The following is a 57671-nucleotide window of genomic DNA, read 5'->3' as shown; positions in this document are numbered from 1 at the left end:
TCGGCACCCTCGCTGACGCCCGCGAAAACGGCTTCGTCGGAGAACCCGTGCAGCTCAACGACTCCTCGTGGGGTTCGGGCAAGGACTGGCGGGTGTGGGCGGGCGACCAGGTCGCCGACCTCGTCGAGCTCAACGCCGACATCGTTCGCCTGGCGCTGGACACCCTCGACAAGGTGCGCCGCGACGGATCCCTGCGCGATCCGGTCGCCGATCAGTTGCTGCGTGAGGCGATTCTCACGGTGTCCAGCGACTGGGCGTTCATGGTCAGCAAGGACTCCGCCGCCGGGTACGCCCGCGACCGGGCCCACGAACACGCGCACGCCGTCCGCGAGCTCGCCGAGGCGATCGGCGCCGGACAGTTCGCCAAAGCGACCCGTCTCGCGGCAGGATGGGCGATGGCCGACGGATTCTTCCCTGGTCTGGACGCGCGGCGGTTGCCGACCGCTGTCCCGTCGGCCGCCGCTGAAGGATCCGCATGAAGATTTTGATGGTGTCGTGGGAGTACCCGCCGGTCGTGGTCGGTGGGCTCGGTCGGCATGTGCATCACCTGGCCGTCGAGCTGGCCGCGGCCGGTCACGAGGTCGTCGTCCTGGCACGCCGGCCCACGGGCACCGATTCGGTCACCCATCCCACGCACTCCTACATCGCCGACGGCGTGCTCGTCGTCGCGGTGGCCGAGGACCCGCCGTGCTTCGACTTCGGCGAGGACATGCTCGCCTGGACCCTTGCCATGGGGCACGCGATGGTCCGTGCCGGGGTGGCACTGGGCAAGCCTGGCGTCGGAGAGGGCTGGACGCCCGATGTGGTGCACGCGCACGACTGGCTCGTCGCGCACCCGTCGATCGCGCTCGCGGAATATTACGACGTGCCGCTGGTCTCGACGATCCACGCCACCGAGGCCGGGCGGCACAGTGGCTGGGTGTCGGGCCGGGTCAACAAGCAGGTCCACTCGGTCGAGTGGTGGCTGACCAACGAATCCGATCAGCTCATCACCTGCTCGACGTCCATGCAGGACGAAGTCGAACGACTCTACGGTCCGGAGCTGGCCCCGATCACGGTGATCCGCAACGGTATCGACGTCGGCTCGTGGACCTTCCGTCCGCGCGCACCTCGCTCGGGCCCGCCTCGACTGCTCTATGTCGGCCGACTCGAGTACGAGAAGGGCGTGCAGGACGCGATCGCCGCGCTGCCCCGCATCCGCCGCGCCCACCCCGGCACCACCCTCACCGTCGCCGGCGTGGGCACCCAGTTCGAGTGGCTGCGTGAGCGCGCCCGCGTGCACCGCGTCGCCCGCGCCGTCCACTTCGTCGGCAGCCTCGGCCACGAGGAACTCCTCGGCTGGCTGCACGGCGCCGACGCCATCGTCCTGCCCAGCCGCTACGAACCCTTCGGCATCGTCGCCCTAGAGGCCGCCGCCGCGGGCGTCCCCCTGATCGCCTCCACCGCGGGCGGCCTCGGCGAAGCCGTCATCGACGGCGTCACCGGCGCCTCCTTCGCCCCCGCCGACATCGACGGCCTGGTAGACGCCACCCGAGCCGTCCTCGACGACCCGTCCACCGCCCAGGCCCGCGCCCGCACAGCCCGGGAACGCCTCACCGCCGACTTCGCCTGGGACGTGGTAGCCGCCGAAACCGCCCAGGTCTACACCGCCGCCAAACGCCGGGTCCGCACCTCCCTCGGCCGCCCCGACATCGTGGAAAGACCACTGCCGGAACGGGATCCGAAGTAGAGCCGATCCCGATGAACGCCCGGTGGACTGTCGAACCCGCCGAACCGCACACGCCGGAGGCCGCCGCACTCCTCCGGCTCTATTTGGCCGAAATGATCAGTCGCTACTACGGGCGTCCAACCGATGAAGCCGAGATCGACCGGCACCTTGCCGACGGCCACGACAGCGATGATCTGGCCCCGCCCACCGGGCTGCTACTGATCGCCCGCCGACACGGCAAGGCCGTCGGCTGTATCGGTGTGCGCCGCCTCGACGCGGAAACGGTCGAACTGACTCGTATGTTCGTCCGCTCCGATACGCGCGGCGCGGGCGGAGCTGCCGCATTGCTTCGCTCGGCCGAAGCCGCCGCCCGCGAGACCCACGCCCGCGGGATCCGGCTCACTACGCGCAAGGATCTCGTGGAGGCACGGACCCTCTACGCGAAACACGGCTACACCGCGATCCCGCCGTATGGCGACGACCCGCTGGCCGACCACTGGTTCGAGAAGAGGCTGGACGACCGTGGAAAGACAACTGCCGGAACGGGATCCGAAGTAGATCTCTTTACCATTCGGCGGACCACTCAAACGTGATCCGTGTAACAGAGTAGTTCCCACCGCCGACACCCCTCGGCACCGTCACGCAATCGCGGTGTGCGGCAAGGGGGTCAGCGAGCGGGTCGGCTGCATCAGCCTTGCGACTGAATGCCGACTTCGAAGGGTGAACCGCCACTGTGTCGTCTCCGCTGCTGTCCAAGGGCCAGAACATTCCGCTTCCCGAGGATGTCGACCGTGTCGACATCGTGATCGGCTGGCCGGAACCCGACATCGAGGTCGACGCTTCCGCGCTACTACTCGGCGCGGACCGGCGCGTCGGATCCGATGCCGATTTCGTCTTCTACAACCAGACCGAATCGCCCGATGGCTCAGTGTGTTTCCTTGGAACGAGCGCCACCGAGGAAGGTAAGCAGGCCAGGATCTCGATCGATCTGTCGGCGGTTCCCGCGCAAGTGCACACCATCGCGCTGGCGGGCAGCGTGAGCCAGGGCACTTTCGGGGCGCTGGGCAAACTCGCGTTCCACGTCATCGATCCCGCCGGGCACTCACTGGCCGAGTATCTCACCGCCGACGCGGACACGGAGTCGGCGTTCGTCTTCGGCGAGGTATATCGACGCGACGGCAACTGGAAGGTGCGAGCTGTCGGACAGGGCTGGGAGTCCGGATTGTCCGGGCTGGCAACCGATTTCGGAGTCACTGTCGAGGACGCCGAACCGGCGACCGTAGAGCCGGAAGTCGTTGCACCCGAGGCGCCGACGGTACCGGCGCCGTCGCGCGGAGTAGCGACCACCAGGCGCGCAGTGCGTAAAACCAAGCCGATCGAATTCAGACAGGCCGAATCGGATACCTGGCAACCCGCTCGCTTGTTCTCGGTCATCGGGGTGGGTGCGGGCGAGGAACAGGAACGGCGCACCACCTCAGCGCTCATCGCTACCATGCAGGCCGTCCGTCCTTTTGCCCGCGCCATCTGCGCCCGGATGGGCGCGCCCGCAGGGGCTTTCGAGGGCTACCTCGAGGTGCAGTACGAATCGGGCGATACCAAAGTCATCCCGGATGCGGTGTTGAAGGTGAGTCGCGGCGCCAAGCAGTGGACCGGTCTGCTGGAGGTGAAAACGGGCAACGGCAAGCTCCGGCGGGACCAGTTGGAGAGCTACCTCGACGTCGCGCGGCGAAAGAAGTACGACGCCGTCGTCAGCCTGTCCAACGACATACCCGCCGGGCCGGGCGAGCTGCCCGTCCAAGTGGACCGTCGCAAGCTGACGAAGGTCGCCCTGCGCCATCTGTCGTGGGCCGAAGTGGCCCACGAGGCGCGCATGCTCACCACGCACGGCGGTATCGATGACGCACTGCAAGCGTGGATTCTCGCCGAGTTCCTGCGCTTTCTCGACCATCCCCGTTCGGGCGCAGCCGAGTTCGTCGACATGGGCAGGCACTGGGTCACCGTCCGTGACGCCGTCACCCAGGGAACACTGCGGGCCGGCGATGCGAAGGCGCTGACGGTCGCCGACACGTGGGTGTCGCTGTGCAGGCATCTCGCGCTACGGCTCACCGCCGAACTCGGTGTCGAGGTCAAGCATGTCCTCGCCCGCAAGTTCCAGTCGGATCCGGCTGTCCGCGCCGCCTCCGTCGCCGAACGGCTGGCAACGGACGGTCTGTTCGAGGCCGTCCTGCGCATCCCCGAAACCGCGGGCGATCTCACCGTCATCGCTGATGTGCGGACGAACAAGGTCCGTTGCCGCACCACCATCGCCGCACCTGACGAGGGCACCCAGGCCCGCCGCGTGTCCTGGCTGACCAAACAGCTCACCGAGGCGCCCGGCCGCGTCCAGGTCGAAGCCGTCTTCGCCGAACGCGGCAACGAAACGTGCGAATTCCTCGACACCGTCCGCACCACACCCAAGTCGCTCATCGACGGCCGCACCAGCCCGATCGTCTCGTTCACCCTCGAACAGACCTTCCCCATGGCCAGCAAACGGTCCGGCACCGCAGCCGGCTTCATCGCCGGCGTCACCACGGCCACCGACGCCTTCTATGGCGCGGTGATGCAGCCTCTGCGTGAGTGGGTACCCGCGGCCCCGAAGCAGGCAGATGTCGCTCCGGAGCCGGTCGAGTAGTCCGATGACCGCTCAGCGGATTGCAGGATTCCGGGCAGTTCACCCGTGATGGGCGAGGTGGGAGCGACGGTTCGGATCTAGGGTCGCGGGGTCTGGACAATTGCCTTCGATTCGAGGAGAGCCGATGCCTCTGCAGCCGATATCCGATCTGCCCGCCGCGACCATCGGGTTCCGGGCCAGTGGGACGGTGACCGCCGACGACTACGCGAATGTGCTCGATCCGGCGATCAGGAAGGCCGTCGAGCACGAGGAACCGATCAATATGGTCTATGTGCTCGGCGAGGAATTCGACGGGTATTCGTTGGGTGCGATGGCGAAGGATCTGGAGTTGGTGAAGGTGCCGCGGGACATGTGGGGGCGGATCGCGTTGGTCACCGATCACCGGGTGTTGGGCGAGGCTGTGCATCTGCTGGGGTTTCTGATTCCGGCGCAGGTGCGGGTGTTTCCGGTGGACGACGAGGGTGATGCCCTCGCCTGGGTTCGGTGAATCGAACAGCGGTCAGGCTGACCGAGCCTTGCCGACGATCGATTCGGCTACTTCGCCTCCGAAGCCGGTGAGATGCCGCCGCCGTGGTAGCGGGTGGCGGCGTTCCAGAGGAAGAAGCTGTCTATGCCCGCGTCTCGGGTGGCGTCGATCTGGGCCTGGAGTTCGGCGTCGCCGTAGGTTATGCCGAGGCTGAAGTCCTGGAGCCACGGGACCACTTTCGCGCCGGTGCCCGCCGTGGCCGTTTGGAAGTCTCGTAGTGAGCGGAAGACGATGTCGTAGGGCTGGGCGTTGGGGTGTGCGACGCCGTACTCGCCGGGGCCCCAATGCGACGGGTAGATCATGGGCGCGACGAAGTCGACGCTGCGTGACATCAGCGGGATGTCCTGGGCGATCTCGTCGGGGCGGGTGGACGCGATTCCGTAGACCGCGGCGCTCAGGTGTGCGCCTGCGAGGTGCACCGGGTAGCGGCTCTGGGCGAGGAAGTCCGCGACCGCGGTGGCGGGGGTGCCGGTGAGTCCGGCGAAATTCATGCTGGTCAGGCTGCCGTCCGGGCGGCGGACGTAGTCGTACATGATGCCGTCGAAACCGAGCTGCGCGGCTTCCACCGCGAGGTCGATGTTGTAGCGGCGAACATCGGGGTGCGCGACATTGGTGAACGCGATCGGCCCGTAGTGGCTGGAATAGGGCTGGCCGGACGGGTTCTGGACGACCCAGTCGGGCCTGCCGTTGTGCCAGGCCCACGCGGCCACGGTCGGATCACGGAACGCGACGATGCGGCCGACCACCTGCAAGCCCATGTCGTGCAGTTGCCGCAGGGCCGCCGGTGCGTCGTAAATCGAAGCGACGGCACCGGATTCACGGGCGAGAGACACCTGGGAGTCGTAGCCGACGACGCCGTCCTCGTCCTTGATATCGAGCTGCACGGTGTCGATGCGACCTTCGCGAGCGAGGTCGAGAACGGCTTCGCGCAAGCCATCGTGCGACCATGCGTGCGCGGTGACGTGCACGGCCCGCATCCTCGGCAGCGCGAGCGTCGTGACGGCGACGCTGCTGCTCTGATTGCCCGCGGCGTCCACCGCGACGACCTCGACAGCGGGCGCCCACGGCACCGAGATCTCGAAGGCACCGTCCGGGGTCGGGGTCACCGCCTCCTCGCCGATGGACACCCGGACCGCGTCGACAGCGTTACCGCGCACCACCACCGGCTCGCGATACGAACGGGTGGGGTCGGCCGGTGTCAGCTGAAGGGTCGGCGGCACGGTGTCCGCCGAGGGCAGCTCGCCGGATCTACTCAGCGCGAATCCGGCCACCAGCGAGACGACCAGCGCCGCGAGGGCGACACCGATAAGGGGGGTCGTCCATCGCCGTCGATCGGCCGATCGGAGTTGCAATCCCAACGTCAACACCGCCTTCCAAAACCATTGACACGCCAACTATTTCGTAGTCCCGACACGGCGTACTCGGTATCGATAGATCGACTGTAATCCGTCGCCGCGGCGTAATATCGCATTGATGATGGGCGGTTCGAACACAATGTTCCGGCTCGCGTCAGCGACAGCACTGGCGGCCGCACTCACGGCCTGTGCTGCCGTGGACAAAGAAGCGGCTTCGGCGCACACGGCAGCGCCGGTGACAACAGCGAAACCGGCACCACCGAATCCGGCCGAGATCGCCGCCAACGAACTGGGATTGGTCCCGGTCCTGATGTATCACCAGGTCGCACCGAACCCGGCGGGCGAATACGACCAGACCCCGGCGGAGTTCCGGGACGAACTGGAACGGCTCTACCGCGAGGGCTACCGCCCGGTGACCGCCGCGCAATACATCTCCGGCGACCTCGACCTGCCTGCCGGTACCCACCCGGTGGTGCTCACCTTCGACGATTCCACCGGCAGCCAACTCAGCTTCACCGACTCCGGCGCGGTGGCCCCCGACAGCGCCGCGGGCATCCTCGCCGAGTTCGGCGCGCGCTACCCGGATTTCCGGCCGGTGGCCACCTTCTACGTGAACAACGAGCCCTTCGGCGGCGACCCGCGCGCGCTCCCATGGCTGGTCTCCCAGGGCCACGAAATAGGAGCGCACACGGCCGATCACGCGAACCTCGCGAGCCTGGACGCCGACAACGTGCAACGCGAACTGGTGCAGAACGTGCGCGCGGTGACCACGGCGGCGCCCGGAGTCACCGTGCGCACCATGGCGCTACCGCTCGGCATCTTTCCCCGCGACCACGCGCTGGCCACGGCGGGCAGCTGGGACGGCACCCCCTACCGCTTCGACGCCGTGATGCTGGTGGGCTCCAACCCCGCCCCCGCCCCCTACGGCGCGGTCGACCCGGGCGGGGTGCCGCGCATCCGATCGGGCCGGGGTGCGGTCCCGTTCGATTCGGCCTATTGGCTCGACTGGCTCGCCGCGAACCCGGACCAGCGCTACACCGCCGACGGCGACCCGGCGCGCATCTCCTTCACCCAGCAGCGCGCGACGGAACTCGACGTGCGCTGGCAGGACCGAGCCAACCCGTACTGACCTACGCCGCGGCGAACCCGATCAGGCGTCCGGCGTGAAGGCGAAGATCTCGCCGAGGCGGGTGGCCACGACGACTTCACCTTCCGGACCGATGGAGGTGCCCGTGGTGGTGCCGGTAGCGGCCGGAAGTGGGTCGGAATCGATGGTGTTGCCGGTGGTGGTGTCGAAGGTGATGAGGTTCAGACCCGCGCCGATGGCGGCGACGGTGTAGCCGATGTCGCCCGCGGTTTGGGCGGGGGTGCCACGGAGGGTGAGGTCCTTGCGCTCCCAGACGATTTCGGCTTTGTCATCGCTGTCGTGCAGTGCTGTCAGGTAGCCGTCGTCGCCCGCCGGGATGATCAGATCGCCCGCCACGGAGATGCCGCCGCGGGGCGCCCACGCCAGGGGCTGGGTCCAGCGGGTGGCGCCGTCGGCGGTGTTCAGGGCGATCAGGCGATTGCTGTTGTCGCCGACGTAGACGGTGGCGCCGTCGGCGGAGAGGGCGGGGCTGGTCGCGCTGCCGCCGGTGAGGACCTCGGCGCTCCACTCCTGGGTCACGGCGCCGTCGGCGTAGCGCATCGCGCGCAGCGCGGCAGCCTGCTTGCCCGGCTCCCAGACGGTGACGAAGAAGCGGCCGGTCGACGGGTCGACGGCGGTCGTGTTGGCGACGGCGCAGCGTGGGCCGCCGCTCTGGCAGTCGTCGAGGCCGTCGCCGGAGGCGGGCCGGGTGAGACCGGGGTACTTCAGGAAGTCGGGTTCGCCGAGCAACTGCACCGTCGGCACCTCACGACCGCCGGTCTGACGGCTGAGCACGTCGACCTGGCCGGACTGGGTCACCGTGAGCACATTGCCGTCACCGGTGAACTGGATCGCCACCGGCACGCCCGCCACGGGGGTGCGCCACCGCGGCTGACCGAGGTAGTTGAACGAATTCACCGCACCGTCGTCACCGACGTAGACATTGCTGACCCCATCGAGCACGGTCGGCGCCGCGATCGTCGACGGTCCCAGCGGGTTGCAGAAGCGTTTGCGGCCGGTGAGCATCTGGAAGGAGAAGATCGCGCAGTTGCCGGTGTTCGTGGTGACGAACATCTGACCTTCGGCGCCGATCGTCAACGGCTGGGCGATCGGGCCACCCACCGGACGTGACCAGCTCAGCGATACCGAGTCCGCACCCGACACCGGGCTGCTGCTCGCATTGCTGCCGTCGTGATGCGTTGCGGGCCAACCTTTTCCGGCACCGACCTTGATGTCGTCCACATCCGTGCCGCACCCGGCCAGCGCCACCACACCGGCGGCAGCGAGCGAGGCGACGACGCGAGTCCGAGTTCGCACCTGCAGATCTCCCTGTGTTATCGGGGTATGGCACGGTAAGTGTGCCCTGCGAAAGTACTCTGTGTAGCCGACGACCGAATCCCCGGGGCAGGCCCGGCGGATCATTGTCCTCGGTCAATGAGGGAGAGTAGTTCGTGACGAGCATGTGGGGCGCGCCACTGAGCGCGCGCTGGCGTGGATCACGCCGCCGCGATCCGCAGCAGGCCCGATTTCTGACCAGGGATTCGCTGCGCTGGGTGCTCGCCAACCGGGCCTACACCCCCTGGTACCTGGTGCGTTACTACCGCCTGGCCAAGTTCCGCCTGGCCAACCCGCATATCGTGCTGCGCGGAATGGTCTTCCTCGGCCGCAATGTGGAGATCCACGCGACCCCGGAACTCGCGCGCATGGAGATCGGCCGCTGGGTGCACATCGGCGACGGCAACGCCCTGCGTTGCCACGAGGGCTCGCTGCGCATCGGCGACAAGGTGGTGTTCGGCAAGGACAACGTCGTCAACACCTACCTCGACATCGAGATCGGTGAGTCGACCCTGGTCGCCGACTGGTGCTACATCTGCGACTTCGACCATCGCATGGACGACATCAACATGCCCATCAAGGATCAGGGCATCGTGAAGAGCCCCGTGCGCATCGGCCCCGACACCTGGATCGCGGCCAAGGTGACCGTCCTGCGCGATACCAGGGTGGGGCGCGGGTGTGTGCTCGGCGCGCACGCGGTGGTGCGTGGGGATGTCCCCGACTACAGCATCGCCGTCGGCGCGCCCGCCAAGGTCGTGAAGAACCGCAAGGTCGCGTGGGATGCGAGCGCCGAGGAGCGCGAGGCCTACATGGCGGCGCTGGCCGATATCGAGCGCAAGAAGAACGCCGCCGCTCAGGCCTAGCAATTCGCGGACACGGGCACCGGAAGCGATGGTGGGTGTCGGTGGGGGTCGGTACGGTCAGCAGCGTGGAGAGTTATGCGGCGCTGCTGCGGGGGATCATGCCGACCAACCCGAACATGCGCAACGAGAAATTGCGCGGGGTGTTCGAGGGGCTCGGCTTCGAGAAGGTCGCCTCGGTGCTGACGAGTGGCAATGTCGTGTTCGGCACCGCTGACGACCCCGCCGACCTGGAAGACCGCATTCAGCAGGCCCTCAACGCCGAGCTCGGCATCCCCGGCGGCACCATCGTCCGCAGCCACCCCGAACTCCAAGCACTCCTCGACCGCGACCCGTTCGAAGGCCTCCCCCACGAACGCGGCTCCTACCTCACCGTCACCTTCTTCAAAACGACAATGCGCGAAGCCGACACCACGGCCTTCGACGACGACCCCCTCACCCGGGTCATCGGCTACGACCGCAAGGCCCGTGCGTTCCTCACCGTCATCGACAACAGCACCGGCAAGACGCCCGACTTCATGGCCCGCCTGGAGAAGACCTACGGCAAGGACATCACCACCCGCACCTGGCTCACGGTGCAGCGCGTGGTGAAGAAAATGGAAGCCTGAGTGACCTCGGTCGGCGGGCGCAGGTCTCACGCGAAGATCGCGTGTACTCCGTCCACCGCCTCGGCACCGTAGGACACCGCGCCGACCGGCACCGCACCGTCGATGGCTTCGATCACCCGGGCGGTCCACACCGGTCCGAATCCCCCACACAGCTCGATGAGCTGCACGCCTTGTCCCACCAGCCGCACCGCCACCTCGGCGGCGTCCTCCTTGCGCTCGACACCGACGAACACCGACCGGCAGGCCGGGGTTTCGACGACGGTTTCGCGGTCCGGATCACTACCTGTGGCTGTATAGATGAATCCCCATGCGGTCAATGCCATGGCAGTCGCCTCCTGATCTCGTTCGGTTGCCGGCTGGGCACCGCAGCGGTCTGTGCGGTTGTGCCCGGCCGCTCATCCAGGACAGCGCATCGGGGTTGTGCTGTCCACGAGGTCATTCCGGATGCTTGTGCGGTACCGCCACACACGCCAGGTCAGCGGCCATCGTGGCGTACTTCGCGGCATGCGGATTCACCACACTCCATGCCAGCGCGTGACAGATCCGCGGCGCGTCGGACGCGAACGGAATCCAGACCAGGCCGTCACCGTCTCGGACATCCCACGCCGGGCGCAATGCGACCACGTCGTCGCCACCCGAGAGTTCGGCGACGAACAGGGCCCGCCGTGGGGAACCGTTGCGCATGCTGCTCGGGCGCCAACCTGCGCGCAGCCAATGCTGCTGTATCGCTTGGTGATACCCCGGCGCGCAGGGTTGTGAGAACCACAGCACCGAACTCGGGTGCAGATCGGCCCACCGCACCGCGGTGCGACCAGCGAGGCGATGGCCGACCGCGACCACGACACCGAGTTCGGCCTCCGCGATCGTGATGTGGTCGAGGCCGGTCAGGTCTTCCGGCACCAGCAGTATGCCCAGATCCAGCGCACCGTTCCGCAGCCGCACCAGCTGTTCGCCGGTCTGCGTGTCGGTGAACTCGGGCGCGAAATCAGCGGTGGCCCGCCATAACTCAGCGACGACCCACGGCGGCGCGCCGGGCGTCACCGCGACGTGCAGCGGTGGTCGTGTCCGTACCGATTCCGCGGCACGCCGAGCGGCCGCCACCGCTGCCAGCGCATGCGGCACGAGCCGATCGGCGGCCGCTGTCGGCACCATGCCACTGGCCGTGCGGACGAACAGTGACGTATCGAGATCGCGCTCGAGGCCGATGATCTGCTGGCTCAGCGACGTCGGTCTGATGCCGAGCGCCTCAGCGGCCCTGGTCAGGTGGCGTTCCTCGACGACAGCGAGAAAGTACCGCAGCGAACGCAACTCCATCCCACGACGCTATCGCGGCACCGGCAAGTGGGTCTGTCAGTGGGTGGGTGCGACGGCTCGGCAGAGGAAGACGACGCCGGCTCGGCCGATCCGGGTGATCACCAGGGTGTACGGGGTCGAGCCGCGCTGCTTGAGTTTCTTGCGGAGGGCGTCGGGGTCGATGTCGACGCCGCGGATGAGGATTTCCAGGGAGCCGCAGTCGCGCCGGGCGAGTTCCTGGCGGAGGGTTTTCTCGCGGAGTTCGAAGCGGTCTTCGATGCGGAAGCCGCGCAAACCCGGCGGGACCGTGTCGCCGGTGAGGTAGGCGATGTGGGGGTCCAGTTGCCAGAGGCCGTGTTTCGCGGCGTAGTGGCGGACCAAGCCCGCGCGGACGACGGCCCCGTCAGGGTCGATGATCCAGTCGCCGGGGGCGCGGTCGGGGATGTCGTCGGGGGCGGCGTCGGTGAGGGTCGTCGTGTCGCCACGGGAGTCGAGGACGGTGGCGCGGCGGGTGATGCCGGATTCGGTGAGGCCGGGAGACCACAGGCAAGCTTCGCGGACGGCGCCGTCGAGGGAGACGATCTCGACTTCGCCGTCCCAGCCGAGTCGGTCGAAATCGAGGCCGGGCGCGGACTTCACGGCGATATCGCGACCTGCGTAGGCGGCGAGCAAGTCGGGAAGCGGCGGCTGCAGTTTCGCGGGATCGTAGGTACGGCGGCCGTCGGCTCGACGGGCCGGATCGGCGACGATCACCGTGTCGCGCGTGGTCGGGGTGAGGGCGTCGGCCTTGGCCAAGACGATGTTTCGCGAGCGGATCACGTGGTCCTCGGCCGCCGAGCCGAGATCTGCGCCGCTGGACCGCTCGGTGCTCGCGGCTGAGGCGAGCGCGGAATCTGTCGCCGACAGCGGCGCGACACCGAGGTTGTGGGCGGCCATCGCCAGCCGGACGTCATCGAGATCGCTACCGATCACCGCGGCGCAGACGGCGGACAACTCGGCCAGTTCCGCCCCGATCGAACAGGTGACGTCGTGCACGGCGCGACCGGCCAACCGGGCGGCCCGGTGCCGAGCGACCAGGGCCGGTGTCGCCTGCTGCAACGCGTCGTCGGTGAACAACCACTCGGCGGCACCGGGCAGCTTCGCCAAAGCCTTGCGACGCAAGCGCACGGTCTCGATCAGCGCGGACGCCGATTCAACGTGCGAACGACGCACCTGCTCGATATCGCGCAGGTGCGTCGCGGGGGTCAGCTCCAGCCGGTCGACCTCGGCGAGCGCGGCACGGCCTGCCGCGCTGCCGAGATAGGCGACGTCGTCGCGGCCGAAGCGGTAGCCCACCTACTTCTTCGCCGCGCCCGGCTTCACGCCGGTGATCATCGCGTTGTAGAAGAACTCGCGCGGCACGACCTTGCGCAGCACGTTCTCGTCCAGCCAGCTCAGACCCAGCCACGCGCGGTACTGCGCCAGGCGGTACGGCATGGTCAGCTTCTCGTCGGGGACGGCGGCCTCGAAGGTACGCACCGGCCAGCCCCACAGGGCGGCGGCGAGTTCCTCGGTGGTGGCCTTCACATCGACGGCACCCGCGGACTTCGCCTTCTTCTCGAGATCGCTCGGGTCGAAGGTGTGCAGGTCGACGACGGCCTCGAGCGCGGCCGCGCGGGAGGACTCGTCCAGTTCGGTCTGCGGACGACGCCAGCCGGACAGGAACGGCAGCTTGGTGATCTCGGTGGTCACCTTCCAGGTGGCCTGGCCGAGGCGGCGAGCGTAGATGTTGCCGATGGTGGTCGGCTCGCCGGCGAACACGAAGCGTCCGCCCGGCTTGAGCACGCGCAGGCACTCCTTGAGCGCCAGCTCCACGTCGGGGATGTGGTGCAGCACGGCGTGGCCGCAGACCAGATCGAAGGTGTCGTCGTCGTACGGGATGGTCTCGGCGTCGGCGACGCGACCGTCGACGTCGAGGCCGAGGTGCTCGGCGTTGCGCAGCGCGACCTTCACCATGCCGGGCGAGAGGTCGGTGACCGAACCGGTCTTCGCGACACCGCCCTGCATCAGGTTGAGCAGGAAGAATCCCGTGCCACAGCCGAGCTCGAGCGCACGCTCGTAGGGCAGTGGGGCGGGACCGACTGCCAGGTCGAACCGGCCTCGGGCATACGCGATACAGCGTTCGTCATAGGAGATCGACCACTTGTCGTCGTAGGTCTCCGCCTCCCAGTCGTGGTAGAGGACCTGGGCGAGCTTGGTGTCCTTGAGCGCTGCTTCGACCTGTGCCTGCGTGGCGTGCGGGTTCGGCGCCGGATCGTCGGGATGAACCGTCATACAGGTCAGCCTAATATGTGCGCCCGGGCACGCCTCCCCTGGGACGAGGGTCGGCGGCTTCGGCCACGCGGGACCGCCCCTGGCGGATGCGCGCGGAACGGGCATTAACTTCGCTCCCGCTGTTCCGTCCGGGCATCGGTAACTCCCCAGCTACCTCACACCGGGCGGCTCGAACTGCGTGCCGGGCCGCCACCGAGAACCCGGCGGGGCGATCAGCTAGCGCCCGGTGAAGGTGGCGGCGTTCGGGCCCTCCGCGGCGAAGGTGCGGGTGCCGGTGCGGGCGTCGTCGGTGTCGAACAGGGCCGACCATTCGGTGACCGCGGTGGAGTGGCCGTGCGGACCGGACTCGAAGACCGCCTTGGCGGCGGCGAGAGCGCGTGGTGCGGCGGTGACGAATTGGGCGGCCCAGGCACGGGCCGCGCTGAGCACGTCGTCGGGGGCGACGACCTCGTCGACCAGGCCGAGCTTCGCGGCTTCCTCGGCATCGACGAAACGGCCGGTGTAGACGAGGTCCTTGGCGCGGCTCGCGCCGATGAGCAGCGAGAGCCGACGGATGCCGGAGAGCGGGATCAGGCCCGCTTTGATCTGCGGCAGACCGAGTTTCACATTGTCGCCGACGATCCGGTGATCGGCGCCGAGCGCGAGTTCGAGTCCGGCGCCGAGGCAGTAGCCGGTGATCGCGGCGACCGTCGGCTGCGGAACCCGCGTGAGGCAGCCGAGCGCGGCCTGTAGATCGGCGGCCATGGCGGCGGCCTGTCCGGCGTCGAGTTCGGCCAGCTCCGACATCTCGTCGCCCGCGCTGAACACCCGCTCGTCGCCGTAGACGATCAGGGCGGAGACCCCGGGATGCTCGGCCACCGTGGCCGCCGCGGCCGCCACCTCACGGGCCAGCTGGGCGTCGACGAGATTCAGCGGCGGACGATCGATGCGCAGCAGCGCGACGCCACGGGTGGTCGGCTCGGCGGGCAGCTCGAGGGTCACGAATTCGGCCATGCGCCACAACCTACCGGCCGCCGAGAGCACCCAACTGCGGCAGCTCGTCGAAATACCGTTCGTTGTCGGGGAAGTTCGACAGTGGACGGCCACCGGCTCCCGGGGTGTACTTCGGCATGATCGGCTCGACGATCCGTTCGGCGGCCAGCACGGCCGCGGTGTCGGCGAACCCGCACAGCGCGTCTAGCTGCGACCACGTCGGTGGCAGCAGCACGTGTTCGCCTGCCCGCCAGCTCACCAGGGCGTCCTGCGGTGTCCGCCAGGTCACCTGGGCGGCCTCGGAGGTGGCACCGTCGGCGATCTGGCCCTGTGGCAGCACCGCGACGAAGAAGCGGGTGTCGTAACGGCGGGGCTCGGCCTCGGGCGTGATCCAGTTCGACCACGGGCGCAGTAGATCGGCGCGCAACACCAAGCCCTCGGCCGCGAGGAAATCGGCGAGCGAGAGTTCGCGGCGCTCGAGCTTGCCCCGCGCCTCGCGATAGCGCGCCGAGTCGTCGACGACAGAATCGGCGGTCGGTCCGGCGAGCAGCACTCCGCATTCCTCGAAGGTTTCCCGCACGGCAGCGGCGACGAGCGCCTGCGCGGTCTGTTCGTCGGTGGCGAAACGTTCTGCCCACCAGGCAGGTTCGGGGCCCGTCCAGGCGATATCGGCCGTCCCGTCGGCAGCGTCGACGCCGCCGCCGGGGAACACTGTCATCCCCGCCGCGAACGCCATCTCGCTGACCCGGCGCTGCAGGAACACCTCGATACCCGCCGCGCCGTCACGCACCAGCATCACGGTCGACGCATCCCGCGCGGGGACCCCGGACTCACTCATACCGTTCCTCTCCACCACCGAACCGACCGCCCGGCGACCAACACCGCACCGGCCTGCCGACCGGACCGGGCTGCCTACTTCGAGCGCAGCCACCTTCCAGCACCCTAACGCCCGCTTGGTCGGCGGTGCGTCGAGATCCCCAACCCGGTCGCCGCCTGCCAGGTCAGGCAGGCGGAATCAGCGAGCCACGGTCAGTTCCGGCGCCGATGCCCGCCTGAACGACGAGCCCGCCGCGCGAACCAGCGCCCGTCGACCCGGTCGAGGGCGATCGACTGACTGAAGGCGTTGCTCAGATTCTCGGCGGTGAGCACGTCACCCAAGAGCCCTTGGCCGACCACCTCGCCCTCCTTGAGCAGCAGCGCGTGGGTGAAGCCGGGCGGGATCTCCTCGACGTGATGGGTCACCAGCACCATCGCGGGCGCGTCGGGGTCGGCGGCGAGATCGCCGAGACGCTCGACGAGTTCCTCACGCCCACCCAGGTCGAGGCCCGCGGCCGGTTCGTCGAGCAGCAGCAGTTCCGGATCGGTCATCAGGGCGCGCGCGATCAGCACCCGCTTGCGTTCGCCTTCGGACAGGGTGCCGTAGGTGCGGTCGGAAAGGTGTTCGGCGCCGAGGGTTTCCAGCATGTCGACAGCGCGTTCGGTGTCGATGTCCTCGTAGCGTTCGCGCCAGCGGCCGAGCACCGCGTAGCCGGCCGAGACCACCAGGTCGCTGACCTTCTCGTCCACCGGGATCCGGCTGGCCACCGCCGCCGAGGACAACCCGATGCGTGGCCGCAATTCGCTGACGTCGACGCGACCGAGCGTCTCCCCCAGCAGATTCGCGTCACCGGAGGTCGGATGCAGTTCGGCGGCGGCCATTCTCAGCAGCGAGGTCTTGCCCGCGCCGTTCGGGCCGAGCACCACCCAGCGTTCGTCGAGCTCTACTTGCCAAGAGACAGGGCCGACCAGGGTTCGGCCCGAGCGACGGATGGTCACATCGGAGAAGTCGATGAGCAGATCGGGATCGGGTTGCGACACGCGCTCCATCTTGGCCCACGCGGGCTCTCAGCGCAGCGACCGCCCCGTGCGAGATTCGTCGGTCCTGGTCGTCGACGGGTCGCGCGCGCCGCGAACCTCACTGCGCAACATCCGTGCGGCGACAAAGGAGACAGGCACCGACAGCACGATCCAGACGAGCAGGATCACCACAATCGTCGTCATCATCGCGGAACCTCCCTGAGCCTCGATGTGCCTGGCTGTCGGTTACGTATACCCGCGCGGCACCTACGCCACACCGCGTTGTCGCGGCGAGTCGCGAAAACCGCGACCCGACCGCCGAATTCCGCTCGCCCGTGTCGAGCCGTTCAGTCCCGTGGCGGCACCGCGATCACCGTCATCGAGCCGGGCGCCACCTCGGTGAAACCGGCGTCGCGCACAGCCACCGCACGACCCGCGGCCACCTCGGCCACCAAGCTCGCCCACCGCGCTTCGTCGGCGTCGCGCACAGCGCACCGGAACCCGCGGGCCGCCCACGCGGCCGCCGCGTCCACGGGCAGCGCACCCGCCAGCAACATACTCGCGTGCCCGACCTGTGCGGCCGCCTTACCCACCGACATCGCCAATGCCGCGTTCACCCACAGCACCGGCAACGCCGGATCCGCCGGGCCCGGCTCGTCGTGCTCGAGATCGGTACCGCCGATCTGGAGTTTGCGGATGCGCTGATCGATCTCGCCCACCGGGCCGGGGACGAACGCACGAGCCTGCGCGCCGTCGACATCGACAGTCACCCCGTCGACGTCACCCGCGGCCACCCACTGCGCACCACGCGCCCGCCGGGCCACCTTCCTGATCCGCGACCGCTTCCACGCGAGATACCGCGGCTCCCACTCCCCGCCCGGCCCCGAACGCGGGTCGAGGCACACCGCCACCGCCGCGGCGGCCGCGGCTTCCAGCAGGGCGCTGCGGGCAGGCGGATCGGCCTTGGGAATGTGCAACACCATCTGCATCGCCTGCACCATCGCCGGGTCGTCGGGGTCACCGGTGCCGCCGTAACCCCGCGCCAATTCCGCGTGCCGAGCGGCGAATTCGGCCGCCTCGTCGCGAACCGTCGCCTCTGCCTGCTCCTCGGTTTCCAGCCCACTGCCCATGCCACAACACCCATCGATCGACACCAGTCCGCCCGCCAGCCTAATAGCGCGGTCGCGGACCGTTCCCCGGTCTTCGCGCGGCCGCCGCAGGGCTCAGTTCACCCGGACATTCACCAGGAAGGTCGGCTCGGGGCCCACCGCCGGTTCGCTGGACGGCCCGTACACGAACTCGAGCGAGGTGGTGCCGCGTTCGGTCGCACGGAAAGGCCACACGGTGGCGTTGCCCTCGCTGGTCGGGCCGCCGTCGGCGATCAGGATGCCCTCGTCGTCGTTGACCATCGCCCACTGGTCGGTCGACGCGGGGTCCTGCGACAGCCGTACCAGCACGCGCTGACCCACCGTCGCCTCGACCGTGCTGCCCGCGGCGGACTGCTCGATCGTCAACGGAGCGACCGCGGACGCGGGCACGGAGGTGGGTTGCAGGGTGACGTCGTAGGTTTCGGTCTTGTCGTCACCACATCCGGCGGTCAATCCGCCGAGACCAGCCAGGGCGACCAGGACGAGAAATGACCTGCGCACAACAACCTCCCGGTGACGAGCGGTGACGACGTGCCTGTGCCGTCACTCTACGTCGTGGAGGTCGCGATGGGCGCGTAGGCGCCCTCGCCCGCTACCGGCCGAGCAGCGGAACCCGTCGCACGCCACCGTCGCGCGCGTCTGCCGCTTCCACCTCGTCGCGGGTGACGCCGAGGATGAACAGCACCGCGTCCAGGTAGGGATGCGACAGCGCCGTGTCGGCCACCTCGCGCAGTGCGGGCTTGGCATTGAACGCCACGCCGAGCCCGGCCGCGTTGAGCATGTCGATGTCGTTGGCGCCGTCACCGACCGCGACGGTCTGCTCCATCGGCACCCCCGCCTCGGCCGCGAACTTGCGCAGCGCGGTCGCCTTGAACGCCCGGTCGACGATCTCGCCGACAACCCGCCCGGTGAGCTTGCCGTCGACGATCTCCAGGGTGTTGGCCTGCACGAAATCGAGTTCCAGCTCGTGTGCGAGCGGCTCGATCACCTGCCGGAACCCGCCCGAGACCACACCGCAGCGGAAGCCGAGCCTGCGCAGGGTGCGAATCGTGGTGCGCGCGCCCGGAGTGAGCTCGATCCGCTCGGCGACCTCCTCGATCACCGACTCGTCGAGACCTTCGAGGGTGGCCACTCGCTGACGCAGCGATTCGGCGAAGTCGAGCTCGCCGCGCATCGCCGCCTCGGTGACCTCGCGGACCTGGTCCTCGACGCCCGCGTGCGCCGCCAGCATCTCGATCACCTCGCCGGTGATCAGTGTGGAGTCCACGTCGAACACGATGAGGCGCTTGGCACGGCGTGCCAGCCCGGCCCGTTCCACCGCGATGTCGACCTGTTCGGCGACGGCCACCTCGGCCAGTGCGGTGCGCAGCCGCGCGTCGCCTTCGTCGCTGGTGTCGGTCGCGGTGACCAACAGTTCCATGCCGGTCACCGGGTAGTCGGCGATGCCACGGATGGAGTCGATATTGGCGCCACCGGTGGCGAGTTCACGCGAGATCGCGCTGAATGCCCGCGCGGTGACCGGGGCGCCGAGCACCACGACGGCGTGCGTGGACATCGGCGGCTTGCCGATCTGCGCGTCGACCGACACGTCGACCTGCATGCCGACGGTGTTCATCGCCTCTTCGAGGTCGTCCTGCAACGCCTCCGCGTCGTTGGGGCACGACACCAGCACACCCAGGGTGAGCCTGCCCCTGATGACGACCTGTTCCACGTCGAGGAGGCTCACCTGGTGCCGCGACAGCGCCGCCAGCAGCACCGAGGTGACGCCCGGTCGGTCGGGGCCGGTGACGGTCACGAGAACTGTGGTGTCGGCCAAGTCGATCTGCTCCGTTCGATTACCCACAAAAAGAGTGTGCACCTGCTGGTCACCCAGCAGGTGCACACCCTGGTCTTCCGGTGTTTCTTACTTCTTGGCGAGCGCGCCTTCGCTGACGTGCGTCGCGTGCTTACCCGAGCCCCAGCCGACGTGCGCTTCGGCCTTCATACGCTCGACCATGTGCGGGTAGTGCAGCTCGAACGCCGGACGCTCCGAGCGGATGCGCGGCAGCTCGTAGAAGTTGTGCCGCGGCGGCGGGCAGGTGGTGGCCCACTCGAGGGAGTTGCCGTAGCCCCACGGGTCGTCGACCGTGACGACCTCGCCGTAGCGGTAGCTCTTGAAGACGTTCCAGATGAACGGCAGCATCGACGAGCCGAGGATGAACGCACCGATCGTGGAGATCGTGTTCAGCGTGGTGAAGCCGTCGCTGGGCAGGTAGTCGGCGTAGCGACGCGGCATGCCCTCGGCACCCAGCCAGTGCTGGACCAGGAAGGTGGTGTGGAAGCCGACGAAGGTGGTCCAGAAGTGCCACTTGCCCAGACGCTCGTCCATCATGCGGCCGGTGATCTTCGGGAACCAGAAGTAGATACCGGCGAAGGTCGCGAACACGATGGTGCCGAAGAGCACGTAGTGGAAGTGCGCGACGACGAAGTACGAGTCGGTGACGTGGAAGTCCAGCGGCGGCGAGGCCAGGATGACGCCCGACAGACCACCGAAGAGGAAGGTCACCAGGAAGCCGATCGACCACAGCATCGGTGTCTCGAACGTCAGCTGACCGCGCCACATGGTGCCGATCCAGTTGAAGAACTTCACACCGGTCGGAACCGCGATGAGGAAGGTCATGAAGGAGAAGTACGGCAGCAGCACCGCGCCGGTGGCGTACATGTGGTGCGCCCACACCGCGATCGACAGCGCCGCGATACCCAGCGTCGCGTAGACCAGCGTGGTGTAACCGAAGATCGGCTTACGGCTGAACACCGGGAAGATCTCCGACACGATGCCGAAGAACGGCAGCGCGATGATGTAGACCTCGGGGTGGCCGAAGAACCAGAACAGGTGCTGGTAGAGCAGGATGCCGCCGGTGGCCGGGTCGTAGATGTGGCCGCCCAGGTGGCGGTCGTAGGCCAGACCGAACAGCGCCGCGGTGAGCAGCGGGAAGGCCAGCAGCACCAGGACCGAGGTCACCGCGATGTTCCAGGTGAAGATCGGCATGCGGAACATGGTCATACCGGGTGCGCGCAGGCAGACCACGGTGGTGAGCATGTTGACGCCACCGAGGATGGTGCCGAGACCGGAAACGGCCAGGCCCAGAATCCACAGGTCGGTGCCGACACCGGGCGAGTGCAGGATGTCGGTGAGCGGCACGTACGCCGTCCAGCCGAAGTCCGCGGCGCCACCGGGGGTCACGAAGCCCGCGGTCGCCATGGAGCCACCGAACAGGTACAGCCAGTAGCTGAACGCGTTCAGTCGCGGGAAGGCGACGTCGGGGGCGCCGATCTGCAGCGGCAGGATGATGTTGGCGAAGCCGAACACGATCGCCGTCGCGTAGAACAGCAACATGATCGTGCCGTGCATGGTGAACAGCTGGTTGAACTGTTCCGGCGAGAGGAACTGCAGACCCGGGCGGGCCAGCTCGGCGCGCATGAGCAGCGCCATGAGTCCACCGACCAGGAAGAAGCTGATCGCCGTCACCAAGTACATGGTGCCGAGCACCTTGGGATCGGTGGTGGTGACCGCCTTGTAGAGGAACGAGCCCTTCGGACCGGTCCGGGCCGGATACGGTCGAGTCGCTTCCAACTGAGGGACTGGCCTGGGCTCTACCGCAGTCACTGATCCTCCTGAAGATGCCTGTACGTCACTCGCAGGCCCAGCCGCGTCTCGGGAACGAACAGCAGCAGACATGCGTTGGAGTGAATCGTAAACCGTGCTGCCGCAGCATTCCGCGCGGGTCCTACTCTGTGTCGTATTCGGCGCGCCGTAGTTCGCGATCCCGATCTTCCTCCGCAGGTCGCGTGGGTGCAACGGTTGTCGGCGATGACTTTTCGGCGGTCGGCGCGTCATGATCGATGCCGACACACGAACGTGTCAGCGTCTCTGTCGCGCTACCCCTTCAGCCGAGGAGAAGTCATGTCGTTGCACCCGAAGCCCGGCGATCCCACCTGGGTAGATCTCTACACCACCGATCTCGACCGCGCGATCGCCTTCTACAGCGAGCTGTTCGGCTGGACCGCCGAACGCGGCGGCGAGGAATTCGGCGGCTACACCACCTTGCGCAAGGACGGTCGGGCGGTGGCGGGCGCGATGGGCCGTCACGACGATCCCGGCGACCCGTATCCCGACCGCTGGACCGTGTACCTGAACTCCCCCGATGCCCTCGCGACGACGGCCGAGGCGAGCCGGGCGGGCGGCAATGTGATCGTCGAGCCGATGGCGGTCGGCGATCTCGGCGCGATGGCGGTGCTCGCCGATGTGGGCGGAATCGGGGTCGGTGTCTGGCAGGCCGACACCTTCGCCGGCTTCGAGGCGGTCGGCATCGTCGCCGACGGCACCTGGAGCGACCACGTCGGCGTCCCGTCCTGGTTCGAGCTGATGACCCGCGCCTACGACGAGTCCCTGGTCTTCTACCGCGAGGTCTTCGGCTGGCGCGACACCCTGACGATCGCCGACACCGAGGATTTCCGCTACACCACCATCCACGCCGTACCACCCATGGGCGGTGGCATCATGGACGCGGCGGGCCATCTCGCCGAGGGCGTCCCCGGCTCGTGGACGGTCTATTTCGGCGCCGACGATGTCGACAAGTCCGCCGAACAAGCGGTTGCCCTCGGCGGCACCATCGCCTTCGAACCCATGGACACCCCCTACGGCCGCCTCGCCGGGCTGATCGACCCGACCGGCGCGCATTTCAGCATCGGCGGAAACGCCCGCTGATCGAGGTTCTCCCACCTAGGGGTGGTATTCGATCCCCCTTGGAGTCGGCGCATCAACGCTGGGGTTGCTGTCGGATTCCCCTCCTGACGGCGAGATTGGAGGTGTAGCAAAAACACCCGCCGACAAGCCTTCGAGGGGAACCCGATGAGCACCGTGGTCACCGCACCCGCCGACAACGTCATCCAGCTGCGCCGCCCGTCCGGCGCGCCGATCGCCGCCGGTCAGCTCGCCGACGCCGACCTGGACCGTTGGGCGAACCGCCTGGCCCGGCTGCTGCTCGCCCGTGGCGCCGAGGCGGGCGAGCGGATCGCTCTCGCCGTGGATCCCCGGATCGAGGCGGTCGTCGCCGAGGCGGCGGTGCGCAAGATCGGTGCGATCCCGGTGTCGCTGACCGATGGCGCGTCCACCGCCCCCGGCGCCGGATTCGGGATCACCACGAAGGCGCGCAGGGCGCAGCTCACCGACGGCGCCGACTGGCTGGTGCTCGACGACCGGTCGACCCTGCAGCGCTATCTGGTCAGTTCCGACGCGCCGCTGGTGGCCGCCGAACTGCGGGCAGTCTCCTGAACCCTTTCCGATGCGGTCCGCGCTGGTCCAGAATGAACAGAGAGCGCAGTACGCAACGGCGAGTACTACCAACCAGGTAGCTGCCCGACGGTCGGGGACACCTTCGTGAACGCCCAGCTCGAGACATGAGAACGCAGGTTCGCTCATGATCGCACCAGACGGCCCTTTTCCCTTGTCCGCCGCCCAGCGCGGCATCTGGTTCGCCCAGCACATCGCGGGCGATACCCCCATCTCCATCGCTCAGTACGTCGAACTGTCCGGCGCGATCGACCACATGCTGCTCACGGAGGCGGTCCGGCGGACCGGCCGCGAGTTCGGCACCGGCTACCTGCGGCTGGTCGAGGTCGACGGCCAGCCGCAGCAGATCGTGGACCTGACCCTCGACGACGACATCGCCCAGGTGGATCTCCGGGACCGCCCCGACCCGGAAGCGGCCGCGCACGCCTGGATGCGGGCCGAGTACACCGCACCACTGGATGTGATGCGCGACCGATTGGTCTGCCTGGCCATGCTGCGGGTCGCCGAGGACCGCTGGTTCTGGTATTCGCGCATGCACCACATCGTGCTGGACGGGATGGGCGCGCTCGCCCTGGTCCAGCGCACCGGCGAGCTCTACAACGCCGCCTTCGACGGCCGCGAGCCGCCGCCGACCAAGGCCGAGCCGTTGCAGAAGATCGTCGACGCCGATCTGGCCTACCGGACCTCCGACCGGTTCGCGGCCGACCGCGAGTACTGGCGCGATCATCTGGCCGACCTGGCCGATCCGGTGACCCTCGCAGGCCGTGCCGCCGAGGTCGACGGCCACCCCAACCGGGTCTCCGGCGCACTGCCCGCGGCGACGACCGTGCTGTTGGATTCCGTTGCCGCGGCGGTGAACTCGGGGGTCGCGCCCACGGTGGTCGCCGCGTTCGGCGCCTATCTCGCCGCGATGACCGGTGCGCCGGAAGTGGTCTTGAGCCTGCCGGTGTCCGCGCGGACCTCGGCGACACTGCGCCGTTCGGGCGGCATGCTCGCCAATGTCGTGCCGCTGCGGGTGACCCTCGATCCCACGACGACCGTCGGCGCGGTGATCCTCGCGGTCCAGGCCGAGCTGACCGGCGCGTTGCGACGTCAGCGCTATCGCCAGGAGGACATCGTCCGCGATCTCGGCTGGGCGATGGACGAGGCGGCGTCGTTCGGTCCTGCCGTGAATCTGATGATGGTGGACACCAGGATCGCCCTCGGCCCGGTCGTCGGGCGGCTCAATGTGCTCACCTCTGGCCTGATCGACGATCTGTTCGTCAACGTGTACCCGGGTGTGGGCGGCGAGAGCACCCACATCGATCTCCAGGGCAACGGAAACCTCTACAGCGACGCCGATCTGGCGGCCCACCACGATCGCTTCCTGATGTTCCTGCACCGGTTCCTCGTCGCCGGGCCCGATGCTCCGCTGTCGACGGTGCCCGTGCTCTCGGTCGCCGAACAGGCCGCCTCGGTGCCCGCGCGAGGTCCGGCCGGGGTGGAGACGAAGACCCTGCCCGAGATCCTCGCCGCGGGCGCCGCGATCGACCCGGACGCGATTGCCCTGCGCTGGGGCACCGGCGACACGCTGAGCTACCGCGAGGTCGACGACTACACCAATCGGCTGGCCCGCCTGCTGATCACCGCCGGTGCGGGCCCTGAACACGGTGTCGCACTGTCTATTCCGCGCTCCGCGGAGTCGGTGCTCGCGACCATCGCGGTGGCCAAGACGGGCGCGCCGTTCGTCCCGATCGATCCGACCTATCCCGATGACCGGATCGAGCACATGATCGACGACAGTGGCGTCGTCACCGGCGTGACCGTCACCGAGGTCCGTAAGTCCCTGCCCGACAAGGTCGATTGGCTCGCACTCGACGACGAAACCACCGTCGCGCACCTCGCCGCACAGGACGCCGCCCCGATCACCGATGCCGAGCGAACCGCCGCGATCGAGCCCGATCAGGTCGCCTACATCATCTACACCTCCGGGTCGACCGGACTACCCAAGGGCGTCCTGGTCTCACACCGGGGCCTGGCGAATCTCGTCGCGAGTTCGGGTGCCGGATTCGGCGTCGACTCCGAATCTGTTGTCGCCCACGCTGTTTCGCCGAGCTTCGATATCTCCGTCGAGGAGATTCTGGTGACCCTGTCCGCAGGCGCGGCCGTCGCGGTGGTCCCGCCGTCGGCCTACGCGGGCGAGGAGATGGCGCGGGTGCTGCGCACGCATCGCGTCACCCATCTCAATGTCACCCCGGCCGTCGTCGGTTCCCTCGACCCCGCGACCCTGCCCGACCTGCGCACGATCGTGGTCGGTGGTGACGCGTGCCCGCCGGAGCTGGTGTCGAAGTGGGCCGGGCGCGCCCTGATCAACGGCTATGGACCCACCGAAACCACCATCACCACGACCCTGAGCGAACCGCTGGTCCCCGGCGCCCCGGTCACCATCGGCAGCCTGGTCCGTGGCGTGTCCGGCCTGGTGCTCGACCCGTGGCTGCGACCGGTCCCGGCGGGCACCGTGGGCGAGCTGTACCTCGCGGGCCCCGGCGTGGCGCGTGGCTATCATCGGCGCAGCGGCTTGACCGCGAGCAGGTTCGTCGCGAATCCGCACGCACCGGGCGAGCGGATGTATCGCACCGGCGACCTGGTGCGATGGACCGACGGCGACGGCACGCTCACCCTGGATTACCAGGGCCGCAGCGATTTCCAGGTGAAGGTGCGCGGCTACCGGATCGAGCTGGGCGAGATCGATGCCGCCCTGCAGCAGCTTCCCGAGATCGATTTCGCGATCACCCTCGGCGTCGAGACCGCCACCGGCGCGACCGCGCTCGTCTCCTATGTCACGACCGAGCCGGGTACCGAGGTCCATCCCGAGGCCGTCAAAGCCGCGGTCGGCGAACGACTTCCGGCCTACATGGTGCCTGCCGTGCTGATGGTTCTTGACGAAGTTCCGCTCACCCCGCTCGGCAAGGTGGATCGAAAAGCCTTGCCCGCACCAGATTTCAGCGCCCGCACCGTCACCAGCCGGACGCCGTCGACACCGCGTGAGCAGGCCCTGGCAACCCTCTTCGCCGAGGTCCTCGGACTCGACGCCGTCGGAGTCGACGAGAGCTTCTTCGCCCTCGGTGGCGACAGCATCGTTTCCATCCAGCTGGTCTCGCGCGCGAAGGCCGCCGGTATCTCGTTCAGCGCCCGCGATGTCTTCGAACGCAAGACGGTCGCCGCGCTGGCCGCGGTCGCCGACGAGACCGAGGTCCACGTGGTGGAGGAGCTGCCCGGTGGCGGTGTCGGCGAGGTGGCACTCACTCCGATCGTGCACGCGATGGTCGAGCACGGCGACACCTGGGGCCGCTACGGGCAGGCCGTCCTGATCGGGCTGCCCGCCGACATCGACCGCCCGAGGATCGCAGCCGCGCTACAGGTCCTGCTCGACCATCACGATCTGCTCCGCTCTTCGCTGCGCCGAACCCCGGACGGCTGGGAATGGCTTGTCGCCGAACGCGGTTCGGTCGACGCCGAGACCCTGATCGATGTGGTCAGCGCCGACACCGCAGACGCGGTCGAACGCGCCTTGCAGGATGCCGCGGATCTGCTCGATCCCACCACGGGCGCCGTTGCCCGGTTCGTCGTGATCGAACGCGCCGATGCCGCCCCGCTGTGCTGGCTGGTTCTGCACCACCTGGTCACCGATGGTGTCTCGTGGCGAATCCTGCTGCCGGACTTCGCCACTGCGGCCTACGGTGGCGCGCTCGATCCGGTCGGCACGTCCTTCCGCCGCTGGGCGCACGGCCAAGCAGACAACGCCGCGACCCGCATCGACGAACTGCCGATCTGGCAGCGAATCCTCGCCACACCCGACCCCTCGTTCACCCGGGCCAGCGGTCAGGACCTCGACAGGGCCACGACCGACTCCTCGGCTACCTTCGATCCGACCCTCGACGTGGTCGCCACCATGGCGCAGTGGCAGACAACGGTGCCCGCGGACATCGCACACACCGTCTTGCACACCGTGCCCGAGCAATTCCATTGCGGCGCGGACGATGTGCTGCTCACGGCACTCGCTATGGCGGTGTGCCGGTGGCGCGACCGCACCGGCGCCTTGTTGACGCTGGAAGGCCACGGCCGCAGTGAGTCCCTGCTGCCCGGTGCCGATATCGCGCGCACCGTCGGCTGGTTCACCAGTGTGTACCCGGTGGCGCTCGACCTGGCGGAGATCGATCTCGCCGACGCGTTCACCGGCGGCCCTGCGGCGGGTTCGGCGATCAAGGTGACCAAGGAGCAGCTGCGGGCGGTCCCCGATCGCGGTGTCGGCTTCGGGCTGTTGCGCTATCTGAACGACGAGACCGCCGCGGCGCTGGCGAACGCGCCGACTCCCCAGCTGAGCTTCAACTATCTCGGCAGGGCGGTGACCGGCGACGATCCCTGGGTACCGCGGCGCTTCGCCGCGACCAACGACGACCGCGCTCCGCTGGCCGCCGTCGTCGACATCAACGCGGTGCTGACCGAGGCCGGACTGGAAGTCACCTGGGCCTACGCGGGCAGGCTGCTCGACGAGGCCGACGTGCGCGAGCTGGCCGACCTGTGGTCGCAGGCCCTGCGCGCGCTCGTCACCCATGCCGGCTCCGGTGACGCGGGTGGCCGCACCCCCTCCGACTTCGAGCTCGTCACGGTCGATCAATCCCAGATCGAGCGCTGGGAGCACGCCTATCCGAAGCTCACCGATGTCTGGCCGCTCTCGCCGCTGCAGTACGGCCTGCTGTTCCACTCGCTCTACGACTCCGATACCGCCGATGGTTACACCGTCCAATCGCTGCTCACCCTGGCAGGCACCGTCGACGCCACCCGGCTGCGCGGCGCGGCACAGGCGCTGATCGATCGGCACGAGAACCTGCGCGTTGCCTTCGTCGAAACCGACGACGGCCCCCGTCAACTGGTCCTGTCCGCCGCCGAGATCCATTGGCGGGAGCTGGATCTCACCGATATCACCGACGACGCGCAGCGCGCACGCGAACTCGACCGGACGATCGAACTCGACGCGCTGACCCGCTTCGACCTCACCCGTCCCCCGCTACTGCGCTTCACCCTGATCAGGACCGCACCGGAGACCTTCCGGCTCGTGATGACCAATCACCATCTGGTGCTGGACGGTTGGTCGACGCCGCTGCTGGTGCGGGAACTGCTCACGCTGTACGTCACCGCGGGCGACGCATCGATGTTGCCGCCCGCCCGGTCCTACCGCGAATTCCTGTCCTGGCTCGAAGTTCAGGACTCCCAAGCCTCGCTGGCCGCGTGGAAGCAGGCGCTGGCCGGAATCGACACCCCGACCCGCGCCGTCCCCACGCTCGCCGGGATCGAGTCGACCGAGACCGCGATGCTCTCGCAGGATCTGTCCGCCACCGCGGTCGCGGTCCTCGAGTCGGCCGCCCGGGAGGCGGGGGCGACCGTGAACACCCTGGTCCAGGCGGGCTGGTCGATGCTGCTGGCCATGCTCACCGGCCGCACCGATGTGGTGTTCGGCGCCACGGTGTCCGGTCGGCCGCCGGAGCTGCCCGGTGTCGAGGAGATGGTCGGGCTGTTCATCAACACCGTTCCGGTCCGGGTGACGCTGAATCCGTCGGAGAAGGTTTCCGACCTGCTGGCCCGCGTGCAAGCCGAGCAGGCCCGGCTCATGGACCATCAGCACGTCGGCCTGGCCGCCATCCACCGAACCGTCGGCCTGGCCGAATTGTTCGACACCCTCACCGTTTTCGAGTCCTACCCCATCGATCGCGAGGCACTGTCCCAAGCCCTTGATATCGCGGGCATGCGGGTGCTCGACGTCGAGGGCACCGACGCGACGCCATACCCGTTGAACCTCATGGTGATTCCGCTGCGCGGCGAGGCCGGTGCGGGCGACGCCCTGCGCATCACCCTGAAATTCATGGCCGATCAGCTGGAACGCACTGCGGCGCAATCACTCCTGGACCGGTTCATCCGCCTCCTCGCCCAGCTCGCCGAGAACCCGCATGCCGTGGTGTCCCAGCTGCGGCCGTGCAGCGACACCGAATTGGCCTCGCTCGCACCGGTTCACGGCCCGCCGACCTTGCCGATGCGTACGCTCGCCGACATCCTGACGGCGGGTGCGCGGATCGATCCCGACGCGATCGCGGTCAGCGCGGGCGAGCTGCGGATGAGTTACGGCGAACTCGACGCCTGGTCCAATCGATTCGCCCGGGTCCTGCTCGGTCGCGGGATCGGCCCCGAGATATTCGTCGTGCTCGCGCTGACCCGGTCGCTGGAATCCGTGGTCGCCGTCTGGGCGCTGGCCAAGACCGGTGCGGCGTTCGTCCCGCTGGATCCGAGCTATCCGGTGGAGCGGATCGAGCACATGCTCACCGATTCGAAGGCCCCGATCGGCGTCACTGTGACGGCCACCGGCGAAGACCTGCCCGGGTCCATCGACTGGCTGCTGCTCGACGATCTGAACACCATGCGCCGCGCCATGCTGGTCTCCGATGCGCCGATCACCGACGCCGAACGCGGCGGCCCCGTCGATATCGACCACACCGCCTACCTGATCTACACCTCCGGTTCCACCGGCAAGCCCAAAGCGGTGCTGCTCAGCCACCGTGGCATCGCGAATCTCGTTGCCGCCCAACGTGAAACCCTGGCGCTCGATCCGTCCGCCAGCGCACTCCAGGTCGCCTCCCCCAGCTTCGACGCCTCCGTCTTCGAAATGCTGACCGCGCACGCGGCAGGTGGACGGCTGGTCGTGTCACCGCCGGAGGTGTACGGCGGCACCGAACTCGAGACGCTGCTGCGCACCGAGCGGGTCACCCACGCGGTGATCACCCCGTCGGCGCTGGCGACGATGGAGCCCACCGACCTCACCGATCTGCGGGTGCTCTCGGTGGCCGGTGAGGCGGCCACGCCCGAGCTCATCGAGAAGTGGGCCGCGGGCAGGCGGATGGTGAACCTGTACGGCCCTACCGAGTTCAGCATCTGGGCTACCGGACCGGCCGAGCTGGTCGCGGGCGAGCCGGTGACCATCGGCGGACCGATTCGCGGTGCGGCGCTGGTGGTGCTGGACAGCTGGTTGCGGCCGGTGCCGGTCGGCATCGCCGGCGAGCTGTATCTGGCCGGGCCCGCGCTGGCGCGTGGCTACTTCAACCGGTTCGAGATGACCGCGAGCCGGTTCGTCGCCAACCCCTTCGGCATCGCCGGGGAACGCATGTACCGGACCGGAGACATGGTGCGCTGGGTCGCGGGCGGGAACGCCGCGCTCACGCTGGAATATCTGGGCCGCAGCGACTTCCAGGTCAAGATCCGGGGCCTGCGGATCGAGCTCGGCGAGATCGACGCGGTGCTCTCGCGTGCCGAGGAGGTCGACTACGCGGTGACGATCGGGCGCGAAGGACCGGCGGGCGCCACCGTGCTCGTGTCCTATGTACTTCCCGTGCCGGGCATCGAACTCGACACCGAAACACTGCGCGCGCAGGTCGCGGCGGAGCTGCCCGGATACATGGTGCCCGCCTATGTGGTTGTCCTGGAAGATATCCCGCTCACTCCCGTCGGCAAGCTGGACCGTAAAGCCCTTCCGATACCGGACTTCACGGCGACTCAGCAGTCCTATCTCGCGCCGCGCACGCCGATCGAACAGGCCGTCGCCGAGGTGTTCGCCGACGTACTCGGCAGCGAACGGGTGAGCGTCGACCAGTCCTTCTTCGAGCTCGGCGGCAACTCGCTGAGCGCGACAAAGGTTGTCGCCCGGGTCAATTCGGCGCTCGGCTCCACCATCGCCCTGCGTGATCTGTTCGACGCACCGAGCGTCGCCCAGCTGGCGTCACGAGTCGTCCCCGCCGCCGAAGGCACCGCGGGCCGACCGGCACTGGCCCCGCGCCTGCGCCCCGACCGCATCCCGCTGTCCCCCGCCCAGCAGCGCATGTGGGTACTCAACCAGCTCGACCCGGAGTCGTCGGCCTACAACATCGCGATCGCCCTTCGCCTCACCGGAACCCTGGATGTGGCGGCCATGCGCCGAGCGCTCGCCGACGTGGTCGAACGCCAGGAAAGCCTGCGCACGCGCTACCCCGCCGATGCCGAAGGCCCACGCCAGGTCATCGTCGGCATCGACACCGCCACCCCCGCGATGCCACTGATCGACACCGAAGACGGTGCGCCACTGCGGGATCGGATCAACGAGCTGGCGGGATCCGGATTCGACCTCACCCGCGAGGCCCCGCTACGAGTGGGTCTGTTCCGTCTCGATGTGGGTACCGAAGACGCTGCCCCGGTGCATGTTGTCGTCCTCGTGGTGCACCACATCAGCGCCGACGGCGCGTCGATGGCGCCCTTGGCCGCCGACCTGGTGGCCGCCTACTCGGCCCGGGTGTCGGGCGCGGCCCCCACGCGACCTCCGCTCGCCGTGCAGTACGCCGACTTCGCACAGTGGCATCGCGAGCTGCTCGGCAGCGGATCGGATGCGGAATCCGTTGCGGCACAGCAGATCGAATACTGGCGCGAGACCCTCGCCGGCGCACCTGATGTGCTGGAACTGCCCACCGATCGCCCCCGCCCCGCGGTCCAGACGATGCGCAGCGACGACGTCGAATTCAGCATCGACGAACAGACGCACCGCGCGCTGATCGACTTCGCCGCCGCGAACAATGTCAGCGTCTTCATGGTGGTCCACGCCGCCCTCGCGGTTCTGCTGGCCCGGCTCGGCGGCACCGGCGATGTCGTCATCGGTACCCCGATCGCGGGTCGCGGCGAAGCCGCTCTTGACGACCTCGTCGGCATGTTCGTCAACACCCTCGCCCTGCGCACACCGGTCGACCCCGGCACCGGCTTCCGGCAGCTGCTCGCCACCGTCCGCACCACCGACCTCGACGCCTTCGCCCACGCCGACGTGCCGTTCGAACAGCTCGTCGGAGCACTCGACCCCACCCGATCGACCGCCCACCACCCGCTGTTCCAGGTGTCGCTGTCGCTGCAGAACTTCATCGAGCCGGTGCTCGAACTGCCCGGACTCCGCTTCGAAGTCGAGGACTTCGACCGCCGCTCCTCGGCCTTCGACCTCACCCTCGATCTGCGCGAACGGTTCGGCGAAACAGGACCCGAAGGGATCGAAGGCGTCCTGACCTACGCGACGGACCTGTTCGACGCGAGCACGGTCACCACCTTCGCGACCCGATGGCGCCAGGTGCTCGCCACCGTCCTCACCGACATCGACATCCGCCTCACCGACATCGACATCCTCGCCGAATCCGAACGCGCGGAGCTGATTCCGGTGCGCGGCCCCGCCACCGCCGGAACGACCACATTGGCCGACCTGCTCGCCACCACCGCCGCGACCTTCCCCGACCGGCCCGCTCTGGTCTCCGAAACCACGACAGCCTCCGAGACCCAGCCCATGCCTGTCACCGCCACGACGCCCGACACGACCAGCTACCGCACTCTGAACGCACGGTCGAATCAGCTGGCCAGAGCGCTGATCGAGGCGGGAGCCCACACAGAAACTGTTGTCGCGCTTGGTCTCCCACGCTGCGCCGAACTGCACACGGGTCTCTGGGCGGCGGCGAAAGTCGGCGCGGCGTTCCTGTCGGTCGACCCGAAGCATCCGGCGGACCGCATCGACCACATGCTCACCGACTCCGGCGCACAGGTCGGGATCACGCTCGCCGAGTATCGGCCGCAGCTCTCCGATACCACCCACTGGTTGATCCTCGACGACGCCGACTTCGCCGCCCGCCTGGATGCCACCGACGACGCCGACATCACCCCCGAGGAGCTTCCGGTCCCGATCAGAGTCCAGAACCCGGCCTGGATGATCTACACCTCCGGCTCCACCGGCACCCCCAAGGGCGTCACCGTCACCCACCGCGGCCTGGCCGACCTGGTCGCCTCCCAGCGAACCGACCTCGCGCTGGACGAACGTTCCCGAGTGCTCCAGGTCGCCTCCCCCAGCTTCGACGCGTCGATCTTCGAGGCACTCATGGCATTCGGCTGCGGCGGCGCCTCGGTGATCTCCCCGCCGGATGTCTTCGGTGGTGCACCGCTCGCGGAGCTGATCGCCGCAGAGTCGGTTACCCACATGGTGATCACGCCGTCGGCACTGGCCACCATCGATCCCGCCGAGGTGTCGAGTCTGCGTGTGCTCGCGGTCGCGGGTGAGGCGGTCGGCCCCGACCTGGTCGCGCGCTGGTGCGGCGGTGCAGGCGCACGCACGATGGTCAACCTGTACGGACCTACCGAATACACCATCTGGGCAACGGGTTCCGAGCCGCTGTCGGCTGCGGAACCGGTCACCATCGGCTCACCAGTTCGAGGTGCGGCAGCCCTCGTCCTCGACGACCGCCTGTGCCCGGTGCCAGTCGGTGTCGCGGGTGAGCTGTACCTCGCGGGCACCGCCCTCGCGCGGGGGTACCACGCCCGGGCAGGCTTGACGGCGACCAGGTTCGTCGCCAACCCGTTCGGACACCCCGGCGAATGCCTCTATCGCACAGGTGATCTGGTGCGGTGGATCCGTACCGATAGCGCCGCGCGCACCGTCGGCCCCACTCGGTCCGTGAGTCTCGCCGGGTCCGACAACCCCTCCGGCTCGGATAGTTCCGCCGGTTCACCCACCGGATTGGCACTGGAGTACCTCGGCCGCACCGACTTCCAGGTGAAGGTGCGCGGTCAGCGCATCGAGCTCGGCGAGATCGATGCGGTGCTCGGCGCCATCGACGGTGTCGATCTCGCTGTGACACTGGGTGTTCCAGGGCCGACCGGTGCCACCGCGTTGGCCGCGTACCTGGTGCGCATGCCCGGCGCCGACCTCGACATCGCACATGTCAAGGCTCTGGCAGCCGACACGCTGCCCGCCTACATGGTGCCCGCCGCGTTTGTGGTGCTGGACGAGATTCCCATCAACGCGGTCGGCAAGCTCGACCGGAAAGCTCTGCCGGAACCGGTGTTCGTCACCGACGACACCCCGTACCGCGCACCGGAAACGCCGACCGAGCAGGTGCTCGCCGAGGTCTATGCCGAACTGCTCGGCCGCGCCCAGGTCGGTATCGACGATTCGTTCTTCGCTCTGGGCGGCGACAGCATTCTCGCCATCCAGCTCGTCACCCAGGCGAAGCTGCGCGGCGTGCAGTGCACACCACTGCAGGTCTTCGAACACCGCACGATCGCGGCGCTGGGCGCGGCCGTCGATGCCACCGAGACGGTCGAGGCGCTCGAGGAACTGCCCGGCGGCGGCACCGGTGACCTGCCACTCACCCCGATCGTGCGGTACATGATCGAACGCGGCGGCGATTTCGACCGGTTCGCCCAAACCGCGGTATTGGAACTGCCGGTCGGCATCGATCGCGTGCACCTCGTCGCCACCCTCACCTCCGTGATCGACCGACACGACATGCTGCGGGCGCGCCTGTGGGCGGGCGAGGACGGCTGGCGGCTGCGCGTGGCCGACCCTGGTTCGATCGACGTCGACGCGCTCGTGCACCGCACGGCCTTCGACGCCGGCACCGACCCGGTCGAGCTGCGTGAATACGCGCAGACCGAACTCGACTCCGCGATGAACCGCCTGCACCCGGCCGACGGCGTGGTCCTCCAATTCGTGTGGCTGGATCCGGTCGGCGATGCCGGTTCGCACACCCGGCCCGGACGTCTGATCGTCGTGGCACACCACCTCGCGATCGACAGCGTGTCGTGGCGAATCCTGGTGCAGGACTTGATCGCCGCCTGGGCCCAGGTATCCGCGGGCGCCACATCGGTCCTCCCCGATATCGGTACCTCGATGCGGCGCTGGTCGTATGCCCTGACCGAGCAGGCACATGCCGAGCGCCGCCTGGCCGAACTCCCGTACTGGCAACAGGTGGTGAACGGCCCCGACCCGCTGCTCGGTACCCGCCACCTCGATCCGGCCACCGATCAGGCGCGGACGGTCCGCCGCCTCGACATCGAGGTCGATCAGGACACCACGACCGCCCTGCTCACCACCCTGCCCCGCCTGTTCCACGGCAGCGTCACCGACGCGCTGTTCGCCACTTTGGCGCTGGCGCTGGTGCGCTGGCGGGCCCGCAGAGGTGTGGACGAACCCTCGGCGCTGTTGCGTCTGGAGGGCCACGGCAGACAGGAAGAAGTCGTGCCCGGCGCCGACCTGTCGCGGACCATCGGCTGGTTCACCAACCTGTACCCGGTGCGGCTCGATCTCGCCGACATCGATATCGAGGACGCGCTGGCGGGCGGCCCGGCGATGGGCACGGCCATCCGCCGGGTCAAGCACGACCTGGCCGCGGTCCCGGACAAGGGCATCGGTTTCGGGCTACTGCGCTATCTGAATCCCGCAGCAGCCGAACAACTCCCGGCCCGCCTGCCCGGCCAGGTCTGTGTGAACTACCTCGGCAGGCACACCTCCGTCGACACACCCACCGGCCTCGAAGGTCTCGGCTGGCTACCCACCGACGCGCTCGGCGAGCTCGAGGCGGCCGAGCATCCGGAGATACCGATCATGTCGGCGATAGATATCAATGCCATGGTGGTCGGCAACCGCCTACAGGCCGACTTCGGTTACGCGGCAGAGCTTTTGGCCCGCGAAGATGTCGCCGAACTCGCGACTCTGTGGGTCGAGGCACTCGGGGCGGCAGCTCGATTCGCCGAAACCCCCGCAGCCCAGGCCGCTTCGGCCGACGAAGCCGCTGCCATGGCAGCGCACACGGCGGCGATCGCAGAGCCAGGACCGACCGGTCTCGGACTCGACGTGCTGCTACCGATCCGCCCCGGCGGGGATCGGCCCGCGCTGTTCTGCGTCCACTCCTCCTCCGGAATGTCCTGGAGCTACCTGGGATTGGCCGAACAGCTACGACCGGGCCGACCGATCTACGGACTCCAGGCGCCCGATCTCAGCGGTCGCGAACCGTCGGCACGCTCGATCGAGGAATTCGCCCGGCGCTACGTGCGCGAGATCCGCGCGGTGCAGCCGACCGGCCCGTATCACCTGCTCGGCTGGTCCTTCGGCGGCCTCATCGCCCAAGCGATGGCGGTGGAACTGGCTGCCGCGGGCGAACGGGTCGGGGTCGTCGCACTCCTGGACACCGACACCGCCGACATCGACGGTGACACCATCGAGCGGCTCTCGGCGGGCGCCTTCATCAATACCTTCGGCGCCATCTTCGGCATCGACGACGTCCCCGCCGAATCGACCGCCGAGGAAGCCGCCGAGCTCATCACCGCCCGGCTCGGCGGGATCGAGCTCATCGACGCGGCGACCATCGAGCGAATGGCAGGCTCCTACAACGCCTCCGCGGGCACGCGGACCGGATATCAGCGGCCGGTCTACGACGGTGACGTCGTCTATTTCCGCGCCACGGTCGACCCCGCCGAATGGATGGGGCCCGACGGCTGGCGGCCCTATGTCACCGGCGACATCACCAACCACGACGTCGATGTGACCCACGACGACATGACCAATCCCCATGCACTGTCAGTCATCTCGCCACTGCTCGACGACCACTTGGAAGCAGGAGACCGGATATGAGCGTCGATCACACTCTCGTGCAGAGCAACCCGCGCACCGGTGGTGTCGTTGTCGAAGGGATCGAGAAGTCCTTCGGCGACGTCCAGGCCCTGCGCGGTGTCGATTTCGAGGCCGCCCCCGGTGAGGTGCTCGGCATCCTCGGCCCCAACGGCGCGGGCAAGACGACCATGGTGAACATCCTGTCCACACTCGTCACACCCGACAGCGGGCGGGCGACGGTCGCCGGACACGACGTCGTCGCCGATCCGGCCGCGGTCCGCAAACGCATCATGCTGACCGGGCAGTACGCCGCGCTCGACGACATGCTCAGCGGCTACGAGAACCTCGTCATGTTCGGCAGGCTGATGGGCCTGCGCAAGTCGGCGGCACAGGCGAGGGCCAGGGAACTGCTCAGCGAGTTCGATCTGGAAAAGGCGGCGAACCGGCGCGTCGGCACCTACTCGGGCGGCATGCGGCGCCGCATCGACATCGCCTGCGGACTGGTGGTCCGGCCCGATGTCGTCTTCCTCGACGAGCCGACCACCGGCCTCGACCCCCGCAGCCGACAGGGTGTCTGGGACCTGGTGCGCAGCTTCAAGACCGCGGGTATCACCACCCTGCTCACCACCCAGTATCTGGAGGAAGCCGATGCGCTCAGCGATCAGATCATCGTGATCGACCAAGGCGTGGTGATCGCCTCCGGCACCGCCGACGAGCTGAAACACCGCACCGGCGGCAGCTACTGCGAGATCGTGCCCCTGGATCTCGAAGGGCTGCCCGCCATCGTCACCGCGCTCGGCTCGCTGCTGCCCGCGGAGAACCTGGCGGCGCTGACCCCCGAATCGGACCGCATCACCATCCCGGCGCCCGACGGCGCCAAGACGCTCGCCGAGGCCCTGCGACGACTCGACAGCGCTTCGGTCGAACTCGTCGACATCGCCCTGCGGCGGCCCTCGCTCGACGATGTGTTCCTACAGCTCACCGGCCATCTCGCCTCGTCGGAGACCGCAGCGAGGGTTTCCTCATGACTGCCACCACGTGGCAGACCGATGCCCGTGCCGTGCCCGACACCCTCCAGCAGTGGTGGGTGCTGACCACCCGGCTGATCGTGCCCTCGATCAAATCCGGCGAGTTCCTGGCATCGGTGTTCGCACCCGCGGCCTTCACGGCCAGCTTCTACATCCCGCTGAAAACCGTGATGACGTTCTCCGGCAACGGTTTCAGCAGCTACGCCCAGTACATGATGCCGCTGGTGATCCTGCAGGCCGCGGCGTTCACCGCCATCTCGGCGGCCTTCCGCTCGGCCTCCGATTCCGTCGCAGGCCTCAACCGCCGCTTCGGCGCGATGCCGCTGCGCCCGCTGGTCCCGGTCGCGGCGCGGATGTCGGCCAACCTGTTCCGGCTGCTGGTCTCCCTGGCCGCAGCGGTCACCGCGGGCTATGTCATCGGCTTCCGATTCCGGCTCGACGCCGCGCACACCCTCGGCTTCCTGGCGTTCTCGGTGCTCATCGGTCTCGCGTTCACCCTCGGCGCGGACGTGATCGGCACGCTGTCCAAGAGCCCGGAAACCACCTCGCAGGCGCTGGTGCTGCCACCGTTGATCTTCGGCATGCTCTCGACCGGTCTGGCACCGGCGAGCCAGTTCCCGCAGTGGATCCAATGGTTCGTCCGCAATCAGCCGGTTTCTCAATTCGCGATAGTTCTGCGCGCGCTGGCCGGTGACACCTTGGGCAATGCCGGAACGGCGAGCCTGGCGCTGATGGGCCCGTCGCTGCTCTGGCTCGCCGCCATCGTGGCGCTCTGCGCACCGGTCGCCATCCGGCTGAGTTCGAGGAGGGCCTGATGGCAGAGCTGGAGACGTCGGCGGGGTCGCTGATCCGGCACACGCTGATCCAGACCGAACGGCTGCTGGTGCGCTGGGCCCGCAATCCGGTCACGCTGCTCGAGACCCTGCTCATCCCGTGCCTGCTGCTGGTGATGCTCGACATCGTGGTGGGCGGTCAGATCGAGAAGTTCACCGGTGGCGATGCCCTGTACGGCTCGGTCCCGATGGTCGCCCTCGTCGGCGCGCTGTCCGGTGCCATCGCGAGCGGTGTGCTGCTCGGCCGCGAACGCGACGCGGGCCTGCTTGCCCGATTCTGGGTGCTGCCTGTGCATCGTGCCTCCGGGCTGGTCTCGCGCATCCTCGCCGAGGGCTGCCGCATCCTGCTCGGCGCCGTGGCGGTGGTGATCGTCGGCTTCCTGCTCGGCTTCCGCTTCCACCAGGGGCCACTGGCCGCGCTGGTGTTCATGCTGGTCCCGGTGGTGTTCGGGCTCGCCTTCGCCACCATCGTCACCGCCGTGGCCGTCTATACCGCGAAGGCCTCGCTGGTCGAGGGCATCACGATCCTCACCACGCTGATGATGTTCTTCAGCACCGGATTCGTGCCGCTCGTGGCCTTCCCGACCTGGATTCAGCCGGTGGTGCGCAACCAGCCGATGTCGGTCGCCGTCGACGCCATGCGCGGCCTGTCGGATCAGGGTCCGATCGCCCGGCCGCTGCTGCTCACCCTCGCCTGGTCCGGTGGCGCCGTGCTGTTGTTCGCCGTGCCCGCCGCCATCGGCTTCCGGCGCGCGAGCCGCCGGTAGATCGGCCCGCGGCACTCGCACCGGCGGCCACGCAGTACCCTCGTGCGCATGCCGGCGAGCGCCCGAAACCGCACCCGATTCCCTCGCACCGCCGAGCAGGGCGGGCGTGTCCGCTCGCGCGGCTTCGTCGTGGCTGCCGCGTTGCTGTGCGCCGCCGTGCTCACCGCGGGGTGCGCGGAGAAAACCGATGACGCGAGCACGATCATCCGCACCACCACGAATATCGCGGGTGCGGGCGTGGTCGGCGCTGCTCGCGACACCGCGACCGCGTGCCCGTTGCCGAGCGCGCCCGACGCGGGCTCCGGCGCGACCCGCACGGTCACCCACACCGCCGGGGTCTCGCAGGTTCCCGCCGACCCGCAACGCATCGTCGTACTCACCACCTCCGCACTCGACGCGGCCTGCGCGCTGGGCCTGTGGGAGCGGGTCGCGGGCGCGGTCACCCTCGACGGTGATCGTTCGCAGCCGATGTACCTGGGTTACGGCGTGGTCAAGGTGCCGAGCGTCGGGCCGATCGGTCTGCCCGATCCGGCACGGATCGCCGAGCTGAAGCCCGACCTGATCCTCGGCGACGTGGCTCCGGCCGCAGGTGGTTACGAGGCACTGAGCAAGATCGCCCCGACCGTCCTGATCGGTGCGGGCGGCAGCTGGCAGTCCGATTTCGCCGCCTACGCCGCGGGCATGAACCGCGACGGTGCCGCCGACACTGCCCTGCAGAACTACCTCACCGAAGCCCACGACCTCGGCCCCGCACTCAACGCGCGCCAGTCCCAGGCTTCGGTGCTGCGCTTCACCGCCGACACCACACAGGTCCAGGGTTCGGAAACCTTTGCGGCCCAAGTCCTTTCCGACGTCGGCGTCCAGCGTCCGACCGCCCAGCGCGGGCTCTCCTTCGACATCACCGAAGCCGACCTCGCCACCAAGGCCGAAGGCGACCTCATCTACGTGATGTTCGAGGGACCGGACGGCGAGAATCACGGCAAACAGGTTCTGCGCTCGGACCAGTTCGAAGAACTCGGCGCCTCGACCGACAAGCGTGTCTTCGCGGTCGACGACAAGATCTGGCACACAACAGGTCTCACCGCGGCCCGCGCGATCCTCACCGACCTGCGCAACAGCCTCAACGGCTACGTCACCGACTGACTCCCAGCTACCTCCCAGTGTGTTCGCAGCTCCGGCGCAGTCCACGTGCTTAACGTGGTCGACAACACGGCAGCGAAGGAGCAGCAATGGGCGAGCACGATCTGGGGCTTGGGCACGATCTTCGAGTGATGTCGCGTCGGCGAGCGCTGAGTTTTCTCGGCGCGGCCGGGGTCGCGGCAGCGGCGGCGGGCTGCGCGACCTCGACCGACAGCACCGGCTCGAGCACGAGCCCGGCCGACGCCACCACTTCCGCGTCGACCGAAACCCCGGCTGCGGCGCCGCAGGAGACGGCGGGCCCCTACCCCGGTGACGGTTCCAACGGACCCAATGTCCTGATCGAGTCCGGTGTGGTGCGCTCCGATATCACCACCAGCTTCGGCACGTATTCCGGTACCGCCCAGGGTGTTCCGATGACCCTCACGCTGAATCTGCGCGACCTCGTCGAGAACGCGGCGGGCACCGGGATGGCGGTGTACGTGTGGCATTGCGACCGCGAGGGCCGGTACTCCCTCTACACCGAGGGCGCCACCGAACAGAACTATCTGCGCGGCGTCCAAGTGGCCGACGACGACGGCACCGTACGCTTCACCTCGATCTTCCCGGCCTGCTACGCCGGCCGCTGGCCACACATCCACTTCGAGGTCTACGACTCCCTGACAACCGCGGTCGCAGGCGACAATGCCCGCCTCACCTCCCAGATCGCCCTCCCCCAAGACGCGTGCACCGCGGTCTTCGACGCCGACCCCGGCTATGTGAACAGCACCCGCAATATGTCCGGCGTGACCCTGTCCTCCGATGGCGTCTTCGGCGACGGCTGGGACGCCGAATTGGCCACGGTCACCGGCACACCCACCACCGGAATGTCGGTCTCGCTCACGATCGGCGTAGCAGCGAAAGCCCAGAACACCCAGTCCGGCAACGGTTCTCCGGGTGCCCCGCCCTCGGGCAACGGCGGGCCGGGCGGCCCACCCCCCGGCCCCCGCTAGCTCCGAACTCTGCACCGACCGCGCCGCCGTCGGGCCGCTATCCTCAGGACGCGACTGTGTCGAACCGTCGCTTGGGGAGGGTCGATGAACGACAGCAGCACTACGTCTTTGCCACGGCTACCGGACTATTCGCGTCCGACGACCGCCGCCGCGATCCTGGGGACTGCTGTTCTCTCAGGTGGGGTCACGGTCGCCATCTACAGCCTGTTCTTCGCGGCGGGCAACCCTTACGCAGGCGATATCGATTCGGAAGAGACCCTCTCGGTCCAACTCGGGGTGTTCTCGACCGCCATCGGCACGGCGGCGCTGCTGATTCTGGCGGTCACTCTGCGGTGGTCGGCGAACCTGCGGGCCGCAGGCCTCGGCAACCCACCCGTCGTCATCATGTCCGTTGTTGTGGCCGTCGAGATCCTCATCTGCACGAACCTCGACATCCCGTCCACCGTCGACCGGATATTCGACATCTACGCGGCGTATCCCCAGCTCCCGATGGCGGTCGCCGCGTGGTACCTGGTCATCCTCGGCTCAGTTCTGGTCCTCGGCGCGACCCTCGCTCCCCCAGCGCGACGGGCATTGTCAACACGGTCCGGTGCGATCCTGGCCGCGATCGGCGTGCTCGTCTGCGCCACCGCGGCGGGTCTCGCTCTACGGGCCGGGGACGACGACCGGGTCATCGACCACCGCACCGCCGCTGCCACCGCCGTTGCGCCGGTCCCCAATCGCCTGGGATCCGAGAAGTTCCGGATCAACCTGAAGGATTCCCGTCGCGTTGTCGTCGGCGGGAACGGATTCTTCATCGGGTCCAAGGAAGGCATCACCGCCTACGACGGAGCCACCGGCACTCCACGCTGGCACTACCTTCGCCAGAACGTCACCTCTCGCGGTGTCCAGCACAGCCCTGACAGCATGGTGTCCGTTCCGTCCGAGAACGTCCTCGCCACCTACTGGGAAAATCTGGGCTGGATCGGATTCGACGCATCGACAGGCGAAAGACTCTGGACCGACTCGGAATTCAGCCGCGGCCGCCGAGAACACGGGCCGACGACCGGTACGACGTACGGCGACGAGCCCGCACCGTTGCTGGTCAGGGTTACCGACTGCGGCTTGGCGCGATACGAGGCCCGCTCCGGGCGCCTGATGTGGGCACACCCCCGCAAAACATTCTGCAGGAGCAGGGATTCGAAGATCGCGTTCACTTCACACGCGATTTATCGGATGTCTGCGGTCGGTACGACTCAGACCACAATCTCCGCCTTCGACCTTGCTACCGGCGCCACGATCGCCGAGCGGAGTATTCCCAATCCTGATTCCGATCGCACACCGGAGCTGTCGGTGGTCGATGATGTCGTCTCGATCGACTGGCGCGACAAGACCGCGGGTCACCTGCATTTCGACTCCCCCGATAACTTGCGCACCGCCACGGTCACCGAACCCGCCGAGGTCATTGCCGCCGACCCGTCCACCGGCACGATTGTCACGCGTTCCGACCGTGACGCCGTCACAGTGTCGGAGACCCGCGTTCCCGCCAGGTCACGCCCTGTCGAGGGGCTGCCCTCATATTGGTCCCATAAATTCGACGCGCTTCTGCTCACGGATGAACTGGTCGTGTCGACCGAAGGCCTACGCACGTGGAAACGCACCGACCTCACAGAGACCACCCCGGACCACATCCTCAGCTCATGCTCACTACTCGGCGCGAGCGAGGCCCCCGGTGTCGTCCTCATCCGCTGCGGCGATAGCCGATCAACCCCGCAAATCGTCGGATTCGCACCCTGACCGAAGGCGTTGCACTGAAACGATTTTCGGTCGACCAGGCACACGACTCTTGTAGGCGAGTCTCATCTCCAGAGGAGTTTCACCATGCACTCATAGCATCCTGTCGATCCATCTCTCAGTATTGCTGAGGAGTCGAGTGATTGTCGGGCTGTCGTATCGGGCGATGTCGTCGTGCTGGGTCGCCTTGGTCATAACATCCATCAACCCGCCGGACTGGCGGTCGATCTCATCGCGCAGCCAGTCGGGCTCGACGTGAATGGCAGGCGCGAATCGAATCCAGTCGGTCACCGTGATCTGTTCGGCGCGGAACTGCTTATTCATGCTCATGGACAGGTCGTTGCCCGAGCCATCCGAGTAAGCCAGGTGCGAGTTCAGGTCGTATAGCGGTGCGAGCCGTACCGATTCACCACTGAGCAGGAGCGAATAGTTTCTCGCGTGCGCGTCGGTGCCACAGATCAGCCAATTGAAGACGAGTGCCTGTGCGAAACGGCGGTTGTCCTCCTCGGGGCGATGGCTGCGGGCGCGGATGAGGTCAGCAATCACCTCCGCGCCGGGTCCGCCCTGACTTTGGTACTTGTGAATTGGCCAGATCGCCATCGCTTGACACATATCCTCCTGATGGACGCGCTGCCACTGGTCGTCGCGCCGGATTCGGTCGTAACGGGCAACCACGATGGCGCGCTCATCATCGAACTCCTCGATAGTGCAAGACGCGGTACGCAGGCCGAGGTCGGCCGCAGTTCGCAGCGTGACCGCCTCGACCAGATCCTGGTCGAGCATGTTGGGAATCGGAGGTTTGATGATGTGCGTCGACGGGATGGCACCGACCGGGTCGCTCCAACCGTCCACGGTGCGGTGGAGGGCAATCTTCGCTTGGGCTCCGGCGAGGGAGAACTTGCCGGACGTGTCGTCGGTGGCCGAGGTCGGGAGGTCTGCCCTCGCTCGGCGCAGCATTTCCGCGATCTGGGTTGATCCCAGTTCGGCGAGGTCACCTTGCCGTTCCTGGATGAAGTCGAGTCGGTCGGGCCGGACGAACTGGGCTGCGCCTGCGACATCCTCGCCGACGTGTCGGAGCAGCGAGAAAGAGCTGTTGTCGTCAGCGATGCCGAATCGACGACGCCACTGGCGCAAGGTTTCTGGGCGGTCCGGAAGCAGGCCTTCCAGCCAAGGCGCCAGGGCGCTCTCCCGATATCGGCCCATAGGACCCTGCATCGACACAGACAGTGGAGTGAACCGGCCCGGCAGATGATCCGCATAGCGGAGCCGCATTCTGCGTCGGCTGGTGCGCTGGATGTCACCGATCACGCGGCCGTTCATCACCACATAGAGGACATGACTGTTCGCGTCCGTCATTGCTGTGTGCCGTCGAGGAGAGAGTCCAGGTCGACGGGTTCCTCATCGACAGGGGGCGAGAGCGTCGGTACTCGACGGGAGAGCGTCACGGATACGCCGAGGGTGGTGATCACGCGCATGACCATGTCCAGCGGGGCGGAGCCCTTCTGCCCGGCTTCGAACGCGTTGAGCCATTGGCGGCCGACTCCGGCCATCGAGGCCAGGGCCTGCTGAGTCATGTCTTCGGCGATTCTTGCCTCGCGCAGGGCAGGGCCGAGGTCGTCCGCTCGAAAAACCTCGATTGTCGCCATATGAAGACAATATCATTTGTCGCCATGCGGCGACAAGGCGTTCGGTTCGGTCATCGCGGGCGGCGGGGACAATCGCTCCACGAGCAGATATCGTCGATTCGAGCGCGCGTGGCGATTCACTGCTCGGGCCCGCGTGGTTGACGACCTCAGAGCGGCGAACGGACTGCGGCAGCGGCCAATCCCAGGTGGACGATCTCGATGAAAGCCGTGAGATCCCTTATCAGCACGTTGATTTCACCCGTCGCGCCGGCGTCGGTGTGGAGCCAGTCGGCGACCGTCTCGAAAAGACCGCCGATTGTGGAGACCGCGAGGGCGTGCAGGTCTACGCCGATTCCCTCGGGGGGCACGAATCCGTATTCGCGCCACAGGGTTTCGAGGAACTGAGCCGCCCAGCGGCGGTTGACGCGACGCTGTTGTTCGACTTTCGCCGAAATGCCGCTCGCCTCACCGAAAGTCACCTTCGCCACGCGCGGGTCGTCGACCATCGAATGGGCGAAGGCGCCGATCACGGCGGCGACGACATCGTCGCGGTCGCCCGAGGATTCGGACAGCGCGGTGGCGACCATGTCCTGTGCGCGTTCGCTCTGCTGCTGTAGCAGCGCCAGGTAGCAGTCTTCTTTGCTCTCGAAGAGTTCGTAGAAGGCTTTGTTGCCGACGAAGGCGGTCTGGCAGATCTGCTCGATCGCGGTGCTGACGTAGCCCTCGGCGGCGATCAGGTCGAAGGCGGCGGCGAGGATCTGTTCACGCCTGCGCGCACGGCGCTGTTCGGCGTCCAGGCCCTGGATGCGCCGGGAGCGGACTTGGCTCTTGTCGGTCGACGTCACGCAGCTCAGCCTACAGATTGCCAAATATAAACAAGAACTCTTGTTCTCAACAAGCCACCGTGCTGTAATCAGCATCACCTATCGAAGGAGATGCCATGCAGCGCAGCACGGCCACCTGCCGGTCACCCCGGCTCCGACAGCTCGGCGCCCGAGCCCTGCCCCTGCTGGCGATGACCGCGCTGGTGGCAGCGGGTCCGGCGGGCGCCCAGGATTTCGAACTGCCCCCACTGCCGAACGAGGCACAGGTGTATCCGGCGGTCGTGCCGATTCCCACACCGCAGCACGACCCCTGGTATGCCGATCCGGCCGATCTCGCCGGCTACGCCAACGGCGACGTGATCCGCAGCCGGGTCGTGCAGACCCACGTGCTCGGCATCCCGGCCCCGGTGCACACCACGCAACTGCTGCTGCGCAGCTCCGACGTGCACGACAACCCGATCGCCACCGCCACCACCGTGCTGATGCCGGGCATCCCGTGGCTGGGACCCGGTGCGCGCCCGCTGATTTCGTATCAGGAGGCGATCGACAGCCTCGGCCCGCAGTGCAATCCGTCCTACACCCTGCGCGCGGGAATCCAGAAGGAGGTGGCCATCATGGCCCAGTTCCTTTCGGCGGGTGCCGCGGTGGTGATCACCGATTTCGACGGCAAAGAGAACACGATCATGTCGCCCGCCGAGGGTCGGATGGTGCTCGACGGCATCCGCGCGGCCAAGCGTGGCGGGCTCGGGCTCGAGACCGCGCCGGTGGGGTTGTGGGGCTATTCCGGTGGCGGCAACGCCTCCGCGTCGGCTGCCGAGCAGCGCCGCCACTACGCTCCCGAACTCGAGATCAAAGGCAGTGCGCAGGGCGGTATTCCGGGCGACAAGGTCGCGATCGCACCGTTCGCGATCTCGGGACAGCAGCCACAGGCCAACTTCACGGGCTGGCTGGCCGTGCTCGGGCTGGCCCGCGAATACCCCGAATTCGCTCGAGAACTGGACCACTACCTGACTCCGGAAGGCCGAAGGGTGGCCGATGACCTGCGGGAACGCTGTCTCTATACCGCCGTGGCAACCACCCTGCTCCGGCCGATGGCGCAGTACCTGACCGACCCCGAGGCCGCACTGGCCGCCGCGCGACCCGCCCTCGCCGCAGCGAGTTTCGGCCGACCGGAGAACACCCCCGATATCCCGCTGCTGATGTGGCATTCGACCACCGACCAACTACTGCCCGCCGAACTGGCGATCGACACGATCGCCGCCGACTACTGCGCCCGCGGGGTGAACATGCGGATGATCCGGGTGCCGTTCTCGGAGCACATCAGCGCCGAGATCGTCCCCGAATTGGGCACTGTCGCCTGGCTGCTCGCGGTGGCCGCGGGCGCCGACCCGGGGCCGCGAGTATGTTGAGCGCCGCCACCACCTCGCTACGGCAGATCCGCGCCCTGGCGCGGGCCGGGATCATCGATCCGCGACATCCGGCACAGATCCTGCGCACCGCCCGCACCATGCGCGTGTTCGGCCCGATCGCCGGCGGGATCCGATCCTCGGCGCGGCGCACACCCGACCGAGTCGCGCTGGTCTGTGGCGACGAGCGGATCAGTTACCGAGAGCTCGACCAGCGCACCGACGCGCTCGCCGCCACCTGGCACGCCAACGGCCTCGATGCGGGCGATACGGTCGGCGTGCTCTGCCCCGACGGGGTGCGCCTCGTCGAATCCATGGCCGCCACAGCGAAACTCGGTGCTCGTCTGGTGTTGCTCAATACCGGATTCGGTGCGGCGCAGCTACGTGACGTGCTGGAACGCGAGGGAGTCAGCGCACTCGTGCTCGACCCGGCCATGGCCGTGACTGCCGAGGACCTGCCCGAACGAATCAAGCTTCTGGACACCACAATTCGCCCCGCCGCCGCACCGATTCGCCCGCCCGCACAGCAGGGCGGTTTCGTCCTGCTTACCGGCGGCACCACGGGCACGCCCAAGGGCGCACCGCGGCGAGTGGAATCTCCTTTGGCCGCAGCGCAATTCGTTGACAGGGTGCCCCTGCGGCGAGGCCAGACTGTGCTGCTGTGCGCACCGCTGTTCCACGGCACCGCGCTGTCCCAGTTCATCCTCTCGCTGAATCTGGGCTCGACGGTCGTGCTGCACGGACGGTTCGACGCGGCCCACGCACTCGCCCAGGTCGCCGAGCATCGCGCCGACATGGTCGTGCTGGTGCCGACCATGCTGCGCCGCATCCTCGATCTGGACCCGGAGTTGTTGTCCGCCACTGACACCCGCTCGCTGCGAATCGTGTTCACCGCCGGGGCGGCGTTGCCGTCCTCATTGGGCACCAGGGCGATCACCGCGTTCGGCCCGGTGATCTACAACTTCTACGGGTGCACCGAAACCGGCACCGCCACCATCGCCACCCCGCAGGACTGGATCGCCGCTCCGGGCACCGTCGGGCGGGCACCGGTCGGGATCACCGTCGCGCTCTACGACGCCGACGGCACCCGGATCACCGAGCCCGGCGCGGTCGGCACCGTCTTCGTGGGCAACACGATCGCTTTCGACGGATACTCCGGCGGCGGGTCCAAGCAGCTCCGCGGCGGCCTGATGAGCACCGGCGACCTCGGCCACTTCGATTCCGGCGGAAGGCTTTTCATCGACGGACGCGACGACGACATGATCGTCTCCGGCGGCGAGAACGTCTTCCCCGGCGAGATCGAGGACCTGCTCTACCAGCACCCGTCGATCACCGAAGCGGCCGTAATCGGTGTCCCTGACGAGGAATTCGGGCAACGGCTCGCCGCGTTCATCGTGGCGGCAGGCGAAGTGGACGCCGAAACCGTTCGCGACTACGTGAAAACCCACCTCGCCCGGTTCAAAGCCCCACGCGACGTGCTGTTCGTCGACGAACTACCCCGCACCCCGACCGGCAAGATCGACCGCCGCGGCCTGGCCGCGCTTCGCTGAGCGAACTCGGCGGCGCCGACGAGGGTCGGCGCCGCCTGCTCTGCCGGGAAACCGCTGATTCAGCGCAGTCCACGGAAGAACGTCCGGACGTCGGCGACGAACAAGTCCGGCACCTCCATCGCCGCGAAATGGCCACCCCGCTCGAACTCCGACCAATGGACGATGTCGGTGCCCTCGTCCGCGTAGCGGCGGATCGCGATGTCCTCGGCGAACACCGCGACACCGGTCGGCGTGGTCAGCGGCGTGGTGGGCCACGACCGGGTGTGGGTGGCCTCGTAGTACAGCGCGGCCGACGAACCCGCGGTGCCGGTGAGCCAGTAGAGCATCACGTTGGTCAGCAACCGATCCCGATCCACGGCGTCTTCGGGCTTACCGGCGACCGGGAACGTCCACTCCTTGAACTTCTCCACGATCCACGCGAGCTGGCCGATCGGCGAATCGTGCAGGCCGTAGGCGACGGTCTGCGGGCGCGAGGACTGGATCTGGAAGTAGCCGTTGCCCTCGCTCTTGAACAGGGCGAGGCGATCGAGCCGAGCCAGCTCGGACGCGGTCATGGTTGCCTTGTCCTCGTCGGAGACGGGGCCGAACGGGATGAACCCGAAGGTCGCGGCGTTGACGTGCACGCCGATCACCTTGTCGCCACCCGCGCGTCCCACCTCCGGCGTGACGAACGCACCCCAGTCGCCACCCTGCGCACCGTAGCTGTCGTAGCCGAGCCTGCTCATCAGCTCGGCCCATGCCTTCCCGATGCGACCCGGCTCCCAGCCCTCCTCGGTGACCGGTCCGGAGAAGCCGAAGCCGGGCAGCGACGGGATCACCACGTGGAAGGCATCAGCCGGATCGCCACCGTGGGCCGCTGGGTCGGTGAGCGGGCCGATGACATCGAGGAACTCGACGACCGACCCCGGCCAGCCGTGCGTCAGGATCAGCGGCGTGGCATCGGGATTCGCCGAGCGCACGTGCAGGAAATGGATGTGCTGGCCGTCGATCTCGGTGGTGAACTGCGCGAACTTGTTCAGTTCGGCCTCGGCCGCGCGCCAGTCGTAGGAGGTGCGCCAGTATTCGGCCAGCTCGCGCAGATACGCGACCGGCACACCGCGACTCCACTCGGCGCCGGGCTGCTCGGCGGGCCAGCGCGCATCGGTCAGCCGGGCCCGCAGGTAGTCCAGGTCGGACTGCGGGATGTCGATGTGGAACGGGGTGATCTCGTTGCTCATGACTACGACACTATGACCACAAGCGGACACCTTCTGTCCTATAGACCTGGCAGAGTCGAATTCGTGAAAGAAACTTCGGCACGGCTACTTCGGTTGCTCGCGCTCCTGCAAACCCGGCGCGAGTGGTCCGGCGACGAGCTCGCCGCGCGCCTGGCTGTCAGCACACGGACGGTGCGCCGCGATGTCGACAAGCTGCGCGCGCTGGACTATCCGGTGCGCGCGGTGAAGGGCATCGACGGCGGCTACCATCTCGAGGCGGGCACCCAGCTGCCGCCGTTGCAGCTGAACGACGAGGAAGCCGTCGCGATGGCGATCGCCCTGCGCACGGCATCGATCAGCGGGGTGAGCGCCATCGGCGAGACCGCACTGAGCGCACTGGTCAAACTCGAGCAGGTGCTGCCCGCGCGGTTGCGGCACCGCGTGCACGCCATGCAGGTCTCGACCGTCCAGACCCCCGGCAGGACCCGCGCCGACATCGACCCGGCGGTGTTGTCCGCCATCGCGGCCGCGTGCCGCGACCGGCAACGCCTGCGATTCGACTATCGCAGCGGTGGCCGCGAATCCCGTCGCGAGACCGAGCCGCACGAACTCGTCACCTGGGGCCCACGCTGGTATCTCGTCGCCTGGGATATCGACCGCGACGACTGGCGTACCTTCCGGGTGGACCGCATGACGCCCAAGATCCCGGTGGGGCCACGCTTTTCGCCGCGCGAGATCCCCGGTGGCGACGCCGCGGCGCACGTGGCGAAAGGTGTCGCCCAGCTCTGGCCCTACCGCGCCACCGTGCGGCTACACGTTCCCGCCGACTCCGAACAAGCACGTTCCGCCGCGACCTACGGCACTGTCGAACCGATCGACGCTCATACCTGCCGCCTCGAGATCGGCGCCGACACCCCGCGCGGGCTGACCTTCCTCCTCGGTGCCCTCGACACCGACTTCGACATCGAGCACGGTCGGGAACTGGTCGACCACCTCCGCCAGATCGCCGCTCGCTACTCCCGCGCCGCGGGCGCGGCGCGGGAGTAGCTCAGCGACAAACCCTGGTCAGCCTGCGATATCCAGCACGGCCGCGTCGATCAGATCGACGACCGGCCCCGGCTGCGCGGCCAGCGAGGCATGGCTCGCGGCGAGTTCGATGGTCTTGCGCGGGTTCATCCGCGCGGCCATCCGCCGCTCGTTGTCGGGGTGGATCATCCGGTCCTCGGTGGACACCTGGTACCAGGTGGGCTTCACCTTCCAGGCAGGCGCGCTCACCGTGTCCCCGAACGTCGAGCCGAGTGGCGCCTTCTGGGTCACCGCCATCACCAGCGCTTCGTCGGGAGTCAGGTCCTGGCAGAAGCTTTCGTGGAACTTGTCCTGCGCGATCCACAGGTATCCGTCGGAGTCGGGCGCGATGTTCGCGAACGCGGCGGGCGGCAACTGCTCACTGATCGCACCGGGGCTCTCCCCCGCATCGGGCGCGAAGGCCGCGACGTAGACCAGGCCGACCACATTGGGCAGATCGCCGGCTTCGGTGATCACCGCACCACCGTAGGAGTGACCGACCAACAGGACCGGGCCCTCGATCTGGGCCACCATCTTCCTGGTGCGGTCGGCATCCTCGGCCAGCGAGGTGAGCGGGTTCTCGACCGCGTACTGCCCCGGATAACCGCGCCGGTTCAATTCCACGATCACCTTCGCCCAGTGCGCGGCGCCACCCCAGAATCCATGGACCAAAACGATTGTCGGCTTGGCAGCCATTGCGAGGCCTCTCTCTCGGTCGGGGTTTCTCGCCGGCCGGATCGGCCCGACCGCGGAGCCGGTTGACGCGGCGAGCACCCGTTCACGATAGACCCTGGGACCGCTGACCCTCACGCGTGCGCGGTCTTCCCACCGTCGATGACCAGCTGGGCGCCGGTCAGGTACGGATGTTCCGGTGAGGCGAGGGTCAGCGCGAATGCGGCGATCTCCTCGGGAGTCGCCAATCGCCCCATGCCTGCCACATTGCTCGACGCCCACTGTTTCATCGCGACCCGGTACGCGTCGTCGGGCAGCCCACCGATCGGGCTGAGCGCGCGGACGAGGTCGGTGTCGGTCGTGCCGGGGATCAAGGTGTTCACCCGGATGCCGTCGGCCGCGTAGTCCAGGGCAGCGGACTGCACCAGCCCGACCAGTGCCCGTTTGCTCGCGGTGTAGGCGCCCTTGCCCGCGTCGGTGGCGAGCGCGTTGCTCGACGAGGTGACCACGATCACCCCGCCGCCGCCCCGGATCATATGTGGCACTTGATATTTCATCGACAGGAAAGTACCGCGGAGGTTGGTGCCGAGTACCAGGTCGAATTCCTCGGCGGTGTATTCGTGCAGCTTGCGCTGGATGGTGATGCCCGCGTTGTCGAAGGCGACATCGAGGCCGCCGTATTTGTCGGCGGCACCGTCGACGAAGGCCCGGACCTGCTGCTCGTCGCGCACGTCGGCCTGGATGTAGGTGGCTTCTCCCCCCGCTGCCCTGATCTGCGCCTCCACCGCACGACCGCGATCGATCCGGCGTCCGCAGAAAGCCACCCGCGCGCCTTCGGCGGCGAACAACCGAGCGGCGGCCGCGCCGATACCGGAAGTGGCGCCGGTGATCTGCACGGACTTGCCCGCGAACCTTTCTGTCCGACCGGGCAAGGCAGGCGGGTTGGCCCCCGATCCGACTGCGATGCCGCTCCCGAGTCCGGCGGCCGCGCCGACGGCGAGCCCACCCGCCATCATGCCGAGCATCCCGCGCCTGTTGGTGGATTTCGCACTGCCGGAGACATTTTCGGCACTCTCGTCGTTTGTCATAGCCTCAGCGTGCCGACCGGCTGACCCGTCGGCCTCCATCCCCGGTCCGGCTTTCGCGGCCGCGAGCACGAGGGCGCCTCCTCCCTGGGGAGGAACCGCACCTCACAGATGCCGGGCATGATGGACACGTGGTGGAGTCCCTGCTGGATGCGCGCATGCTGCCGGTTCGGGTGGCGATTCTGCTCGGCCTGGCCGTCGGCTGTCTACTGCTGCTGACCGAGGATCCCAGTGCTGTCGACTGGGCGACCGGGATCGCCGCGGTCCTGGTCACCGCGTTCGGCGTGCGGGCGCCGTTCGCGACCGCACTGGCCACCTCGGGGTTGCTCGCGCTCGGCTTCGCCATCGGTGACAGCGGCCCGGTGGTCGCGAAGGTCGCCGCAGCGTTCGCGCTGACCGAGTTGACCGCCCGGCGTGGCAGCAGGTTCGCCGCGCCCGCGGCCGCGGTGCTGTTCGGGGTCTATTTGCTGCATCCGGCCGGGGGCACGGTGGTGATGCTGTACCGCGCCGCGGTGATGGCGACGGTTCCGGTGCTGTTCGGGTTGCTGCTGCGCACCGCGTGGACTGATGCCCGCCGCGCCGCACGCGCCGCCGCCGATCTCGCCGAACATCGCGAACAGCAGATCGCCGCGGCCACGGTCGCCGAACGCACCGCCATCGCCCGCGAATTGCACGATCTTGTCGCCCACCATGTTTCGTCGACAGTCCTACGGGTCGGGGCGGCACGGCACGCTTTCACCGACGCGCCGCCCGCGCTGCTACAGGTACTCGAAGACGTCGATATCACGAGCCGGGAAGCGCTCGCGGATCTGCGAAAGTTGGTGACCGTACTGCGAACTCCCGAACCGCCACACGAATCATTCGTCACCCCTGCGGTATTGACGCAAGCGCTGGATGAAGTCATCGAGCGTGCCCGGCGCACCGGACTCGATATCACCACTCACATCGACGACTCGATCACCGACGTCGATCCGGTCTCGGCTTTGACCCTGCTGCGACTCACCCAGGAGGCCTTGGCCAACGTGGCAGCTCATGCCGGACCACGCGCTGTGGCCCAACTGCGAGTCGCCGCGAATCGAGCCGTCGAGTTCGAGGTGCGCGACAGCGGGGGCGTCGTCACGGCCACGTCGAGCACCGGGCTCGGACTGGTGGGTCTGCGCGAACGGCTCGCGATCCTCGGCGGCACTTTGGAAGCCGGGCCGCACGGCACCGGCTGGCGGCTCGCCGCTCGCTGGCCGCTCAGGGCGGCGACATGACCGTGCGCGTGCTGATCGCCGACGATCAGCAGCTGGTGCGGGCCGGGGTCCGGATGCTGTGCGAAACCGCGGCCGACCTCGAGGTGGTCGGCGAAGCGACCGGCGGCGCCGACGCGGTTCGGCTCGCCGCGCGTACCCGCCCCGATGTCATCCTGATGGACCTGCGCATGCCCGGCACCGACGGGATCCAGGCCGCCCAGCAGATCCTCGCGGCCCGCCCGGCCACCCGAATCGTCGCGCTCACCACGTTCGACGACGACGAGAACCTCTACCGAGCTCTACAGGCGGGCATGTGCGGCTTCCTCGTCAAGGATTCCCACCCCACCCAACTGCTCGACGCCATCCACCGGGCCGCCGACGGCGACCCGGTGTTCTCCCCTGACGTCCTGCGCCGCGTGATCGGCACCGCGCTGACCAACCGTCCGCCCACCACCACCCCGCGCGGTCCCGAGCTGACCCCACGCGAACGGGAAGTCCTGGCACTGCTGGCCGATGGCCTGCCCAATGCCGAGATCGGCGCGCGATTGAACATGGGCGTCACCACTGTGAAAACCCATGTCACCAACCTGATGGCCAAAACCGGCGCCGACAATCGCGTGCGTCTGGCCGTCCACGGCCTGCGCACGCTCGGCTAGAACTCCCAGTCCTCGTCTTCGGTGTTGATCGCCTTGCCGATGACGTAACTCGAACCCGAACCCGAGAAGAAGTCGTGGTTCTCGTCGGCGTTGGGGGAGAGCGCCGACAGGATGGCCGGGTTCACCTCGCACTCGTCCTTCGGGAACAGGCCCTCGTAGCCGAGGTTCATCAGCGCCTTGTTGGCGTTGTAGCGCAGGAACTTCTTGACGTCCTCGGTGAGACCGACCTCGTCGTAGAGGTCCTGGGTGTAGTCGACCTCGTTGTCGTAGAGCTCGAAGAGCAGCTCGAAGGTGTAGTTCTTGAGCTCGTCGCGCTCGGCCTGGGAGACCAGCTCGAGGCCCTTCTGGTACTTGTAGCCGATGTAGTACCCGTGCACGGCCTCGTCGCGAATGATCAGGCGGATCATGTCGGCGGTGTTGGTGAGCTTGGCCCGCGAGGACCAGTGCATCGGCAGGTAGAAGCCGGAGTAGAACAGGAAGCTCTCCAGCAGCGTGGAGGCGACCTTGCGCTTGAGCGGGTCGTCGCCGTTGTAGTACGACAGGACGATCTCGGCCTTGCGCTGCAGGTTGCAGTTCTCCTCCGACCAGCGGAACGCCTCGTCGATCTCCTTGGTGGAGCACAGGGTGGAGAAGATCGAGCTGTAGCTCTTGGCGTGCACCGACTCCATGAACGCGATGTTGGTGTACACCGCTTGCTCGTGCGGGGTGAGCGCGTCCGGGATGAGGCTGACCGCGCCGACGGTGCCCTGGATGGTGTCGAGCAGCGTCAGGCCGGTGAAGACCCGCATGGTGAGCTGCTTCTCGTCCGGGGTGAGGGTGTTCCAGGACGGGATGTCGTTGGACACCGGGACCTTCTCGGGCAACCAGAAGTTGCCGGTCAGACGATCCCAGACCTCGGCATCCTTCTCATCGGGCACCCGATTCCAATTGATGGCCGACGCCCGATCGATGAGCTTCATTCCGCCTCCACACCTTTCCGCCAGACCTGATGACCCGCACTCGCCGCCGTGCGCGAGGACCTACACCCAGAACACTACTCGTAGTGGGTGACAACCTCCGGGAGCACTACAGCTTGTGTTGCGGCGCGTAGAACTCGGCCTGATCGGCCGAACACCCACACCACACACGCGGCCACCATTGTGCGGCACGATCGCGCGCACACCACCATCGCATCGCCAGTGATTCGCCACATGCGTGTGATCGGTGACCGCCGCCGGTGAGGGCGGCCACTACCCCGGCTCCCTCCCGCTGCGGATCGAGGACACCGAATCCGGCAGACTGGGCATCCGACAGGGCTCGCTCGCGGGCCGGAGGGAGGCGGGAGTCGTCCCGCGCGAGGGGGATTTGTCGATGCTCATGCGTCGTTGCGCGGTGGCCGCCGCTGTCATGATCGGGCTGACCGCCTGCCAGGAGAATCTGCCGAAGCAACGGGCGGCCACGCCGATCGAGGCGGCTTCGGCGATGCCCGCGTACTGGAAGACCGCACCGACCACCGATGATCAGCGCCTCGAACTGCTGCGGCGGCTTCGCGCGATCGACCCTTGCGCCCTGGTGCCCCGCGCCGATCTCGCGAAGTTCGGAAAGTTGATCGAGGTCGAGAACCGCGGACCGAGCCGGTGCGAGGCAACGTTCGACTCCACTGAGAGCGGCAAGGGAACCTCGGTCAGCTGGGCGACCGGGGTGGCGCCGACCGGATACGGCTGGGGCAACTCCGAACTGGAGGAAGTAGACGGGATCACCATCGGAGTTCTCGACGATCTCGATGGGGCACCGCCGAGGGAAGGGCAACTGGACCGAAGTTGCGTCGCGACCGCGGTTTTCGCCAATACGACCACCCTCCCGGTTCATGTGCGGACACCGCTCGGCACCGAACCGTGCCCGCCCGCTCAGGCTGCGCTGGCCAGGGCGATGGGCGGACTCGCCAGCGAAGCGCCACAGGGCACCTCGCCGGACGCGCCGCGGACCGCGCTGCACGGCAAAGACCCGTGCGAGGTCGCGGGCGTGCTCGGCGCATCGGTCACCGTCATCGATCAGCGAGTCTGGTCCTGCCAGTTCACTGTCGGAGGTGCGGCCGTCCATGTGGACTACGACTACGAGCCCCGAGACGTCATCGTCATGGACAAGACTCTTTTCGTCATCAACGGTCACACCGGCTACGGTGCCGGTCAGACCGGTGACTATGTCTCGTACGCAGCCATAGTCGGGCCCGCCCTGCCCGGACCGGGCTCCGAGCTGCTCGGCCCGAATGTCCCGGCCGTGCGAGCCTTCGGCGATGACCCCGCCGCCGTCGAATCCGCACTGCGCGCGACCGTCGAACTCTTCCCCGCCATCTGATCCGGACAAGGAGAACCCCTGTGCGCCAGCTGATCCTGCTCACCGCCGCCGCGCTGATGATGGTCGCCTGCGGAACCGAACCCGCGCCGGACTCCATGCCGCAGGGTGGATTCTGGTCCACCGCAGCGGTTTCCGATCAGGAGAAGCTCGCCGTGCTGCGCAAGGTCAGGGCGATCGATGTGTGCGCGCTGCTCCCCCGCGCATCGCTGCGCACCCTCGGCACCGTGCGTGACATCGAGAACGTGCATCCGAATCAGTGCAGGCTCAGTATCGCCGTCGATGGCCATCTCACCGGGATCGATGCGACCTGGAGTACCGGGGTGATGTTCGAAGGTGAGCCGAGCATGGACGGCCCGGTGGACGAGGAGTCGATGGGGGATGTGCGGGTGCTGTTCAACGACGAGCCCGCGGCGTCGGCCGATCCGCAGGTGCGTGGGGCGTGTCAGGCGTGGGCGCGGTTCGTGGCGGGGGCCGATCTGTCGTTGAGTGTGCGGGCGCCGCAGGATGCGTGCGTGTCGGCGAAGGCACTGTTGCGGATCGCGGTGACCGAGTGGCGTAAGGAACCGCCGCAGGGTCACTCGCCGGATTCGGATCGGGCGGTGGTCACCGGAGCGGATCCGTGTGCGGTCGCGCCGATGCTCGGTGTCCGGGTGCCGGTGGCCGATCAGGGCGTCATCACGTGCAAATTGAGCGTCGACGGGCGCGATGCGATCGTCACCTACGACTACAACGAGGAACGTTCGATCATCGACGACACCCCCGCCTTCACCGTCGGCACCCGTCAGGTGTACCGATTCGACACCGCCCAGTCCGACCTGGCGTCGCTGTCGGCCGTCGTGGGGCCCCGGCGCCGCCCCGGGGCGCCCCGCCCCGCGGGGGGGGCGCGCCGGGCCGCCCGCGCGGGGCCGGGCCCCCCCGCGATTGCGCGCTAAGTGAATTGGGGAACAC

General features: G+C 68.1%; 45 protein-coding genes (1 of these 45 only partly in view). 24 read left to right on the top strand and 21 right to left on the bottom strand.

Going from position 1 to position 57671, the window contains the following annotated elements; genetic code table 11:
* The 5 genes from ACFWPX_RS12010 to ACFWPX_RS11990 all read left to right on the top strand — a co-directional run.
* Positions 1-479: the 3' portion of a 1,4-alpha-glucan branching protein domain-containing protein gene (locus ACFWPX_RS12010; protein ID WP_378927443.1), read on the top strand. Its footprint begins 1066 nt before the window's first position; the window shows 479 of its 1545 coding nt (coding positions 1067-1545); the start codon falls outside the window, past its left edge; it ends in the stop codon at positions 477-479.
* A complete protein-coding gene (locus tag ACFWPX_RS12005; RefSeq protein ID WP_378927442.1) occupies positions 476-1729 on the top strand; it encodes a glycosyltransferase family 4 protein in 1254 nt (417 codons plus the stop codon). The genes ACFWPX_RS12010 and ACFWPX_RS12005 overlap by 4 nt, the downstream gene beginning before the upstream one ends.
* An 11-nt stretch (positions 1730-1740) precedes the next feature.
* Complete coding sequence (locus ACFWPX_RS12000; RefSeq protein WP_378927441.1) at positions 1741-2301, top strand: GNAT family N-acetyltransferase; 561 nt, start codon at positions 1741-1743, stop codon at positions 2299-2301.
* Positions 2302-2441: 140 nt separating this feature from the next.
* Complete coding sequence (locus tag ACFWPX_RS11995) at positions 2442-4379, top strand: TerD family protein (protein WP_378927440.1); 1938 nt, start codon at positions 2442-2444, stop codon at positions 4377-4379.
* Between the two features lie 124 nt (positions 4380-4503).
* On the top strand, positions 4504-4866 hold the full coding sequence (locus ACFWPX_RS11990) for an STAS/SEC14 domain-containing protein (RefSeq protein ID WP_378912599.1): 363 nt from the start codon (positions 4504-4506) through the stop codon (positions 4864-4866).
* A 47-nt stretch (positions 4867-4913) separates the two neighbouring features.
* On the opposite strand, the gene ACFWPX_RS11985 is transcribed toward ACFWPX_RS11990, so the two are convergent.
* Positions 4914-6263 carry a putative glycoside hydrolase gene (locus tag ACFWPX_RS11985; protein ID WP_378927439.1) on the bottom strand — a complete coding sequence of 450 codons (1350 nt, stop codon included), beginning with the start codon at positions 6261-6263 and terminating at the stop codon, positions 4914-4916.
* A gap of 115 nt (positions 6264-6378) precedes the next feature.
* On the opposite strand from ACFWPX_RS11985, the gene ACFWPX_RS11980 reads away from it, so the two are divergent.
* Positions 6379-7389 (top strand): polysaccharide deacetylase family protein, encoded by a 1011-nt coding sequence (locus ACFWPX_RS11980; protein WP_378927438.1) that lies wholly within the window; start codon positions 6379-6381, stop codon positions 7387-7389.
* Positions 7390-7410: 21 nt separating this feature from the next.
* Here ACFWPX_RS11980 and ACFWPX_RS11975 read toward each other — a convergent pair whose 3' ends face one another.
* Entirely contained in the window at positions 7411-8703 is a 1293-nt protein-coding gene (locus ACFWPX_RS11975; protein ID WP_378927437.1) for a PQQ-binding-like beta-propeller repeat protein, read from the bottom strand.
* A gap of 134 nt (positions 8704-8837) precedes the next feature.
* Between ACFWPX_RS11975 and ACFWPX_RS11970 the strand changes: the two genes are divergently transcribed.
* Both ACFWPX_RS11970 and ACFWPX_RS11965 read left to right on the top strand, forming a co-directional pair.
* Positions 8838-9584 (top strand): acyltransferase, encoded by a 747-nt coding sequence (locus tag ACFWPX_RS11970; RefSeq protein ID WP_101466276.1) that lies wholly within the window; start codon positions 8838-8840, stop codon positions 9582-9584.
* 65 nt (positions 9585-9649) lie between these two features.
* The gene (locus ACFWPX_RS11965; protein ID WP_378927436.1) at positions 9650-10189 is read left to right on the top strand and encodes a DUF1697 domain-containing protein; all 540 of its coding nucleotides are present in this window, start codon (positions 9650-9652) and stop codon (positions 10187-10189) included.
* A 26-nt stretch (positions 10190-10215) separates the two neighbouring features.
* On the opposite strand, the gene ACFWPX_RS11960 is transcribed toward ACFWPX_RS11965, so the two are convergent.
* The 12 genes from ACFWPX_RS11960 to ctaD all read right to left on the bottom strand — a co-directional run bounded on the left by ACFWPX_RS11960 (position 10216) and on the right by ctaD (position 21397).
* Entirely contained in the window at positions 10216-10512 is a 297-nt protein-coding gene (locus ACFWPX_RS11960) for a DUF6506 family protein (RefSeq protein ID WP_378912604.1), read from the bottom strand.
* Between the two features lie 112 nt (positions 10513-10624).
* On the bottom strand, positions 10625-11503 hold the full coding sequence (locus ACFWPX_RS11955; RefSeq protein WP_378927435.1) for a LysR family transcriptional regulator: 879 nt from the start codon (positions 11501-11503) through the stop codon (positions 10625-10627).
* 36 nt (positions 11504-11539) lie between these two features.
* A complete protein-coding gene (locus tag ACFWPX_RS11950) occupies positions 11540-12817 on the bottom strand; it encodes a class I SAM-dependent methyltransferase (RefSeq protein ID WP_378927434.1) in 1278 nt (425 codons plus the stop codon).
* Positions 12818-13795: a class I SAM-dependent methyltransferase gene (locus ACFWPX_RS11945; RefSeq protein ID WP_378912607.1), complete on the bottom strand. Its 978-nt coding sequence runs from the start codon at positions 13793-13795 to the stop codon at positions 12818-12820.
* Between the two features lie 216 nt (positions 13796-14011).
* Positions 14012-14788, bottom strand: coding sequence for an enoyl-CoA hydratase-related protein (locus ACFWPX_RS11940; RefSeq protein ID WP_378912608.1), 777 nt, complete (start codon positions 14786-14788; stop codon positions 14012-14014).
* A 10-nt stretch (positions 14789-14798) separates the two neighbouring features.
* Entirely contained in the window at positions 14799-15605 is an 807-nt protein-coding gene (locus ACFWPX_RS11935; RefSeq protein ID WP_378927433.1) for an NUDIX hydrolase, read from the bottom strand.
* Between the two features lie 191 nt (positions 15606-15796).
* Positions 15797-16633, bottom strand: coding sequence for an ABC transporter ATP-binding protein (locus tag ACFWPX_RS11930; RefSeq protein ID WP_378912610.1), 837 nt, complete (start codon positions 16631-16633; stop codon positions 15797-15799).
* 18 nt (positions 16634-16651) lie between these two features.
* Entirely contained in the window at positions 16652-16810 is a 159-nt protein-coding gene (locus ACFWPX_RS11925; protein ID WP_378912611.1) for a hypothetical protein, read from the bottom strand.
* Between the two features lie 140 nt (positions 16811-16950).
* Complete coding sequence (locus ACFWPX_RS11920) at positions 16951-17733, bottom strand: peptidyl-tRNA hydrolase (protein ID WP_378927432.1); 783 nt, start codon at positions 17731-17733, stop codon at positions 16951-16953.
* A gap of 93 nt (positions 17734-17826) precedes the next feature.
* Positions 17827-18252, bottom strand: coding sequence for a protease inhibitor I42 family protein (locus ACFWPX_RS11915; RefSeq protein ID WP_378927431.1), 426 nt, complete (start codon positions 18250-18252; stop codon positions 17827-17829).
* Positions 18253-18343: 91 nt separating this feature from the next.
* On the bottom strand, positions 18344-19573 hold the full coding sequence (serB, locus tag ACFWPX_RS11910; protein WP_378927553.1) for a phosphoserine phosphatase SerB: 1230 nt from the start codon (positions 19571-19573) through the stop codon (positions 18344-18346).
* 81 nt (positions 19574-19654) lie between these two features.
* Positions 19655-21397: a cytochrome c oxidase subunit I gene (ctaD, locus tag ACFWPX_RS11905; RefSeq protein ID WP_378912614.1), complete on the bottom strand. Its 1743-nt coding sequence runs from the start codon at positions 21395-21397 to the stop codon at positions 19655-19657.
* A gap of 297 nt (positions 21398-21694) precedes the next feature.
* Between ctaD and ACFWPX_RS11900 the strand changes: the two genes are divergently transcribed.
* The 9 genes from ACFWPX_RS11900 to ACFWPX_RS11860 all read left to right on the top strand — a co-directional run bounded on the left by ACFWPX_RS11900 (position 21695) and on the right by ACFWPX_RS11860 (position 43078).
* Entirely contained in the window at positions 21695-22498 is an 804-nt protein-coding gene (locus ACFWPX_RS11900; RefSeq protein WP_378927430.1) for a VOC family protein, read from the top strand.
* A gap of 144 nt (positions 22499-22642) precedes the next feature.
* On the top strand, positions 22643-23065 hold the full coding sequence (locus tag ACFWPX_RS11895; protein ID WP_378927429.1) for an AMP-binding protein: 423 nt from the start codon (positions 22643-22645) through the stop codon (positions 23063-23065).
* A 145-nt stretch (positions 23066-23210) separates the two neighbouring features.
* The gene (locus ACFWPX_RS11890) at positions 23211-36566 is read left to right on the top strand and encodes an amino acid adenylation domain-containing protein (protein ID WP_378927428.1); all 13356 of its coding nucleotides are present in this window, start codon (positions 23211-23213) and stop codon (positions 36564-36566) included.
* Positions 36563-37573 carry an ATP-binding cassette domain-containing protein gene (locus ACFWPX_RS11885; protein WP_378927427.1) on the top strand — a complete coding sequence of 337 codons (1011 nt, stop codon included), beginning with the start codon at positions 36563-36565 and terminating at the stop codon, positions 37571-37573. Before ACFWPX_RS11890 ends, ACFWPX_RS11885 begins: the two co-directional genes overlap by 4 nt.
* Positions 37570-38388 carry an ABC transporter permease gene (locus tag ACFWPX_RS11880; RefSeq protein WP_378912619.1) on the top strand — a complete coding sequence of 273 codons (819 nt, stop codon included), beginning with the start codon at positions 37570-37572 and terminating at the stop codon, positions 38386-38388. The genes ACFWPX_RS11885 and ACFWPX_RS11880 overlap by 4 nt, the downstream gene beginning before the upstream one ends.
* A complete protein-coding gene (locus ACFWPX_RS11875; protein ID WP_378927426.1) occupies positions 38388-39173 on the top strand; it encodes an ABC transporter permease in 786 nt (261 codons plus the stop codon). Before ACFWPX_RS11880 ends, ACFWPX_RS11875 begins: the two co-directional genes overlap by 1 nt.
* 48 nt (positions 39174-39221) lie before the next feature.
* Positions 39222-40316, top strand: coding sequence for an ABC transporter substrate-binding protein (locus ACFWPX_RS11870; protein ID WP_378927425.1), 1095 nt, complete (start codon positions 39222-39224; stop codon positions 40314-40316).
* Positions 40317-40402: 86 nt separating this feature from the next.
* Positions 40403-41302 (top strand): dioxygenase, encoded by a 900-nt coding sequence (locus tag ACFWPX_RS11865; RefSeq protein WP_378927424.1) that lies wholly within the window; start codon positions 40403-40405, stop codon positions 41300-41302.
* A gap of 84 nt (positions 41303-41386) precedes the next feature.
* On the top strand, positions 41387-43078 hold the full coding sequence (locus ACFWPX_RS11860; protein WP_378927423.1) for a PQQ-binding-like beta-propeller repeat protein: 1692 nt from the start codon (positions 41387-41389) through the stop codon (positions 43076-43078).
* A gap of 90 nt (positions 43079-43168) precedes the next feature.
* On the opposite strand, the gene ACFWPX_RS11855 is transcribed toward ACFWPX_RS11860, so the two are convergent.
* The 3 genes from ACFWPX_RS11855 to ACFWPX_RS11845 form a co-directional block, all read right to left on the bottom strand.
* The gene (locus ACFWPX_RS11855) at positions 43169-44431 is read right to left on the bottom strand and encodes a type II toxin-antitoxin system HipA family toxin (RefSeq protein ID WP_378927422.1); all 1263 of its coding nucleotides are present in this window, start codon (positions 44429-44431) and stop codon (positions 43169-43171) included.
* Positions 44428-44721 carry a helix-turn-helix domain-containing protein gene (locus ACFWPX_RS11850; RefSeq protein WP_378912626.1) on the bottom strand — a complete coding sequence of 98 codons (294 nt, stop codon included), beginning with the start codon at positions 44719-44721 and terminating at the stop codon, positions 44428-44430. The genes ACFWPX_RS11855 and ACFWPX_RS11850 overlap by 4 nt, the downstream gene beginning before the upstream one ends.
* A 146-nt stretch (positions 44722-44867) precedes the next feature.
* A complete protein-coding gene (locus ACFWPX_RS11845) occupies positions 44868-45545 on the bottom strand; it encodes a TetR/AcrR family transcriptional regulator (protein WP_378927421.1) in 678 nt (225 codons plus the stop codon).
* A gap of 95 nt (positions 45546-45640) precedes the next feature.
* On the opposite strand from ACFWPX_RS11845, the gene ACFWPX_RS11840 reads away from it, so the two are divergent.
* Entirely contained in the window at positions 45641-46933 is a 1293-nt protein-coding gene (locus tag ACFWPX_RS11840; RefSeq protein WP_378927420.1) for a lipase family protein, read from the top strand.
* Complete coding sequence (locus ACFWPX_RS11835) at positions 46927-48480, top strand: AMP-binding protein (RefSeq protein WP_378927419.1); 1554 nt, start codon at positions 46927-46929, stop codon at positions 48478-48480. The genes ACFWPX_RS11840 and ACFWPX_RS11835 overlap by 7 nt, the downstream gene beginning before the upstream one ends.
* Before the next feature lie 59 nt (positions 48481-48539).
* Here ACFWPX_RS11835 and ACFWPX_RS11830 read toward each other — a convergent pair whose 3' ends face one another.
* On the bottom strand, positions 48540-49697 hold the full coding sequence (locus ACFWPX_RS11830) for an epoxide hydrolase family protein (protein WP_378927418.1): 1158 nt from the start codon (positions 49695-49697) through the stop codon (positions 48540-48542).
* A 63-nt stretch (positions 49698-49760) separates the two neighbouring features.
* Here ACFWPX_RS11830 and ACFWPX_RS11825 point away from each other — a divergent pair, with 63 nt between their 5' ends.
* The gene (locus tag ACFWPX_RS11825; RefSeq protein ID WP_378927417.1) at positions 49761-50723 is read left to right on the top strand and encodes a helix-turn-helix transcriptional regulator; all 963 of its coding nucleotides are present in this window, start codon (positions 49761-49763) and stop codon (positions 50721-50723) included.
* Between the two features lie 18 nt (positions 50724-50741).
* On the opposite strand, the gene ACFWPX_RS11820 is transcribed toward ACFWPX_RS11825, so the two are convergent.
* Positions 50742-51437, bottom strand: coding sequence for an alpha/beta hydrolase (locus ACFWPX_RS11820; protein WP_378927416.1), 696 nt, complete (start codon positions 51435-51437; stop codon positions 50742-50744).
* Between the two features lie 110 nt (positions 51438-51547).
* Positions 51548-52501 carry an SDR family NAD(P)-dependent oxidoreductase gene (locus tag ACFWPX_RS11815; RefSeq protein WP_378927415.1) on the bottom strand — a complete coding sequence of 318 codons (954 nt, stop codon included), beginning with the start codon at positions 52499-52501 and terminating at the stop codon, positions 51548-51550.
* A gap of 128 nt (positions 52502-52629) precedes the next feature.
* Between ACFWPX_RS11815 and ACFWPX_RS11810 the strand changes: the two genes are divergently transcribed.
* Entirely contained in the window at positions 52630-53754 is a 1125-nt protein-coding gene (locus ACFWPX_RS11810; protein WP_378927414.1) for a sensor histidine kinase, read from the top strand.
* On the top strand, positions 53751-54389 hold the full coding sequence (locus ACFWPX_RS11805; RefSeq protein WP_378927413.1) for a response regulator: 639 nt from the start codon (positions 53751-53753) through the stop codon (positions 54387-54389). Before ACFWPX_RS11810 ends, ACFWPX_RS11805 begins: the two co-directional genes overlap by 4 nt.
* Here the strand turns inward: ACFWPX_RS11805 and nrdF are convergent.
* A complete protein-coding gene (gene nrdF / locus ACFWPX_RS11800) occupies positions 54386-55348 on the bottom strand; it encodes a class 1b ribonucleoside-diphosphate reductase subunit beta (RefSeq protein WP_378927412.1) in 963 nt (320 codons plus the stop codon). The genes ACFWPX_RS11805 and nrdF overlap by 4 nt on opposite strands.
* A gap of 244 nt (positions 55349-55592) precedes the next feature.
* Here nrdF and ACFWPX_RS11795 point away from each other — a divergent pair, with 244 nt between their 5' ends.
* Positions 55593-56723 (top strand): hypothetical protein, encoded by a 1131-nt coding sequence (locus tag ACFWPX_RS11795; protein ID WP_378927410.1) that lies wholly within the window; start codon positions 55593-55595, stop codon positions 56721-56723.
* A gap of 20 nt (positions 56724-56743) precedes the next feature.
* Entirely contained in the window at positions 56744-57655 is a 912-nt protein-coding gene (locus tag ACFWPX_RS11790) for a hypothetical protein (protein WP_378927408.1), read from the top strand.
* The last annotated feature ends 16 nt before the right edge of the window (positions 57656-57671 follow it).

This window comes from Nocardia sp. NPDC058518, from assembly GCF_042719655.1.
In the GTDB taxonomy this organism is placed as follows: Bacteria; Actinomycetota; Actinomycetes; order Mycobacteriales; family Mycobacteriaceae; genus Nocardia.
The sequence above is the reverse complement of the archived record's forward strand: the minus strand, read 5'-3'. Positions and strand labels throughout refer to the sequence as shown.

Bases quoted from the DNA above. Each gene is read 5' to 3' on its own strand.
- ACFWPX_RS11835 (WP_378927419.1), top strand. From the start codon at position 46,927: ATGTTGAGCGCCGCCACCACCTCGCTACGGCAGATCCGCGCCCTGGCG.
- ACFWPX_RS11860 (WP_378927423.1), top strand. From the start codon at position 41,387: ATGAACGACAGCAGCACTACGTCTTTGCCACGGCTACCGGACTATTCG.
- ACFWPX_RS11820 (WP_378927416.1), bottom strand. From the start codon at position 51,437: ATGGCTGCCAAGCCGACAATCGTTTTGGTCCATGGATTCTGGGGTGGC.
- ACFWPX_RS11960 (WP_378912604.1), bottom strand. From the start codon at position 10,512: ATGGCATTGACCGCATGGGGATTCATCTATACAGCCACAGGTAGTGAT.
- ACFWPX_RS11925 (WP_378912611.1), bottom strand. From the start codon at position 16,810: ATGATGACGACGATTGTGGTGATCCTGCTCGTCTGGATCGTGCTGTCG.
- ACFWPX_RS11900 (WP_378927430.1), top strand. From the start codon at position 21,695: ATGTCGTTGCACCCGAAGCCCGGCGATCCCACCTGGGTAGATCTCTAC.
- ACFWPX_RS11870 (WP_378927425.1), top strand. From the start codon at position 39,222: ATGCCGGCGAGCGCCCGAAACCGCACCCGATTCCCTCGCACCGCCGAG.
- ACFWPX_RS11850 (WP_378912626.1), bottom strand. From the start codon at position 44,721: ATGGCGACAATCGAGGTTTTTCGAGCGGACGACCTCGGCCCTGCCCTG.
- ACFWPX_RS12005 (WP_378927442.1), top strand. From the start codon at position 476: ATGAAGATTTTGATGGTGTCGTGGGAGTACCCGCCGGTCGTGGTCGGT.
- ACFWPX_RS11980 (WP_378927438.1), top strand. From the start codon at position 6,379: ATGATGGGCGGTTCGAACACAATGTTCCGGCTCGCGTCAGCGACAGCA.
- ACFWPX_RS11885 (WP_378927427.1), top strand. From the start codon at position 36,563: ATGAGCGTCGATCACACTCTCGTGCAGAGCAACCCGCGCACCGGTGGT.
- ACFWPX_RS11840 (WP_378927420.1), top strand. From the start codon at position 45,641: ATGCAGCGCAGCACGGCCACCTGCCGGTCACCCCGGCTCCGACAGCTC.
- ACFWPX_RS11830 (WP_378927418.1), bottom strand. From the start codon at position 49,697: ATGAGCAACGAGATCACCCCGTTCCACATCGACATCCCGCAGTCCGAC.
- ACFWPX_RS11895 (WP_378927429.1), top strand. From the start codon at position 22,643: ATGAGCACCGTGGTCACCGCACCCGCCGACAACGTCATCCAGCTGCGC.
- ACFWPX_RS12000 (WP_378927441.1), top strand. From the start codon at position 1,741: ATGAACGCCCGGTGGACTGTCGAACCCGCCGAACCGCACACGCCGGAG.
- ACFWPX_RS11935 (WP_378927433.1), bottom strand. From the start codon at position 15,605: ATGAGTGAGTCCGGGGTCCCCGCGCGGGATGCGTCGACCGTGATGCTG.
- ACFWPX_RS11930 (WP_378912610.1), bottom strand. From the start codon at position 16,633: ATGGAGCGCGTGTCGCAACCCGATCCCGATCTGCTCATCGACTTCTCC.
- ACFWPX_RS11920 (WP_378927432.1), bottom strand. From the start codon at position 17,733: ATGGGCAGTGGGCTGGAAACCGAGGAGCAGGCAGAGGCGACGGTTCGC.
- ACFWPX_RS11865 (WP_378927424.1), top strand. From the start codon at position 40,403: ATGGGCGAGCACGATCTGGGGCTTGGGCACGATCTTCGAGTGATGTCG.
- ACFWPX_RS11990 (WP_378912599.1), top strand. From the start codon at position 4,504: ATGCCTCTGCAGCCGATATCCGATCTGCCCGCCGCGACCATCGGGTTC.
- ACFWPX_RS11890 (WP_378927428.1), top strand. From the start codon at position 23,211: ATGATCGCACCAGACGGCCCTTTTCCCTTGTCCGCCGCCCAGCGCGGC.
- ACFWPX_RS11945 (WP_378912607.1), bottom strand. From the start codon at position 13,795: ATGACGGTTCATCCCGACGATCCGGCGCCGAACCCGCACGCCACGCAG.
- ACFWPX_RS11805 (WP_378927413.1), top strand. From the start codon at position 53,751: ATGACCGTGCGCGTGCTGATCGCCGACGATCAGCAGCTGGTGCGGGCC.
- ACFWPX_RS11940 (WP_378912608.1), bottom strand. From the start codon at position 14,788: ATGGCCGAATTCGTGACCCTCGAGCTGCCCGCCGAGCCGACCACCCGT.
- ACFWPX_RS11875 (WP_378927426.1), top strand. From the start codon at position 38,388: ATGGCAGAGCTGGAGACGTCGGCGGGGTCGCTGATCCGGCACACGCTG.
- nrdF (WP_378927412.1), bottom strand. From the start codon at position 55,348: ATGAAGCTCATCGATCGGGCGTCGGCCATCAATTGGAATCGGGTGCCC.
- ACFWPX_RS11815 (WP_378927415.1), bottom strand. From the start codon at position 52,501: ATGACAAACGACGAGAGTGCCGAAAATGTCTCCGGCAGTGCGAAATCC.
- ACFWPX_RS11855 (WP_378927422.1), bottom strand. From the start codon at position 44,431: ATGACGGACGCGAACAGTCATGTCCTCTATGTGGTGATGAACGGCCGC.
- ACFWPX_RS11955 (WP_378927435.1), bottom strand. From the start codon at position 11,503: ATGGAGTTGCGTTCGCTGCGGTACTTTCTCGCTGTCGTCGAGGAACGC.
- ACFWPX_RS11880 (WP_378912619.1), top strand. From the start codon at position 37,570: ATGACTGCCACCACGTGGCAGACCGATGCCCGTGCCGTGCCCGACACC.